Origin of the sequence: Methylovirgula sp. 4M-Z18, assembly GCF_037890675.1 — a bacterium.
Taxonomy (GTDB): Bacteria; Pseudomonadota; Alphaproteobacteria; order Rhizobiales; family Beijerinckiaceae; genus 4M-Z18.
This window is the reverse complement of the sequence record NZ_CP149574.1, coordinates 4,586,446-4,642,755: the sequence shown is the minus strand read 5'-3', so window position 1 is coordinate 4,642,755 and position 56,310 is coordinate 4,586,446. Positions and strand designations below refer to the sequence as shown.

Sequence of the window (56,310 nt, the reverse complement as noted above, 5' to 3'; positions counted from 1 at the left end):
CATTTCGGTTGGGGTCGAGAAGGCCGAATGGCCCGCCGGCGACACGCAATCGACCCCTTGCGGCACGCCGCGCGTCGCCGCGATTTCGGCGCTGACCTTCGCGCCCGGCAACACGCCGCCATGGCCGGGTTTGGCGCCTTGCGAAAGTTTGATTTCGATCATCTTGATCTGCGGATTTTTCGCCGCGGCGGCAAAACGCTCAGGTGAGAAATGGCCTTTCTCGTCGCGGCAACCGAAATAGCCGGAGCCGATTTCCCAGATGATGTCGCCGCCGTTAGCCTGGTGATACTTGCTATAGCCGCCTTCGCCGGTGTCATGGGCGAAGCCACCGAGTTTGGCGCCTTTGTTGAGCGCCATGATCGCATTGGCGCTGAGCGAGCCGAAGCTCATCGCCGAAATGTTGAACAGCGAGAGCGAATAGGGCTGCGCGCATTGCGGACCGCCGACCGGCACGCGAAAATCGTAATGCTCGACATGGGTCGGCGTAATCGAATGGGCCAGCCATTCGAATTGGTCGCCATAGACATTCTCGAGCGTGCCGAAGGGACGGCGGTCCAATTGATGTTTCGCGCGCTGATAGGCGATCGCGCGCGTATTGCGGTTGTAGGGCGCGCCGTCTGTGTCGCTCTCCAGAAAATATTGCCGGATCTCGGGCCGGACTTCTTCCAGCATGAAGCGGATGTTGGCGAGGATCGGGTAATTGCGCCGGATCGAATGTTTCGTCTGCTGCATGTCGTGAATGCCGATGGCGGTCAGGATCGCGCAAACGGCAAAGGGCAGGATGGCGGCGCTGCCGAGCCAGGGCGAAAGCAGGAGAAAAACAATGGCGCCGGCAATACAGGCGATCAACGGATAATAACGCACGGAATATCCTCCCCGCAGCCTTCCCAACACGCGGTCGATTTGACGCAGCACATGCCGGAAGCAGCCCCATCTCGCATCTTGTCGGGTTCATTTGACCGAAGCAAGACATTGTTCCAAAGCGCATTGATCGGACCGGATTTCCTGGCTACAGTGCCTTGAAATACGTGAATATTTGCCTTTTCGCAGCGCGTCTAAGCCCGTCTCGATGGGGCCGGAAGGAACACGTTGCCGGGGGCAAGAGGCAATCGAGCTTCAGGAGGGAACAATGCTGGCGCCCGACGGTGTGACGCGCGTCTCCAGCCTGCTGCGCTACGGCAACTTCATCGCCGATCAATGGCGGGACGCCGTCGCGGGCGGCGAGATCGTGATCAAGAATCCGTCCGACGGCAGCGACCTGGCGACCATTGCGCGCGGCACGAAAGCCGATGTCGATCTCGCGGTCGAGGCGGCCCGCGCGGCGCTCGGCGGCGATTGGGGCCGAATGAGCGCCACCGCGCGCGGCCGCGTGCTGCACAAAATCTCGGACGCGGTTCTGCGCCATATCGACCGGCTGACCGAACTCGAATCCAAGGATGTCGGCAAGCCGCTGACCCAGGCACGTGCCGATGTCGTCGCGCTCGCCCGCTATTTCGAATTCTATGGCGCAAGCGCCGACAAGGTACATGGCGACACCCTGCCCTATCAGAATGGCTTCACCGTGTTCACGCTCTATGAGCCGCATGGCGTAACCGGGCATATCATTCCGTGGAACTATCCGATGCAGATCCTGGGCCGAAGTCTCGGCGCGGCGCTGGCCATGGGCAATGCCGCTGTCGTCAAGCCCGCGGAGGAAGCCTGCCTGACGGCCCTGGAATTTGCGCGGATCGCAAAGGAGGCCGGCCTGCCGCCTGGCGCGCTCAACATCGTCACGGGCCTTGGCGCCGAGGCCGGCGCGGCGCTCGCCGAACACTCGGGCGTCAATCATATTTCCTTCACCGGATCGCGGCGCACGGGCGAATTGGTGCAGGCGGCCGCAGCCAAGAACACGGTGCCGGTGACGCTCGAACTCGGCGGCAAGTCGCCGCAAATCGTCTTCGCCGACGCCGACCTCGAGCGCGCCCTCCCCTTCCTCGTCAATGCCGGCATTCAAAATGCCGGACAGACCTGCTCGGCCTCCTCGCGCATTCTGGTCGAACGCGGCGTCTATGAAGAGGTCGTTGCGCGCATGAGCGCGCTTTATCGCGCGCTCAAAGTCGGCCCGGCGAGCGCAGATCCCGCGGTCGGTCCGGTCGTCTCGCTGCGCCAGAAGACGATCATCGAGACTTATCTCGATCTCGCGCGCAAAGACGGGTTGCGCATCGCGGCGCAGGGTGAGCTTGCAGCCGATGCGCCGGCGGGCGGCGCCTATGTTCTACCGACTTTGCTGCGCGACGTACCGGCCGATCACCCGCTGATGCAGGAAGAGATTTTCGGTCCGGTGCAGGCAATCGCGCCGTTCGACATGGAAGAGGAAGCCATCGCGCTCGCCAATGGCACAGCGTACGGCCTTGTATGCGGCATTTGGACCCGCGACGGCGGCCGGCAGTTCCGTCTGGCGCGCGCAATTCAGTCGGGGCAGGTCTTCGTCAACAATTATGGCGCGGGCGGCGGGATCGAATTACCGTTCGGCGGTGTCAAACGGTCGGGGCATGGCCGCGAGAAGGGCTTTGAAGCGCTCTATGGCTTTGCCACTTTGAAGACCGTATCAGTCTATCACGGATGAAATGAGAGGCGACGTGTCGCTCAAGGATAAAGTTGCACTCATCACCGGGGCCGGGTCGGGGTTCGGCGAGGGCATGGCGAAGCGCTTTGCCGCCGACGGCGCGAAAATCATGGTGCTCGATCGCGATAAGGCCGGCGCGGAGCGCGTCGCGCGCGAGATTGGCGCAAATGCTCGCGCGCTCGCAGCCGACGTCGCCATTGAGCAGGATGTCGATACGGCCGTCGCCGTGACCCTTGGCGCATTCGGGCGGCTGGATATACTCGTCAACAATGCGGGTATCGGTCACAAGCCGCAAAATGCCGAATTGGTCGCACCGGAGGAGTTCGACCGTATTCTTGGCATCAATGTGCGCGGCATTTACCTTACGACGCGCGCGGTCATTCCGCATTTCAAGCGCGCCGGCGGCGGTGTCATTCTCAACATCGCCTCGACCGGTGCGGCGCGCCCGCGCCCGAACCTCGCCTGGTACAATGCGACCAAGGGCTGGGTTGTCTCGGCGACGAAAGCACTCGCGATCGAACTCGCCCCCTACAACATCCGTGTCGTCGCGCTCAATCCGGTGGCGGGCGAAACGCCGCTGCTCGCGACCTTCATGGGCGAGGATACGGAAGAGATGCGCGAGAAATTCCGCGCCTCGATCCCGATGGGACGCTTGTTGAAGTCGGAAGATCTCGCCGAGGCGGCGGCTTTCCTCTGCTCGCCAGCCGCGTCGATGATCACGGGTGTCGCCCTCGATGTGGATGGCGGGCGGTCGATCTGATCAGCTGTCCATCTTCAGCGCGGCGATAAAGGCCTCCTGCGGAATCTCCACTTTGCCGAATTGCCGCATCTTCTTCTTGCCGGCCTTCTGCTTGTCGAGGAGCTTGCGCTTGCGCGAGGCGTCGCCGCCGTAGCATTTCGCCGTCACGTCCTTGCGCAGGGCACGGATGGTTTCGCGGGCGATGATCTTGCCGCCGATGGCCGCCTGCACCGGGATCTGGAACATGTGCGGCGGGATGAGATCTTTCAGCTTTTCCACCATGGCCCGGCCACGCCCTTCCGCCCGGTCGCGGTGCACCAGCATGGAGAGTGCATCGACCGGCTCGGCATTGACCAGGATCGACATTTTGACGAGATCGCCGACGCGGTAGTCGGTGATCTGGTAGTCGAAGCTGGCGTAGCCCTTCGAGATCGATTTCAACCGGTCGTAGAAATCAAACACCACTTCGTTGAGCGGCAGGTCGTAGGTCGCCATGGCGCGGGGGCCGACATAGGACAGGTCGATCTGAATGCCGCGGCGCTCCTGGCAGAGTTTCAGGACCGCGCCGAGATAATCGTCCGGCGTCATGATCTTGGCCCGGATCCACGGTTCGCGGATTTCCTCGATCTTCATGACATCCGGCAGGTCAGCCGGATTGTGCAATTCGATCGTCGTGCCGTCGGTCAGAGCGATCTGGTAGACGACCGAGGGCGCCGTCGCGATGAGGTCGAGATTGAACTCGCGCTCCAGGCGCTCCTGGATGATTTCGAGATGCAGCAGCCCGAGGAAGCCGCAGCGGAAGCCGAAGCCGAGCGCGGCGGAGGATTCCATTTCGAAGGAGAAGCTCGCGTCGTTCAGGCGCAGCTTGCCCATGGCGGCGCGCAGATCGTCGAAATCTGCGGCATCGACCGGGAAGAGGCCGCAGAACACCACGGGCTGGGCCGGCTTGAAGCCCGGCAGCGCCTCGGCGCAGGGCTTTTTCTCATCCGTGATCGTATCGCCGACGCGGGTGTCTGCGACCTGCTTGATCTGCGCGGTGATGAAGCCGACCTCGCCCGGCCCGAGCTCGGCGACGTCCTTCATCTTGGGGGTGAAGACGCCGATGCGGTCCACCTCGTAATGGGCGTCGGTCGCCATCATCTTGATCCGCTGATGTTTTTTCAGCTTGCCATCGATGATGCGCACGAGCACGACGACGCCGAGATAGGCATCGTACCAGCTATCGACCAGAAGCGCCTTCAGCGGCGCATCCTCGTCGCCCTTCGGCGGCGGCAATTTCTTGACGATGGCTTCCAGCACCGCATGGATGTTGAGGCCGGTCTTGGCGGAAATCGGCACGGCCTCGGAAGCGTCGAGGCCGATGACATCCTCGATCTGCTGCTTGATCCGGTCCGGTTCGGCGGCCGGCAGATCGACCTTGTTCAGCACCGGCACGATTTCGTGATTGGCGTCGAGCGCATGATAGACATTGGCGAGCGTCTGCGCCTCGACCCCCTGGCTCGCGTCGACCACCAGCAACGAGCCTTCGCACGCGGCGAGCGAGCGCGACACTTCATAGGCGAAGTCGACGTGGCCGGGCGTGTCCATGAGGTTCAGGATATAGGGCTTGCCGTCGTCGGCCTTGTATTCGAGGCGCACGGTCTGGGCCTTGATGGTGATGCCACGCTCACGCTCGATATCCATGGAATCAAGCACTTGCTCGACCATGTCGCGCGCGGCGAGCGTCCCCGTCTCCTGAATCAGGCGGTCGGCCAGGGTCGATTTGCCGTGGTCGATATGCGCCACGATGGAAAAGTTGCGGATATTATCGATGCTGTGGGTCGTCATGGCGCGGGAATAGCAGGGCGCGCGGCGCTCGCCAAGGAAAATGCGCGGGTTTGGGCGGTCGGCGAAGGGCATGCGCCGATCTGACTTGACGCCCAGCCATAATTTTGACTCTATACTTCGTCAGATGCTTCGCGCGTCGAAGCCTTTTGTTCGAGGACCCTATGCGCACGACCGGCACCTTTGCCATCGCGCTCAGCGCCACCGCCGCACAGCCAGCACATGGGCTGCGCGATGGCCGCCGCATGGGTTCGTACGCCACTCCTTCTTGCAACGGCACACACCCGAGTTCGCAAGAAGCCCACTCTTAATCGCGGTGGGTTTTCCCTCCGCGTTCCACGGAGGGACTATGACGCGACATTCACATTGCCCCTGATTTTCGAGTGCCGGCGCATGTCGTTTGCCGTCGGATCGTGCATGCGGTCCAAAAATCCCTCGAACGCAACCCTTAAAACCGGCAGGAGAACCACGCAGCAAGGTGCGTCATGTCTCAACACTCTACATTGCTCTTGAACGCCGATTACCAGCCGCTGTCCTACTTCCCGCTCTCGCTCGTCTCGTGGCAGGACGCGCTGCGCGCTGTCATTCGCGGACGGGTGACGGTGGTCGCAGAATATGATGCGGTGGCGCGCAGTCCGAGCCGCACCATGCGGCTGCCCTCGGTCATCGCGCTGAAGGCCTACCAGAAGGCCGGCCGCAACGTCGCCTTCACGCGGTTCAACGTCTATTTGCGCGACCGGTTCAGCTGCCAATATTGCGGCGGGATGTTTGAGGCGAAGGGCCTGACATTCGACCACGTCGTGCCGCGCTCCAGGGGCGGCGCGACGAGCTGGGAAAATATCGTCGCCGCCTGCCATGCCTGCAACGGCGCGAAGGGAAGCCGGATGGACATGCGCCCACGGGTCATGCCGCGCAAGCCGCTGCCGTACGAATTGTTCGCGGCGGGGCAGAACTATCCGCCGAACTACCTGCACGAAAGCTGGGTCGACTATCTCTACTGGGATAGCGAGATCCGGCCCTGAGCCAACACCGCCATCGGTGCTTTTTTGGCACCATTGGCGGTGCATTTTGAACTAGGCTGCCGGGCGCATTCATGCTGGAATGCAGTTAGCTTTCCCTACATTCGTCTGGAGCTCTTTTATGTCCAATGCCTCTTTGCTTGCCCGCCGCAACGCCGCCGTGCCGCGCGGAATCGCGCATGCTACGTCCGTTTACGCCGCGCGCGCGGAAAACGCGGAAATCTGGGATGTGGAAGGCAAGCGCTATGTGGATTTTGCCGGCGGCATCGCCGTGCTCAACACCGGCCATCGCCACCCCAAGGTCATGGCCGCCGTCGAGGAGCAGTTAAAGCTCTTCACCCACACCGCCTTCCAGGTGCTGGCGTATGAGCCCTATGTCGAATTGTGCGAGCGCCTGAACAAGCTGGCGCCGTTCAAGGGCGAAGCCAAGACCGCGCTTTATACGACTGGCGCAGAGGCGGTCGAAAACGCCATCAAGACGGCACGCGCCTATACCGGCCGCGGCGGCGTCATCGCCTTCACCGGCGGTTTCCACGGCCGCACGACCTTGACCATGGCGCTGACCGGCAAGGTGCTGCCCTATAAGAAGAAATTCGGTGCTATGCCGGCCGACGTGTTCCACGTCCCCTTCCCGATCCCGCATCACGGCGTGACCGTTGAAGATTCGCTGAAATATCTCAACTTCCTGTTCAAGGCGGACATCGATCCCGAGCGTGTCGCCGCGATCATCATCGAGCCGGTGCAGGGCGAAGGCGGCTTCTATGAGGCGCCGACGGAATTGCTCGTCGCCTTGCGGAAGATCTGTGACGACCACGGCATTCTGCTGATCGCCGACGAGGTGCAGACTGGCTTTGCCCGCACGGGCAAGATGTTCGGCATCGAGCATTCCGGCGTCGAGCCGGACATGATCACCATTGCGAAATCCCTCGCCGGCGGCTTCCCGCTGTCGGGCGTGATCGGCAAGGCCGAGATCATGGACGGGCCGGAGCCGGGCGGTTTGGGCGGCACCTATGCCGGTTCGCCGGTCGCCTGCGCCGCAGCGCTCGCCGTTCTTGACGTCATCCGCGACGAGAAGCTGCTGGAGCGCTCGAACGCCATGGGCGCGAAAATCAGGGCGCGGCTCGAGGCGCTGCAACATCGCAACGACCTGCTGCCCATCGCCGCCATCCGCGGCCCCGGCGCGATGATCGGCTTTGAACTCGTCAAGCATCACGGCTCGGTCGAGCCCGATGCGGATGCGACCAAGCGCGTGACCTCCAAGGCCCTCGACCTCGGCCTGGTGCTGCTCTCCTGCGGCGTCTACAACAATACGATCCGCATTCTCGTGCCGCTCACCGCCGAGGACAAGATCGTCGACGAAGGCATGGATCTTTTGGAAAAAGCACTGTCGATCGCGGCTTAAACATCGTCAGTCTGCTGGCGGGCCGCAAACTCGCGGTCCGCCCGCTACTTTAATCTGAATTTATTGCGAAGCGCCAAGATCAAGAGAAAGAGAAAAATTGCTGTCGAAAATCCCTCGAGGATTCCGACGTATTTCTCAAATGTTGAGCTATGAGACGACAGGTCTTTAGCGGACGATAAGAACGATATAAAATTTCCTACGGTATTATCGCGAGCATGACGGAAAGCCGTCCAAAATTTTTCATGCCCGTAACAATAGCGCGAAGCTGTAATCGTGCACAAACTAACCGCTAGAATGCCGCCAATCCATTCTAGCGGTCTTTTGACGCTGCCGCCGTAGTCGCTCGATATTTCGTACAACCAATCCAGAGCTCGTGCCGATGGAGATTTTTCCAGCATACGGCGAACTCTCAGCTCCTTGCGGAAGAAGAATTGTTCGTCAGCGTGTTTCTTCAGTCGATCCATTTCCATTTTGAGGCGTTCATATGCCCAAACGTGCTGATAGACATCTTCAATATTTTCAGGCGTGGGCGGTTGCGGCCATATCACATCGTTGAATTCTGTTGCCTCATGCATGCGGGCGCCCCTGAAATCGGGTACAAACTTTTTGAAATTGACTTTGTGAAAAGAGAACCGGTTCTTCAACTCGGCGTTTCGGAAATCAGCCTTCGCGGAAAAGACCGCCAAACTAGGAGCCGAAGCATCTTGAACATACTCTTTGGGGAGGACGAGCTGCTTACCATCGGATCGCAGATCGCCAAATCTTACATTGGAAAATATGCATCCCTCAAAGCTTGCGTCACCATTAAAGATAAAGCTTTTGAAAACCAGAGCGATTCCAAATTCGGTTTTCAAGAAACTGGCTCGGTTGTCAAAGCGGACGAACTGAAACACAGTTGACGCACCGAGCTCGGTGTTCGGCAGGAATCTACATCCGTCAAAGAGAACTGGATTTTCAAAGCGAACGTTATCAAAGTGTGCGGAGCCGAAAAATTCTACCTGAACGAATTCAGTCGCTTTAACAAAATTAGCTCCGGTGAACTTAGTTGAATTATAAAATTTGCATAATCGGAATTGTGCGCGCCCAAATTGCGCCGAATCAAAGAGTGCCGCCACAGAAAAATGACTGCCTGAAAACGTGACGTGTTCAAATTTGGCGTCAGTAAAATCCGCACCGTTCTGAAAATGTACCTGTCGAAAAATCGTATCACCGTCTCGAACCGTAAGCCCTTGAAAGTCGACCTTCTGCGAAAACGCAGTATTAAATAGGTCCATGCCTGCGTTTATCTCGACATTTTTGAACGAGATTTCATCAGCGGCTGCTTGCTGGATGAATTTTTTGAACTGTACCCCCTCGAATGAAATCCCTTTTATAAAATGGCTGCCTTCGAATGATAGATGACTCGGGAGCAGAAAACCTGCAAACGATACAGGTTTGTCAAACTTTAGGCCGGAAAGATCAATGGCTTCTTCGGGACCTGGTAAACGTGCTGCAGCGCCCATTCTCTTTTGTAAGCGATTTGCTACGAATGCTTCAAAGTTCTTATTCGGCAAATTCTGGCCAAATCGATTGGCTATGCCGATATATGTCTTTGGATCCTCCGTCTGCCCAAGGACGCAAACGCGAAAAGCGTTCCACAGAAAGAGGTTTTCGCCGTGGATCTCTTTGTTGTCTGCGTCAGCGCCGTCGGTCAGTTCGCCGTGAAGCGTGAGAAGACAATACCAAATACTTTCGTTTGCGGGTTTCAATGGCTTCTCAACAGTCATTTCCAACCCTCCGCAATTTTATCCGCCTAACCACACCCGCAACCGCCGCGCCGCTTCCGCCGTGTCGTCAGGTTTGCGGGCGAGGCAGATGCGTAGATATTCCTCCCCGCCCGTGCCGAAGGCCGAGCCCGGCGCGACGCCGACCAGGGCTTCGTCGATAAGGCGCAGCGCGAGCTTGCGCGTGTCGGGTTCGCCGTCGATCGCGCAGAAGAGATAGAACGCGCCCTCCGGCCGGGCGAAACGGGCGCGGCCAGTGGCCGCGAGCGCATCGCACAGCACGTCGCGGTTCTCCGTCATGCGGGCGATCTGATGGGCGATGAAGCCCTCGCCCCGCTCCAGGGCGGCGACGGCCGCGCGCTGGATGAACACCGGCAAGCCGGACACCGAATATTGAATGAGGTTTTCGATCACCTGGCCGAGTACGGGCGGCGCTTCGAGCCAGCCGATGCGCCAGCCGGTCATCGCCCAATTTTTCGACATGGTCTGGACGAACATGACGCGGTCGTGTTCGTCGATCAGGTCATGGAAGCTCGGCGCGCGATCGCCGTCATAGACGAGGCGGCCATAGATTTCGTCGGCGATGATCCACAGACCGTGCCGGCGCGCGAGGTCGAGAAGCGCGACGAGTTCTTCACGCGTTGCCGTCCATCCGGTGGGGTTGGAGGGCGTGTTGATCACCATGGCTTTGGTATTCGGCGTGATCGCCGCTTCGAGCACTTCAAGATCGAGATGCCAGCGCGGGGTCTCACCTGCGGTGAGCGTCATCGGCACATCGACCGGGACGGCGCCGGCGGTCAGGATGGCTCCGGCGAAATTCGGCCAGGCCGGGGTCGGGACCAGCACGCTATCGCCATTGCCCGCGACGATGCGGATGGCGATCTGCAACGCCAGCATGCCGCCAGTGGTCACGAAGAAGCGCTCCGGCGCGAAGGGCGCACCATGGAGCGGCCCGTAGACACGGCTCATATAGGCGGCGATTGCGGCGCGCAATTCCGGAATGCCGCGCTGGTAGGTGTAGAAGGTCTCGCCGGCGGCAAGTGAACGGGTCGCCGCTTCGCTGATGAAAGCGGGGGTGGGCAAATCCCCTTCGCCGACCCAGAGCGGAATGAGTCCCTGGCGGCCGCGGCCGTAATTGTAGACTTCGACGATGCCGCTTTCCGGCGCGGCCAAAGCTTCCGCCCGCGCGGCGGAGAGGAAGGAACTATCAGTTATTATGGCAGCCGCGCCCACGTTTTGCCCCATCGATTCGAAAGTGAGACCATACGGCGCGGTTCGGGCAAGGGGAAATGACAGTTTTTGATGGCAAAGATCATCGCACGGTCGGAGGTAAGGCTGCGCAAGTTTGATATCTCGATTTCATAAAGGATGCTGGCTTGACCGTACGCCCGTTAAAGAAGCTCACGATCGGCCACTGCCTCATCCGCGCGTCGCAATTCCATCTGTAGTCGACATGCTTTAACACCCGCTCACGATCCATGATTTTGTCCTGTATCAATCGGACGTGCGTCTTGACGCAGTTCTTCTTTTGTTCTAAATTGTGACATTTGCTGTTTGAAGTTGTTGCGACGACTTGAACTTCAAGCTGCAGTCAACGTTCCATTCGGCGGCGGTAGACGATTGTTAAGGTCGAAACCAATTTTGGGAACGAACTGATAGAGCGAATAGCTAAGTGTGTTCAGTAGGTTATAGCATTCTGCCAGTCTTGCCGCAACGGCGCGGACAGAATTGCATCCCGTTGGATGCACTGTCGGCGCCAATCCCAACCCGTCCGCCTCGAATTACTTGTTCACCAAAGCGTCACGGATTTCCTGCAACAGCACTTCGGTCTTGGTCGGTGCGGGCGGGGCCGGCGGCGGCGCGTCCTGCTTTTTCAACGTGTTGATCAGCTTGATCACCAGGAACAGCGCGAAGGCGATGATCACGAAGTTGACCACATAGGTCAGGAAGCTGCCGTAGGCGAGGACCGCGCCAGCCTTTTTGGCGTCGGTAAGGTTGGTCGCATGCTCGCCGGTGAGCTGAATGAAATAATTGGAGAAATCGGCTTTGCCGAACGCGCCGATAATCGGCATGACGATGTCGCCGACCAAGGATTGCACGATCGCGCCAAAGGCCGCACCGATGATCACGGCAACGGCGAGGTCGACCACATTGCCCTTCATGGCAAAATCTCTAAATTCCTTAAGCATAGTAGCTCCTGCACGCAATATATTGACCCGCGCGATCATTACGGCATTCTCAAGCGAACGCAACAGTGCGTGCTGCACTGCACAAATCTCGTCCTTTTGTCCTAGGTCAATCTGTCACTCGCGCTTGGTGCTAAAAGGCTGTATGAGACTTTAGAACCAATCAAAAACCGGCATAAACCCGCGGGCACAGGAACGAAAAATGGATTACGAGCGCTATTTTGGCAGCGCCATCGACAAACTCCGGAGCGAGCGTCGCTACCGGGTTTTTGCGGATCTCGAGCGTGATGCGGAGCGTTTCCCCACCGCGCAATGGCGCCCGGCCCCGCAGGCCGAGCCGCGGGAAGTCACGATCTGGTGCTCGAACGATTATCTCGGCATGGGCCGCCATCCGCAGGTGATCGCCGCCTGCCAGGAGGCAGCGGGGCGGCTCGGCGTCGGCGCCGGCGGCACACGCAACATTTCCGGTACCCATCATCCGATCGTCGAACTGGAAGCGGAACTCGCCAGCCTGCACGGCAAGGAAGCGGCGCTCGTCTTCACCTCCGGCTGGGTCTCGAATCTCGCCGGCATTTCGACCATCGCCCAGCTCATTCCGAACTGCCTCATCCTGTCGGATGCGCTCAATCACAATTCGATGATCGAGGGGATCAAGCGCGCGGGCTGCGAGCGCAAGATTTTCCGGCACAACGATGTCGCCCATCTCGAAGACTTGCTGCGCGCGGCCGGCGACCGGCCGAAGCTGATCGTCTTCGAGAGCCTCTATTCCATGGACGGCGATATCGCGCCGATCAAGGAGATCGCACGCCTCGCCAAGACCTACGGCGCGATGACCTATATCGACGAGGTCCATGCGGTCGGCCTCTACGGCGCGCATGGCGGCGGCGTCACCGAGCGCGAGGGTCTTGCCAATCAGATCGACGTCATCGAGGGCACGCTCGCCAAAGGCTTCGGCACGCTCGGCGGCTATATCGCCGGATCGAAAGTGCTGATCGATGCGGTGCGCAGCTTCGCGCCGTCGTTCATTTTCACCACCGCCCTGCCGCCGGCCATCGCCGCCGCGGCCACCATGGCCGTCCGGCTGTCAAAGGCGGGTGAGGCGATGCGCCGGGCGCACCAGCGCCAGATCGGCCATACCAAGCATGCGCTGACCCAAGCCGGCCTGCCGGTGATGCCGAACCCCTCGCATATCGTGCCGGTGTTCGTCGGCGATCCGGAGAAATGCAAGGCTGCGAGTGACCTGTTGATGGAGCGACACGGCATTTACATCCAGCCGATCAATTACCCGACCGTGGCGCGCGGCACCGAGCGCTTGCGCATCACCCCGACGCCGTTCCACAAGGACGAGCATATCAGCGATCTCGTCGATGCGCTGGTCGATGTGTGGCACACGCTCGGCCTGCCCTTCGCGAATGCGACGCCGGTCGCCGCCGAAGGCGATCACTGCGTCTATCCGGAAATGAAGCGGGCCGCGGAGTAAGCGGTCGCGTTCCTTGACTCTCCGCGGCGACCACGGGCCGGCCCGAAATCGACGCGCAAGGCTGCACCAACCGGACGTCCGGTTGGTGGTGCGGGAGCGGGGCGAAACGTGCTAGATGTTGCCGATGGCATCTCAAACTCAACCCTTGTCTGCGCGCCTCTCCGCCTACGCCAATCCGGCGCGCTTTCTCGTCTTCGCGGCGCGGATCATTTCCTGGTTCGCCGCCGCCTCGGCAGTGCTGTTCGCCATCGGCCTCTATCTCGCCTTCTTCGCTTCCCCCGCCGATTATAAGCAGGGCGAGATGGTCCGGATCATGTATATCCACGTGCCCGCAGCCTGGCTGTCGATGCTGATCTATGCCTCGATGGCAGTCTCGGCGCTCGGCACCTTGGTCTGGCGGCATCCGCTGGCCGATGCGGCGCAAAAGGCCGCAGCGCCCCTTGGCGCGGGCTTCACCTTCATTTGCCTTGTCACCGGCTCGCTCTGGGGCAAGCCGACATGGGGCACCTGGTGGGTGTGGGACGCGCGGCTCACGTCCGAACTCGTGCTGCTCCTGATCTATCTCGGCCTCATTGCTCTGTGGCAGACCTTGGAGGAGACGGGGCTTGCCGGCCGCGCCGCTGCGATCCTGACCCTCGTCGGGGTGATCAATCTGCCGATCATCAAATTCTCCGTCGATTGGTGGAATACATTGCATCAGCCGGAATCGGTGTTCCGGATGGACGGGCCGACCTTGCCCGCATCGATGTTGTGGCCGCTCTTCGTCATGGCGCTTGCAGCAACGCTGCTGTTCGTAACATTGCATCTGATGCGGACCCGTAACGAGATTTTGCGCCGCAAGCTGCGCCGTCAAACCCTGCTCGCGGCACAAGGTGCCGATGGGCCGAATGCTGCAAGGATGCTGGCGTCATGATCGAAGATCCGCATACCGGCTTCATTCTCGCCGCCTATGCGGTCGCCGGCGTCGTCGTGGCGGCGATGATTGCGGCCGCTTGGCTGGATTACCGCCGCCTGATGCGCGCCTTGACGAAATTCAAGGACGATCGCGACGCATGACATCGGTTGAGACAAACACCGGCAGTGTCCGGCGCGTCATCATTTTCCTGCCGCTCGTCGTTCTCATCGCGCTGGCGATTCTGTTTTACGTGCGGCTCGGCGCCGGCGACGCCTCGCGCATCCCGTCCGCCTTGCTCGGCAAACCGGCGCCCGCCTTCCAATTGCCGCCGCCCGCCTCGATGCCTGAGGCGCAGGGCTTTTCGCAAAGCGATCTGCAGCAGGGCCATGTCACCCTGGTCAATGTCTTCGCCTCCTGGTGCGTGCCCTGCCACGAGGAACATCCCATTCTGATGCAGCTTGCGAATGATGCGGATCTACGCGCCAAGGGCGTCCGCATCTTTGGCATGGCGTACAAGGACGAAGCGGAAAACACGCGCCGGTTCCTAGGCGCGAAGGGTGATCCTTATGCGCAGATCGGCGACGATTCGTCGGGCCGGGTCGGCATCGATTGGGGCGTGTACGGCGTGCCGGAGACCTTCATCGTGCGGGGTGACGGCACGATCGCCTACAAATTCGTCGGCCCGCTGACCGAAGAGAGCATGCAGGCGGTCCTGCTGCCGGAGCTGAAGAAAGCCTTGCAATAGTTGAATGGAACGCGGCCTTCCAGGCCGCATGCGACAACGCAACCCATACGGCCAGGATGGCCGCGCTCCGTTCAAGCCTTGATCACCACTTTGCCGTTTGCCTCGCGGCGGCGGATGACGCCCAGCGCCGTTGCGATCTGTTCCATCGGGTAGACGGCATGCACATGCGCCGAAAGCGTCCGGGTCGCGGCCCAGGCGGCGAGCTGCGCCATATTCTCGCGATGGCCTTGCGGCGAGCGTTTCACGAATTCCCCCCAGGACACGCCCAGCACATCGCATCCTTTCAGCAAAGCGAGATTGAGCGGCACTTTCGGAATCTCGCCCGAGGCGAAGCCGACGACCAAAAACCGGCCCTGCCAGGCGATGGAGCGCAGCGCTGCCTCGCTGAGTTGCCCGCCGACGGGATCGTAAATCACATCGACGCCGTTGCCGCCGGTCAGGGTGCGCAAAGCTTCCTTGAGATCCTGATGACCGTAGTCGACCCGCTCGGACGCCCCGTGCTGCACGGCGAAGGCAAGTTTTTCCTCGTTCGAGGCGCAGGCAATCACCTTGGCGCCCATCAGGCGGCCGATTTCCACCGCCGCAATGCCGACGCCGCCCGACGCGCCGAGAACCGCCAAAGTCTCGCCCGGGCGCATCTGCGCCCGCTGTTTCAGGCTGTGCAGGGCAGTGCCATAGGTCACGGTCAGGCCCGCCGCCTGCTCGTCCGACAGGCCCTCGGGAATGTGGATGAGATCCGCGGCCTTGCACAGCACCTTCGACCGGCAGGCACCATAGCCGATGAAGCCCATGACCCGGTCGCCGATCTGGAAGCCGGTGACATCGGCGCCGATTTCACCGATGCGGCCGGCAAATTCCGCGCCCGGCGAAAAGGGCAGCGGCGGCTTGATCTGGTATTTGTTTTCGATGATCAGCGTATCGAAGAAATTGAGGCCGATATAAGTCGTCTCGACGACGATTTCGCCCGGTCCGGCGATCGGGTCGTTCAACGTTTCAACCACCAGATTTTCCGGCGGTCCGTAGGCGCGGCACAGGACAGCTTTCATGGAGACCCCTACCTATCCGTGTCTGACGTAGTCGTTTCCAAAATGTGGCGCAGGCGCGCGAAGGCGAGGCGGATGCGCGATTTCACGGTGCCGAGCGGCAATCCGGTGCGCACGGCGATATCTGCATGGGACAGCCCGTCGAAGAAGGCAAAACGGACCAGGGCCAATTGCTCCTCCGGCAGGTGCGCCAGGGCGGCGCGGAGCAGATCATCCCGCAATTGCAGTTCCATGACAATATCCGCCCCCGGTTCGTCGCTGTCGACGTTCTCTAGCCCTGAGTCCTGCGGATCGACGAAGGTGAGGCGCTCGCGCCGCTGCAGGTCGATGCGCAGGTTGCGGGCGATCCGGTAGAGCCAGGTGGCGACGGAGGATTTTTCCGGATTGAACAGGGCGGCCTTGCGCCACAGGGTCACCATCACCTCCTGGGCGATTTCCTCCGCCGCACCGCGGTCGAGTCCGAGCTTTTGCAGATAGGCATTCAGGCGCGGAGCAAAATAGTCGAACAGGCGCGCAAACGCGTCGCGATCGCCGGAGGCGGCAACGCGGTCGATCAACTCAATCTGATCCTGCTGGCTGAGCCGGTCTTCGACCACGTCTACCTATCTGCTTTAAAGGGGCGCCAATCTTGCATGTTTGGACGCATGAGGAAACCCGGAGCCAAGGCCGGGCGGGCCAATTCGTTCGGGCTGGCGAGACGATGTTTTAACCGCATTTTGTGCGCCGCGCGAGCGTTGCCGCAATTGCCGGAATTTTGCCCCTTTTTTCGCGCCTTTATCGGCGCATCAACCCTGTCCGCATGGCTGTCGCAAATCTTTGGTTAACTATGTTCCCTGTACAAGATTTGCAGCGATTTGATTCAATGAATGTGGCTCAAGGAACGGGTCTCGTTTCAATTGCCGCCAAGGAGTATGTTGGGCATCATGATTCGCAAATTTTCGCTTTCCCGTTCTGCCCTCGTCGCATTGGGCGCCGCCTTGCTCCTGGCACCCGTTTCGTCAAGTTTCGCCGCCCATAAGAAAAGACCTGTCGCCGCCGAAGCGGCTCCCGATGGCAGCAAACCGCAGCTGCTCGGCACCTTCGACGAGTGGAGCGCCTATGTGACTACTGGCAAAGCCAAGGAATGCTATGCTTTAGCTACGCCGAAAGAGCGCAAGCCAAAGGGCCTGAAACGTGATGATGCACACCTATTCATTTCGGTAATTCCTGCGCAGCATATCAAGAACGAGTTTTCGGTCATGATGGGCTTGCCGCTGAAGGACAGTGCCGACGGAGCGACAGCTCAACTTGGGAGCCGGTCATTCGACCTCATCGCCAAGGGAGGCAATGCCTGGATCAAGAACGTTGCCGAGGAAGATCAGGTCGTCGAAACTATGAAACGAAGCGGCAAGCTCGAAATTAGCGTTCCGCTCATGAAGGGCAGCACTGAGCAAGATACTTATATCTTAACCGGGTTCAAACAGGCGCTCGAACGGGCTCAGCAGGAATGCAAATAAGGCATGAGCATTACAATACGCGCCCATATGCTCGAAACTTGCTTCCTTATTTCTATCCCGCCAGCGCATCCATCGCCTGCGCCAATTGCACGTCCAATTCCGACAGGCCCTTCACGTCGTGGGTGACGAGGGTCACGGTGACCTTATTGTAAACGTTGAACCATTCGGGATGGTGGTCCATTTTTTCGGCGATCAGCGCCGCGCGGGTCATGAAGCCGAAGGCGGCATTGAAATCCTTAAAGCGGAAGCTGCGGCTGATCGAATCGCGCGCGCTGTCGTAGGTCCATTGCGGCAGGGTGCCGAGCGCCGCGGTGCGGGCATCCGGGTCGAGTTTGGTCGGGCGCATCTCGCAACTCCTTGGTCCGGTCCGGGGTCGGTCGCAGCGCATGAGCGGCTGTGACGAATCCGATGATGCCACGGGCCGCGGGCGCCGTCATGCGCATTTGCGTTGCATAAGCCCCCCAAAAGCCGTGGCCGGGCTATGGCGCCGCGCCGGTTGCCTGTAGTTTCAGGGAAACGATGCCTTCGATTCCATGGAACCTGCCCATGCCTTTGAAACTCGCCACCTGGAACATCAATTCCGTCCGCCTGCGCCTGCCGATCGTCTTGAAATTTCTTGCCGAACAGGCGCCGGACGTTTTGTGCCTGCAGGAAACGAAATGCCCTGACGGGGAATTTCCGACCGCGCAATTCAAGAAGGCGGGCTATCCGCACATGGCGATCCATGGCCAGAAAGGCTATCACGGCGTCGCCACCCTGTCGAAAGTGCCGCTCGTCGAGATCGAAAAGCGTGCATTTTGCGGCAAGAACGATTCGCGCCACGTGAGCGCGCGCATTGCCAGCGGCAAGGCCAAAGGAATCGTGATCCATAATTTCTACGTGCCGGCCGGCGGCGACGAGCCGGACCCGGCGATCAATGAGAAATTCGCGCATAAGCTCGGTTTTGTCGATGAAATGACCGACTGGTTCGGAAAGGGCGACGTGACGCGCGAACACGCGATTCTGGTCGGCGATCTCAATATCGCGCCGCTCGAACATGACGTGTGGAGCCACAAGGCGCTGCTTTCCGTGGTCAGCCACACGCCGATCGAAGTGGAAAAGCTCAATGCGGCGCAGGCCGCCGGCAGTTGGGTCGATGCGATGCGCACCAAAGTGCCCGCGGACCAGAAACTCTATACCTGGTGGAGCTATCGCTCGCCCAATTGGGAGCTTGCCGACAAGGGCCGCCGCCTCGACCACATCTGGCTCAGCCCGTCCTTGGCGCCGTCCTTGAATGGCATGCAGGTGCTCAAGGAGGCGCGCGGCTGGGAGCGCCCCTCGGACCATGCGCCGGTGATCGCCGAACTGAAACTATGAGTGGCGCGCGGCCCATTCCGCCGCACCGGTGCCGGTCAGCGTCGCGATGGAGTTGAGCTTCCGTCGCACCAGTTCATCGACGAGGCCCCGTTTGATGTCGTCGATGAGCGCGAGCCCTTTGAACACCAGCGCCGAATAGAGCTGAACGAGGCTTGCGCCGGCGCGGATCTTTTCGACGGCGGCCTGCGCACTGTCGATGCCGCCGACGCCGATCAGCGGAAACTGGCCTTCGACGCGCTGATAGGTCTGCGCCAGCATGTAGGTCGCCAGCGGAAACAGCGGCTTGCCCGAGAGACCGCCCTGCTCTTTCGCCACCTGCACTTCCGCCAAGCTCTGCGGCCGCGTGATTGTCGTGTTCGAAAGGATCATGCCGTCGATCGCGCGGGCGCGCGCGACACGCACGATGTCGTCGAGATCAGCGAGAGTCAGATCGGGCGCGATCTTGAGCAGCACCGGCTTGCGACCATGCTGTGCGCTCGTCTCGTCGCGTGCCGCAAGTACGCGCGCGAGCAGATCGTCGAGCGCCGCCGCCTGCTGCAGATCGCGCAGGCCCGGCGTGTTGGGCGAGGAAATGTTCACCGTGAAATAGCTCGCCACATCGGCGAAACGCTTGATGCCGGCGACATAATCGGCAGCGCGATCCGCAGCATCCTTGTTCGCGCCGATATTGACGCCGACGGTGCCGATGGCTTTTCGCGCCGCGAGCCGCGCATGCGCCGCATCATGGCCCTCGTTGTTGAAGCCGAGCCGGTTGATCAGCCCGACATCGGCCGGCAGGCGGAAAATACGCGGGCGCGGATTGCCGCTTTGCGGTTTCGGTGTGAGCGTGCCGCATTCGGCAAAGCCGAAGCCGAGACGCAGCAGCGCGTCGGGCACTTCGGCGTTTTTGTCGAAGCCCGCCGCCATGCCGATCGGATTGGGAAAATCGAGGCCGAAGGCGCGCACCGCCAGACGCCGGTCGTTCGGGCCGCGCGGCAGCGGCAAGTTTTTTAGCGCCTTCAAGGTCAGGCCATGGGCGCGTTCGGGCTCGAGTGCATGTAAAAAGGCGAGGCCCAACGGTTCGATCAGCGTTCTCATGCGGACAAATCCGGAAAAGCATGTTTGCCGTCAACACAAAGAAGCAATGGCTTCACCCACGCCGCCCATTTGGGATCGAGCGTGCCGTAGAGATGCGGGAAGAGCGCACCGCCGCGCGACGGCTCCCATTTCAGGCCATCGGGAATCGCGGCGACGGGAATCGCGGCGAGCAGCAAATCATTCTGTCCGGCAAAATGCTTCGCCGCCGTTTCGCGTACTTGTTCGGCGGTTGAGAAATGGATGTAACCGTCGGCAAGATCGACCGGTGCACCGGCAAAAACGCCGTCCCGCTCCGCGATGCGCCATTGCTCGGCTGTCACGATTTTATAGATGAAAGCCACGACATGCTCCGCTCGGCTGTGCTGCAGGCGAGACGCCGGCGGCTCCGCGTACGTCTATTTCGGGCACGAGGCAAGAAGCTCACTCGTGATTTCGGCCTTGGTGTCCGCATTGACCTGCACGTTGTGCAAAATGCAGCCCGTATCGCTTTCCTCATCCTTGGAGAATTTCACGTCATAGGCGCCGCCGCTCAGGCCCTTGAAGATAAAGTTCTCGCCCGGCTGCATCGTGACATCGTCGTCGTCCGCATCGAGTTGATCGTCGCCCCATTGGTTGGCGCCGGCGGGCGAGAGGAAGAGATGCGTGAGTGCATCTTTGGACGTGTTCACGACGGTCAGGTCGAACGCCTGGGCCGCCGGCGCAATGCCGAGGAAGAGGAAGGCGAAGCAGACATTTCGCAACGGTCGACGGGTCCTAATGCGCGATGAAAACCGGTGCGGTCATCGCCTTCAGAATGCCCCGCGTCGCACCGCCCCAAATGAATTCGCTGATGCGCGAATGGCCATAGCCGCCCATCACCAAGAGATCCGATTCAAGTTCATGCAGGCGGGACAGCACTTGCGTCGCGACATCGGTCTTGCCCGAGAGCTTGTTCAATTTGGCATTGACATTGTAGCGAGCGAGATGGCGCGTGATGTTGAAGCCGGGAAGGTCGATATCGGTTTCGGCGGAATTTTCCACCGTGACCACTTCGACGGATTTTGCGAGCTTCAAGAGCGGCAGCGCATCGCTGATCGCGCGAGCCGCAGGCGGGCTCTGATTCCACGCGACGATGATCCGCTCGCATTTAAAGGGTTTGTCCCAATTGTGCGGCACTACAAGCGCGGGGCGGCCGGAGCGGAAGAGCGCCGTTTCGATGAAGGCCGCCTCGTCGCCGAGGGTTTCGGGCGTCGGCTGCTGGATGACGGTCAGATCGAAATGCCGGATGAAGCGCGCGAAACGTTCATAAACGGCGCCCGGCAGACCGGCGATCAGATGCGTGTCGTAGAGCAGGTGTTGCCGTTTGGCGGCGGCGGCGAAATTGGCGCAGGCCTGCTTGGCGACGTCCTGCGCCTTCTCGAAGGCCGCGACAAAGACGTCGCTCGGAATCTCGCCCATCATCGGTGCGGGGATCAGCATATCGATGGCCGTGGCGATGCCGGTGACATGGGCGTCGAAACTGCGCGCCAGCGAGAGCGCATAGGCCGTTGCGCGATCCGCTTTCGCATCCGAGTCGATAAAAACGGCGATATCCTTGAGTCCCATGTCAGTCTCCTGTCGGGAGCGAGGAACAGAACCCGTAGGCTAAACCTGTTTCGTGGCGCTGACCATATTTATCCTGCATCGCCGCATTGAATGGGCTGCGGCGATGCAAGGCGGCAGCCCGTTCTTTCATTATTTAGCTGCGCGCGCCGCGAGGAACGCTTCATGCTCCCGCACCAAATCGCCGGCGAGCGCCTTGGCGATCAGCGCCTGCGTCTCGTTGATGCCGTAGAGCGCGACAAAAGAGCCGAAGCGCGGTCCCTTTTCTTCACCGAGCAGGATTTGATAGATCGTGGAGAACCAGACATTGGATACGCCGGGCCGTTCCGCCGTCGCACCCTTCGCCTTGAAATCCTGATAACGCGGGATCGGCCGCGCGACGTCGTAAAGCGCGGTCTGCACCGCCTCGGCGCTCACCTCGCCGGCGGGGATCGCGCCCAGAGCGTCGCTGAGCTTCTGCAGCGCCTCGCGCTCCACGTCGTCCGCCAGACGGTAGTGCTTCGCCGGACGCACGAAGTCGCGGTAATAGGCGATGGCGTAACCGATAAGCCGGTCGAGGCGCGGGTGATTCTCCGGCGAGGCCGAGGGCGCATAGCGGCGCAGGAAACCCCACACGACCTTCGGGTCCTCGCTGTTGGCGACGGCCACCAGATTGAGCAGCATCGAGAAGCTGACGCCGCTGCCGCGCCCACCGCTTTCGTCGAGCGACTCCGCCGCCGGTGGATTGCCGGCGTGAATGTGCCAGACCGGATTGCCCAAACGGTTCTTCCAATCCTGGCGCGGATAGGCTTCCAGGTAATTCAGATAATCGTCGACGGCGCGCGGAATGACGTCGAAATGCAGCTTCTTCGCCTCGCGCGGCTTCAAATACATGAACAGCGACAGGCTTTCGGGGCTGGCATAGGTCAGCCAATCCTCGATCGTAATGCCGTTGCCGAGCGACTTCGAAATCTTCTTGCCCTGCTCGTCGAGAAACAATTCGTAGTTGAAGCCTTCCGGCGGCTTCAGACCCAAAGCCTTGACGATCTCGCCCGAGAGCTTGACCGAGTCGATGAGGTCCTTGCCGGCCATTTCGTAATCAACGCCGAGCGCCGCCCAGCGCAAGGCCCAGTCGGCCTTCCACTGGCACTTCACATGGCCGCCGGTCACGGGCGTTTCTATTCGTTCGCCGGTGTCGGGATCGATATAGGTCACGGTCCCCTTGGCGGGATCGCGCGCCACCATCGGCACCTGCAGCACCTTGCCGGTGCGCGGGCTGACGGGGAGGAAGGGCGAGTAGGTTTCGCGGCGCTCCGGTCCCAGCGTCGGCAGGATGATCGCCATCACCTTGTCGTAGACCTCGAGCATGCGCAGCAGCATCGCATCGAACCGGCCCGCGGCATAATAATCGGTCGAGGAGGCAAATTCGTAATCGAAGCCGAAACGGTCGAGAAAGGCACGCAGGCGCGCGTTGTTCGCCGCGCCGAACGAGGGGTATTCGTTCGAGAAGGGATCCGGCACGCGCGACAAGGGTATGCCGAGATAGCCGGCCATCATGTCCCGGTTCGGGACGTTCTCTGGCACTTTGCGCAGGCCATCCATGTCGTCGGAAAAGGCGATCAGCCGGGTCTTGATCTTGCCCTCGGTCAAAATCTCGAAGGCGTGCCGCACCATGAGGGTCCGCGCCACCTCGCCGAACGTCCCGATATGCGGCAGGCCCGAGGGGCCGTAGCCGGTCTCGAACAGGACCTCGGTCTGGCCCGTTCGCTGCACCCGTGCCACGAGCTTTTTCGCCTCCTCGAACGGCCAGGTGCTTGAGCCAAGCACCGCATCCCGGAAGGTCGGGGCGGCGGGAGAGGAAACGGAGGACGGCACGGCAGACATTTTTCTTCCAAAGACAAGGAGCAAGAGGGGGTTACGACAGAGCCGCGCACCCTAATGCAAATTGCCCGAGGTGAGAAACGGAAATTGTGGCGTAGGTCGTCGTCCTAGCGCCTCCACTCCACGCCCGTGCGGTGATAATGCCGCATTTCGGCGATTTCGCCGACGAACGGGCCGATGGCCTTCAAGAAGGGCGGAAAGTTCGGCCCGCGCCGGAACCCGTCGATATGGGCATCAGCCGAGGTCCAGACGATGCGCAGGATCTGGCTCCTCGGATCGTCGTCTGACGCGCAAAGCTCGTAGCCAAGGCATTCCGGGGCTGCAGCAAGATGGGTACCGGCTTCACGGTATGCGTCGATCAGTTCTTCCGGTGAGTGATCCGTCAGCGCATAGCGAATATATTCGACGATGGCTGCTTTCCTGCTCATGGAACACTCCTGTCTGATTCGACCTTCGCCGAAAGTTTGCCGCGATGGCACGGATCGGCGATTCTTGGTGCGTTCGGTTTTTTTTATGGAGCGGCGTTTGATAGCCGGGGCCGCGGCTAATACCGCATCAGCCGGAACCATGGTCCAACAACGCGCCCGGTGCAACAATCATAATGGCTAGGTGACAAAAATACACCGCGCAAGCGTGGATTGGCGAAAGATCAAGGATCGACCTGTACGGGATCTCGCACGCGGCGGTGGAAATCGCAGCCCGCCCCGCAGCTTCAGTCGCCGGTCGCTCTGCGAACCTCCGCCGCGAGGGTGGCAAGGGCCACCCTGACCGGCACGGCGATGGCCAGGTCGGCGGCGATGGCTTTAGGGCTCAATCCCTTGGCCAGCAGGTCCACGGTGATGCAGGCGTCGTCGACAATATGGGCGGACATGGTTTCGAGCACGAGGCGCAAGGCCGCTTGCGCGGCGGAGGCGCGCGCCGAGGCATTGAACAGCGCCACGGGCTTGCCGGGAAAACGTGTGCAGCCGACCAGCCAGTCGAGCGCATTCTTGAACGAGCCGGGAATGCCGCGCGCATATTCCGGGCAGCAAATCAGCAGCGCATCGGCATCGCCGACACGCTCGCGCAAATTCCGCACGGGTAAGGGAAGCACCGCTTCGAGGTCGGGATTGAAATGCGGCAGATCGGCCAGGCCATCATAGGGCGTGATCGTCATGTCCGGCGGCGCGAGGTGGCGCGCCGCCTGCAAGAGGCTGGTGTTAGACGATTGCGCGCGCAAGCTGCCGGAGATGGAGAGAATGCGAATCATGACGCTTTCGACATTCTTATTCTCGATGCACTCCGTCAATGCGCGCAATTGTGCAGAGATTTGCAACAGACAGGACTTATCCGTGACACAAACGCCGCCGATGACTGGGCCGCATTCGATTGAAATCATCTCGAGGACATGTTCATGCGTCTTTTACTTCATCGCCGCGCCTTCGTTGCTGGTCTTTCCGCCTTCATGCTGCCGCTTGCTGCTCGGGCCGCGACCGTGCCTGCCGCTGCGATCGACGCGGCCAATGCGCGCCTCGTTGCGCTCGAACAAGAACATGGCGGACGGCTCGGCGTCGCCATTGGCGAGAGCGGCGGCAATCTGACGATCGCCCATCGCGCCGATGAATTGTTTCCGATGTGTAGCACGTTCAAATTTCTTGCCGCCGCGGCGATTCTGAAGCGCGTCGATGCGGGTGCGGAACATCTCGACCGCGCCATCGCCTACGGGCAGGCCGATCTTCTATCCTATGCGCCGATTGCCAAACGGCATGTGGCGGAGGGACAGATGGCGCTCGGCGATTTGTGCGCGGCGGCGATTCAGTGGAGCGACAATACGGCGGCGAATCTGATGTTGCGCGAGCTCGGCGGCCCGTCCGCGATCACCCGTTTCGCACGCGATGTCGCCGATCGCGTGACGCGGCTCGACCGCACCGAGCCGACGTTGAACACGGCGATTCCCGGCGACGTGCGCGACACTACCAGCCCCGCGGCGATGCAGCGCGATCTCGACGCAATTCTGTTGGACGACAGACTGTCCGCCGCCTCGCGGGCGCAGCTCGAGACTTGGATGATCGGCAATCAGGTGGCCGGCAAGAGATTGCGCGCCGGGCTGCCGCCGTCCTGGCGCATCGGCGACAAAACCGGCACCGGCGACAACGGCACGGCCAATACGATCGCGATGATTCGCCCACCCAGCGGCACGCCGATCCTGGCGACCGTCTATTACACGGGGTCGAGCGAATCGCCGGATGTGCTGAACAGCGTCCACGCCGAGATCGGCCGGATCATTGCGCAAGTGTTCTGAACGATGATCGCCGGCCGAAGTTCTTATCGTCAGGCCATTTGCAGCAGCCGGGCGCGGTCGACATCGGGGCTGCGATACAGGCTTTCCGGAATCTGCGATAGGGCCGAGGGATGAACCTGCGGTCCCAGGCCGTAGAAGTGCTGAAAGCTCATGATCAGCGGGCGCCATTTGTTGGGATCGATCCGGTTCTCGACGCCGGTCATGAGAATTTCCTCGACGACATGCACGCGCTGAATGCGCGTCTCGATGGTGACGATGCGACCGCGCAAGGCCTCGTCCTCGTCGCCGATGCCGTGGATCGCTTCGACCACCGCCTCGAGCTGCACGGGGCATTCGAGCGCGCGCGGCGGCTCAACCGTCTGCGACGCGACGGGCGTCAAACCGGCGCGCGCGAATTTGTTGGCCTCGAAGCGATAGCCGCGCTGTGCCTTGTAAGACGGCACCGGATTCGTGCCGGTGGTCAGCGCCAGGCGGTCCACCGCACCGACGAGATCGACCGACGGCAAATTGAGAACGCATTCGCGGGTGCGGCGCAGATTGCGCACGGTTTGCGACGCAGTGCCGAGGCCGAGCACGCAGCGCCAACCGAGCCAGAAGGCCGATGACATCGGCGCGAGATTCGGCGAACCGTCCTCGTTGAGCGTGCTGATCAGCACGACCGGCGTACCGAAATAAAGGATCCCAGGTTCGATGGTCTTGTGCATGAGGTTGATCTCCGTTGATGCGCGGGATGTAGCGCATGGCTGAAGATCGAACGCTCCGTTTCTTGCGGCGAAATTGGTGAACGCGCGGCGATATGCTAGGTCAAGCCGAGGGGCCCCGGGGATGAAGGACTGAGGCAAGACATTGCGGCGGATTTTCTTGATTGCGTCCCTGTTGCTTGGATTATTGCCGTTGCGCGCGTTTGCGGCCGATGCGCCGCCGTATCTGCCCAATCTTTGGGATCCGCAGCACCATGCCGCCAAGCCGGACGTGAGCGCGCTGCGCGGCTTGCGCATCATTACCGAGGATGACGATCCGCCGTTTCATTTCCTGCTGCCGGACGGCAGCTTAAGCGGCTTCGATGTCGATCTCGCGCGCGCGATCTGCCAGGAATTGCAGCTCACCTGTTCGATCCAGGTGCGGCGCTGGGACTTGATGGCGGAGGCGCTCGATGCCAATCAGGCAGATGCCGCCGTCGCTTCAATTGCGATCACGCCGCGCAGCCGACGCGTTTTCGCCTTCACCACCCCCTATTACAAGACACCGGCGCGCTTCATCGCTCGGCGCGACTCGAATCTCCAGGACATTTCGGCGCAAGCCTTGAAAGGCAAGACCATCGGCGTCCTTGCCCATAGCGCCCATGCGGCCTATCTCGACACGTTTTTCCCGCAGGCGCAGATCAAGCGCTATGAAGCGGCCGACGCATTGCACGCGGATTTGCGCAGCGGTGCGATCGACGCGATGTTCGGCGACGGCATCGCATCGAGCCTCTGGCTCGGCAGCGCCGATGCGAAGAATTGCTGTATGTTCAAAGGCGGGCCGTATCTCGATCCCGCCTATTTCGGCGAAGGCGCGGGCATTGCGCTGAAACCCGGCAATGTACTGATCCGCCGCGCCATCGATTATGCCTTGGCGAAGATTGCCGAGAAGGGCATCTACACCGATCTATATCTGAAGTATTTCCCGATCGGATTTTATTGAGCGACAAAAGGCCCTATGCCGCGCCAATGAAAATGCCGACCAGGAACACGATCACGCCGCTGACCACGGTGGTGAAAACCGCCTGCAGGAAAGGCGTATCCATATATTTGTTACGGATCCAGGCGATCGCCCACAATTCGATGAAGACGATGATCGAGGCGATCGTCGTCGCGATCTTGAAGTGATTGGGCAAGGAATCCGGCACGAGATAGGGCAGGCTATGGCCGAGGCCGCCGACCGTCGTCATCAGGCCGCACACCGCGCCGCGAATCATGGGCGAGCCGCGCCCGGTGAGCGAGCCGTCATCCGAGATCGCCTCGGCAAAGGCCATGCTGATGCCGGCGCCGAGCGAGGCGGCCAGACCGACGAGAAAGGTCGACCAGTTCACGCCGGTCGCAAACGCGGCGGCAAAGAGCGGTGCGAGGGTCGAGACCGAGCCGTCCATCAAGCCCGCCAGGCCCGGCTGCACATATTGCAGCACGAACATCCGCTGGTGCGTCTCGTTCTCGGCCGCCGTCGCACCGGAAGTGAGATTGGCGTCGACCAGTTTCGAGGCGAGGCTTTCGTGGCCCTTTTCTTCCTCGGCAAGATCGGCGAGCAATTTGCGGGTGCCGATGTCCTGCGCCCGTTCCGCCGCCTTGGCATAGAAGCGCGCAGCCTCGAATTCCATCGTTTCCGCCTGTTTGCGGATCATGTCGAGGGTTAGGTTTTTCAAGAGCCAGATCGGCTTGCGCTTCAAGAACCCTTTGACGTCGTCGCGCCGGGTCGGCGGCAGATTGGGGCCGAAGCGCTGCTCGTAGCTCTCGAGCAACATATGGCGATGGTGCTTCTCCTCCTCCGCCATTTCCTCGAAGACTTTCGCGGAAGCCGGATATTGGTCGCGCAATTTATCGGCGAAGGTCAGGTAAATCCGGCTGTCCTCTTCTTCGGAACTGACGGCGATGGCAAGGATTTCCTGTTCGGACAATTCGGAGAAATTTTTCACCGGGAGGCTCCAGGGCAATTAGATTAGAATTATTCTAATAAGTAATTTCCGCCAGGCAAGCCCTATCATATCAATATGTAAGAACGTCGAAGGCAGACGGAGGTCGTTGGAGTCCGCCCCATATCCTGGCTATCACATTGATATTGAATGGTTATTCGCTCTATTAGTGTGATCCCAAAAATTTTTCATTCCATGCCCCGGAGTTCCCCCAGCAGCAGAATTCGCTTCAAAACGTGAAACAGCACGGCGTGTGGCTTTGGCTTCTAACTGTTTTAAACATAGAACGAAAAATGAACAAAATCAATCCAAGATTCTCGTCGGCCACCCTTCTCCCGCGGCGACGCTGCGGGAGAAGGGCAGCCGGCCCGTCACGCGTTGATGCCGGTCATCCCCGCTTCCGGATAGCGCGCCCCCGCGGCGGCGCCGGCCGGCAGCATCGCGTTGATGTCCGTGAGGTCGTTCGGGCTTAAGGCCACATCGGCGGCGGCGACGTTCTCTTCCAGATATTTGATCCGCCGCGTCCCCGGAATCGGGATGATGTCGTCGCCCTGCGCGAGCAGCCAGGCGAGCGCGATCTGACCGGGCGTGCAGCCCTTGGCGGCGGCCAGCTTCTTGACCGTCTCGACCAGGCGCAGGTTGGCCTCGAAATTATCGCCCTGGAAACGCGGCGACCGGCGGCGGAAATCGCTGTCCGCGAGCTTGTCCGTCGAGGTGATCGCGCCTGTCAGCATGCCGCGGCCAAGCGGCGAATAAGGCACGAAGGCGATGCCAAGTTCGCGGCAGGTGGGCAGAATCTCGGCTTCCACGTCGCGCGTCCACAGGCTGTATTCGGTCTGCACCGCCGAAATCGGGTGGACGGCGTGGGCGCGGCGCAAGGTGGCGGCGGACACTTCCGACAGGCCGAGCCCGCGGACCTTGCCCTGTTCCACGAGTCGCGCCATGGCGCCCACGGTCTCCTCGATCGGCTGCGCCGGATTGACGCGATGGGCGTAATAGACATCGATCGTCTCGACGCCGAGGCGTTGGAGCGAGCCCTCGCAGGCGCGGGCGATATAGTCGGGGCTGTTGTCGATGCGCCGCTCATAGGTGCCGGGGGTGCGGACGATCCCGAATTTCGTGGCGATTTTCACATCCCGGTGCTCTTTCAGAAAGCGTCCGACAAGGCTTTCGTTGTGGCCGGAACCGTAGGTTTCGGCGGTGTCGTAGAAGGTGACGCCCAAGTGATGGGCGCGGTTCAATGTGGCAAGGGACTCGGCCTCGTCCGAGGGGCCGTAGAATTCCGACATGCCCATGCAGCCAAGACCAATTTCCGCAACGGCAATGCCGCTCGATCCAAGAACACGATTGCGCATGGAGGGTCCTATCCGGTAATGTTTGGGGAGGATTAAAACTACACTGTGTAGTGTAATTCTGGATCGGAAAATGTCAAGAGAAATTCTGTCGCCCCGTTCGGAAGCCAAGCGCGACGCGATTCTGGCCGCTGCGACGACGACCTTTCTTGCACGCGGCTACGAAGTCGCGACGATGGACGAGATCGCCGCGGCGGCCAACGTTTCGAAGCGCACGGTGTACAACCGCTATCCCTCCAAGCACGAGCTTTTTGGCGCAGTGATCGCGCATCTCTACAAGGACCTGCTCGACGCGGAAACGTTGCTCGCGAACAATCACGAGGAGCCGGAGGTCGCGCTGCCGAAACTGGCTAAAGTTATTCTCGCCCATTTGCGCAAACCGGAAATTTTAGGCCTGCTGCGCCTGATCGCCGCCGAACAGGAACGCCTGCCCGAGATTGCCGCCGAGTTTTTCAAAAGCGGCAAGGGTCCGGCGATCGGGCTGGTGCAAAATTATCTCGCCGCGGAAAGCGCGCGCGGCCGCCTCACAATCGCCGATCCGCTGCTCGCCGCGCAACAGTTTCTAGGCATGATCAAGGAAAGCGTGTTTTGGCCGAGGCTGATCGGCATGCCGGTGGTGCGGGACGATGACAGTGTGGTTCGAGCTGCGACGGAGGGGTTTTTGAAGATTTATGCGGGTGGATGATGGCCACTATGAATCATCACGCCTTCCTTCTCCCATAGGGAGAAGGTGGCACGCGAAGCGTGACGGATGAGGGGTCGCGCCTAGTGATTTTTGCAGCATTTGCTTGCCGCAACAACCATTGAGTGGAAACATATTCCACGCAATGTCTAAATACATCGAAATCGCCCGCAAATTGCGCGCGACTCAAACTTCAGCAGAAGAGTTGCTCTGGTTTTGTCTGCGCGGGCGCCGACTCGGCGGCCTGAAGTTTCGCCGCCAACATCCAATCGCCGGACATATTGCCGACTTTTGCTGCGCGGAATGTAAACTCACCATCGAATTGGACGGGAAGCAGCACGATCACCAACTCGAATATGACATGGCGAGAAGAGCGGCGATCGAGTCGTACGGATATTTCGAGCTTAGATTCACCAACGACGAGGTCAAAGAACGGCTCGACTGGGTAGTGGATCAAATCCTGCGCGCCGTCGCGACGGCTAAAAACAAAGATGGGAACTGATCAGGCTGAGTCCCCTCATCCGTCACGCATATGAACTTGGGCTTGCCCAAGTTCATCATTCTTGATGATCAAATCGGGTATACCCGATTTGATTGCGTGCCACCTTCTCCCGACGGGAGAAGGGGCGCGCAGAAACGTTGTTGCGTATACTCTTAACTTACGCCGCCAATTGGCGCAGCACGTACTGCAAAATGCCGCCGTTTTTGAAATACTCGATTTCGTCGAGGGTCAGGATGCGGCAGTTCAGCGGCACGTTCCTCACCTTGCCGTCGGCAAAGAGAATTTCCGCTTCCATCTTCTGGCGCGGCTTCAGGGTTTCGCCGAGGCCGTGGATCGTCACTTGCTCGTCGCCGATGAGGCCAAGCGTCTGCCAACTCGTGCCTTCGTCGAAGGTGAGCGGCAGCACGCCCATACCGACGAGATTGGAGCGGTGAATGCGCTCGAAGCTTTGCGCGACGACCGCGCGCACGCCGAGCAGCTTGGTGCCCTTCGCCGCCCAGTCGCGCGACGAGCCGTTGCCGTATTCGGTGCCGGCGAAGACGACGAGCGGTACGTTCGCCGCCTGGTACTTCATAGCCGCATCGTAGATCGACATGGCTTCGCCGCCCGGATAGTAGCGGGTCATGCCGCCTTCAGCGACATTGCCTTGCCCATCCCTGTTCATGAAGTTCTTGATGCGGATATTGGCGAAAGTGCCGCGCATCATCACTTCATGATTGCCGCGCCGCGTGCCGTATTGGTTGAAATCCTCGACGCGCACCTGATGGTCGGAGAGATATTTGCCGGCCGGCGAAGCTGCCTTGATCGAGCCCGCGGGCGAGATGTGGTCGGTGGTGATCTTGTCGCCGAAGAGCGCCAGAATGCGGGCGTTGACGATATCCTCCACGGGCGCAGGGGTTTTCGTCATGCCTTGGAAATAGGGCGGGTTCTGCACATAGGTCGAGCCCATGTCCCACTTGTAGGTCTGGCCCGTAGGCGCCTTGACCTTGCGCCAATTGGTGTCACCCTTGAACACGTCGGCGTAGCGCGACTTGAAGATCGACTTGGTTACGTTCTTGGTGATGAAGCTCTGCACTTCCTTCGCGCTGGGCCAGATGTCCTTCAGATAGACGGGATTACCGTCCCTGCCGGTCCCCAGCGGCTCCTTGGTGAGGTCTTTTTGCACCGAACCGGCGAGCGCATAGGCGACGACGAGCGGCGGCGAGGCGAGATAGTTCGCCTGCACGTCCGGCGAGACGCGACCTTCGAAATTGCGGTTGCCCGACAGGACGGCGGCGGCGACGACGCCATTGTCGTTGATCGCCTTGGAAATTTCCGGCGGCAGCGGGCCGGAATTGCCGATGCAGGTGGTGCAGCCGAAGCCGACGAGATTGAAGCCGAGCTTGTCGAGCGGTTTTTGCAGGCCGGCGCGGTCGAGATATTCGGCGACGACCTGGCTGCCGGGCGCGAGCGAGGTCTTCACCCACGGCTTGACGGTGAGGCCCTTCGCCACCGCGTTGCGGGCGAGCAGGCCCGCCGCCATCAGCACGCTCGGGTTCGAGGTGTTGGTGCAGGAGGTGATCGCGGCGATCACCACGTCGCCATGGCCGACGTCGAAGTTCTTGTCCTCGACCTTATAGCGGCTGGCGATGTCGGCGATCTTCTTGTACTCGGTTTCCATCGCGGCGTTGAAGCCGTCCGCGACCGATTCCAGCGCGACGCGGCCCTCGGGACGCTTCGGTCCGGCCATCGAGGAGACGACGGAGCCAAGGTCCAGTTCCAATGTGTCGGTGAACACCGGATCGGGCGTCGTGCGGGTGCGGAACAGGCCCTGCGCCTTGGCGTATTTCTCGACCAGCGCGACGCGCGGATTGCTGCGGCTGGTGGTCTTCAGATAATTCAGGGTTTCGACGTCGATCGGGAAGAAGCCGCAGGTCGCGCCATATTCGGGGCCCATATTGGCGATCGTGGCGCGGTCGGCGAGCGGCAGGTCGTTGAGGCCGGGGCCGTAGAATTCGACGAATTTATTGACCACGCCCTTCTTGCGCAGCATCTGCGTCACGGTGAGCACCAGATCGGTCGCGGTGATGCCTTCCTTCAGCTTGCCGGTCAGCTTGAAGCCGATCACCTCGGGCAGGAGCATCGATTGCGGTTGGCCGAGCATGGCGGCTTCCGCCTCGATGCCGCCAACACCCCAACCCAGCACCGAGAGGCCATTGACCATGGTCGTGTGCGAATCGGTGCCGACCAGCGTGTCGGGATAGGCGACTTCCACCGTCTTCGCCAGGCCGCGTGCGGGCTTGTATTTTTCCTTCTTCGTCCAGACCGTCTGGGCGAGATATTCCAGATTGACCTGGTGGCAGATGCCGGTGCCGGGCGGCACGACCGAGAAATTGTCGAACGAGCCCTGGCCCCATTTGAGGAAGCGGTAGCGTTCGCCGTTGCGCTGATATTCGAGGTCGACGTTCTTCTTGAAGGCTTTTGTCGAGCCAAATTCGTCGACGATCACCGAATGGTCGATGACGAGATCGACCGGCACCAGCGGATTGATCTTGTCCGGGTTGCCGCCGAGATTGGTCATGGCGTCGCGCATCGCGGCGAGATCGACCACCGCCGGCACGCCGGTGAAATCCTGCATCAGCACGCGGGCAGGGCGAAAGGCGATTTCATATTCGCTCTTGCCCTTGTTCTTCAGCCAGGTCGCCACCGCCTGGATGTCTTCTTTCGTGACCGAGCGGCCATCCTCGAAACGCAGCAGATTCTCGAGCAGCACCTTCATCGAATAAGGCAGGTTGGAGATGCCTTTCAGGCCGTTCTTCTCCGCCGCCTTCAGCGAATAATAATGATAGGTCTTGGCACCGACCTTAAGAGATTTGCGGCTTTTGAAACTGTCGAGAGACGCCATGGATTTTCCCCGGAATGAGCGGAAGGAAGGGACTGTCGTAGAATTGTCCACATATCACAAGATGCGCTCTTAGATATGCGAGCCATTTGTGCTTATAGATTAGATAAATTCCAGAACAAGAGCTAGGGCCCGATTGTCTGATCCATACCACGAAATGGCCTTGAACGTGACGGGCCTTGCCATTGAACGCGGCGGCCGGCGCGTCGTCAGCGATGTCGCCTTTTCGCTGGCGGCCGGTGATGCCCTGCTGATCACCGGTGCGAATGGCGCGGGCAAATCGACGCTGTTGCGGGCGATGGCCGGACTGCTGCCCATGGCCGCCGGGCGGATCGACTGGATCTTCCCGGTTGAGGGCCCGCTGCAGGAGGCCGCGCATTATGTCGGGCACAAGGACGCGCTGAAATCGGTGCTGACCCTCGCCGAGACGCTTCGATTCTGGGCGCGCGCGCTGGCGCATCCGTGGCGGACCCCGTTGCCCGTGCCGGAGGCGCTGGCGGAGGTCGGGCTCGGCGCGGCGGCGGAGACGGAGGTCACCTATCTCTCGGCCGGCCAGCGCCGGCGCGCGGCGCTGGCACGCCTGCTGGTGGCGCAGCGGCCGGTGTGGCTCCTGGACGAGCCGTCGTCGGCGCTGGATGCGGCCTCGCAGGGGCGGCTCGATCGGATGATGGCCACGCACCGGCAGAAAGGCGGGATCGTCATCGCGGCGACCCATCTGCCGCTGGGGCTCGAAGGCGCAAAAATGCTGCGACTGGGGGACGCGTGAGGGGGGCGAGAACAAATTTTGGGGCCGTGCGCCCTTCTCCCCGCGTGCGGGGAGAAGGTGGTCCGAAGGACCGGATCAGGCGCGCCCCAGCACTCTGGTTTTCTCTCCGATGATCGCCTCGCTCTTCTTGCGCGAACTCAAGCTCGCTAGGCGGGTCGGCGGCGGTGGGGTGATGGGGGTGATCTTCTTCCTCTGCCTCGTCACCATCGTGCCGTTCGGGGTCGGTCCGGATCAAAAACTCCTGGGCCGCATCGGTCCGGCGATTTTGTGGATCGCAGCCTTGCTCGCCTCGCTGCTCGGCCTCGACCGGCTGTTTCAGGCGGACGAGGAGGACGGGTCGCTCGATTTGCTCTTGATGAGCGGCGTGCCACTCGAATTGATCGTCGCGGTCAAATGCGCGGCGCATTGGGTCGTCACCGGCCTGCCGCTGGTCGTCGCCGCACCTCTGTTCGGCCTGTTGCTCGCCATCGACCCGCCGACGCTTGCAGGCACGACGGCGTCACTGCTGGTGGGAACGCCGGCACTCACCTTTCTCGGCGCGCTGGGGGCGGCGCTGACCGTGCATTTGCGGCGCGGCGGCCTGCTGCTCGCGATCCTGATCCTGCCGTTTTCGATCCCGACGCTGATTTTCGGCGTCTCGGCGGCAGCCGCAGCGGGAGCGCTCAGCCCCATGCCCTTCGCGACCCCGTTCGCCATTCTCTGCGCGCTGACCCTGATCGGCGCGGCGGTCGGCTGTTTTGCCGCGGCCATCGCCCTACGGGCGCTGCAGCGTTAATCCTCGAGCGCCCGCTGCCGCATCTCGTCGAGCTCGCGGGCGAAACCCTCCACCCGCTCCTGCATCATGTGCTGCAGGCGGCTCGCGGCTTCCGGATATTCCTTCAGCACGCGGTGAAACAGGGGCCTCGGCACGCGCAAAACAGTGGTCGGTTCCCGCGCCAGGGCGGTGACGGGACGCTCGATCGGCGTGAGCAGCGCGAGTTCGCCGACGAGTTCGCCGGCTTGCGCGATATGCGGCGCGGGGCCGCCGGTGTCATCGACTTCGAGCGCCAAGGCGCCCGAGATCACGACATAGCCGCCGTCCGCGCGATCGCCCCTGCGGAACAACACGTCGCCGGCGCGTAAAATCCGGGCTTCCGCCGCGAAGGCGATGAGCCGCAGCGCCTCCGTCCCCAAAGCTTCGAAGAGGGGAATCCGCGCCAGTTTGTCGATATCGTCCTGTAAAGCCATGCTGCGATCCGGTTACGGCACCAGCTTATAGCCACCCGCATCGGTTAGCAAAATCTGCGGTGTTGCCGGGTCGGATTCGATCTTCTGCCGCAGGCGGTAAATATGGGTCTCGAGCGTGTGGGTCGTGACGTTCGAATTATAGCCCCAGACCTCGCGCAGCAGGATGTCGCGCGGCACGACCTGCAGGCCGGCGCGGTACAAGAACCGCAGAATCGCGGTCTCCTTCTCGGTCAGGCGCAATTTGCTGCCCTTCTCGCTGACGAGATGTTTGGAGCTCGGACGGAACGTATAGGGCCCGATCTTGAACATCGCATCATCGCTCGCTTCGTGCTGGCGCAAATGGGCACGGATGCGCGCGAGCAGCACCGCGAAGCGGAACGGTTTCACCACATAATCGTTGGCGCCTGATTCGAGGCCGAGCACCACGTCCGAATCGGCAGTCTGTCCGGTCAGCATGATCACCGGATTTTTGAAACCGTTCTTGCGCAGGAGCTTGACCGCCTCGCGTCCGTCCATGTCGGGCAGACCAACATCCATGATCACGAGATCGGGCGGGTCGGTGCGCACGGCGCTCAGCCCCTTCGCGGCTGTGTCGGCCTCGGAAGCGGAAAATTCTTCATGCAGCGTCAATTGCTCGGCCAAGGCGGCGCGGAGATCATTGTCGTCATCAACAATCAAGATCTTGCGACTTTGGATCATTTTTTCCTCTTGGCTAAGCGGCACAGGCTTGAGACGACAGGCATTTTTGCCCAAATTACCGCAACATAACACAGCTTCGGCGCCTTTGGTCGCCTCCTTTTATGTGTTGTCAAGGGCTTATACATGACAATTTCGTACAGCTTGCCGCGCAAATCCGCCTTGCTTTGCCGCTTGCGGGTGACGTCGCTGCCGGGCCAGCGGGCGCAAGGACGCCTCACCGCCGGGGCTACGGTGATTCGCTGCGCGCTGGGGCCTGCTGGCATCGTCGCCACGAAACGCGAAGGCGACGGCGCCACGCCGATGGGGCGTTTTGCCATCCTTTACGGCCATTTCCGGCCCGACCAGAAGCTGCGCCCCGGCGGCCTCAACATGGTCCCGCAGCGGCGCGTGGACGGGTGGAGCGACGATATCCGCTCCGGTCAATACAACCGCCCCGTGCGCTTGCCGCACCGCTTGAGCCACGAGGCGATGTGGCGCAATGATCGCCTCTACGACACGGTCTTCGTGCTCGACTATAATATCCGACCGCGCGTCATCGGCCGCGGCAGCGCGATTTTCTTTCACCTTGCGCGGCCGGATTATGCGCCGACCGCGGGCTGCATCGCCATTTCAGCCCAGGACATGCGCCGGCTGCTGCCGCGCCTGTCGCGCCGCGCCGCGCTTTGCGTGGAAAAATGATGCAACGCACGGTTGCAAAATTGGCGCTCGCGCCGGGCGCATGAGCGCTTAATGTGCAGCCAATTTCCGTTGGAGAGAAGACCTTTGACCGCCAAACCCTGCCTTTTGTTCGACATGGACGGCACGCTGTCTGACACCGATGCGCTGCATCACGTCGCGTTCAACCGCGTGTTGGAGCCCTTCGACATCCATCTCGATTTCGACGCTTACAGGACGCAGATCCTCGGCAAGAGCAATTCGGAAATCGTCGCAGGGCTCTTCCCTGGGAAGGTTACGGACGAGCATGAGCGGCTGATCGATCACAAAGAAGCGCTTTTCCGCGAGATGGCGGAGACGTTGGCACCGATCGACGGGCTTGTCGAGCTGTTGCGCTGGACGCGCGCGCAAGGCGTTCCGTGCGGCATCGTGACCAATGCACCGCGCGAAAATGCCGAACTGACGCTCGCGGCACTGGGCCTCGGCGACTATTTCCAGACTGTGGTGATCGGGCATGAACTGCCCAATCCGAAACCGCATCCGATGCCCTATGCGACAGGTCTCGCCAGTCTGAACGGCGACATCGACCGCAGTCTCGCCTTCGAGGATTCGCCGACCGGCGTGACATCGGCCGCAACGGCAGGGCTGAAGACGATCGGCCTCACCACATCTTTCTCGGAAGAGGCCTTGCAAGGCAAAGGCGCGTTCATCGGCATCAAGGATTACACCGATGCGCGACTGTGGCGCCTGTTGGAAGAGCGCGTACTGGCGAAGGTGGCCTGATATTTTATTTTTGACTGCCTCAACGATCGCGCGCGTCCTTCTCCCAGAGGGAGAAGGTGGCACGCGAAGCGTGACGGATGAGGGGACACGGAATCATCATTGGCTGGAGTCTTGCGGCGGCCAATCTCGCGAGGGAGTCCCCTCATCCGACCGACTTCGTCGGCCACCTTCTCCCACTGGGAGAAGGGCGCGCCGCGTTGTTGTACACCTCGCACGAACAGAATGAGAAGAGCCTCACGCCTTCATCAGCCACTCATGCGCCGGGTCGTTCCAGAATTTCCAGATGCGCGTCGGCCCCGCCATCACGTTCAGATAATAGAGGTCGTAGCCGTGCGGCGCGCCGACGGGGTGGTAGCCTTTGGGCACCAGCACCACGTCGCCGTCGCCCGCCGCGAGGGTTTCGTCGAGCGAGCGGTCGTCGGTATAGACCCGCTGCAGCGCGAAGCCGCTCGGCGGATTGAGGCGGTGGTAATAGGTTTCCTCCAGATAGCTTTCCACCGGCAGCATGTCGCGGTCGTGCTTGTGCGGCGGATAGCTCGACCAATTGCCGCCCGGAGTGATGACTTCCACCACAAGCAGGCTTTCGGCCGGTTCGGTCTCCGGCAGAATATTCCGGACGTAACGGGTGTTCGATCCCTTGCCGCGCGTTTGCTGTCCGACCTCACTCGGGCTGATGACACGGGCCGGCAATTTGCCGGTGCCCGGCGCCGCGCAGACGGCGATCTGGCAGGCGGTGGTCGCGGTGATCTTATAGGCCGATTTTGCCGGCACATAGACCGACCAGGGCGCGCCGTCGAACACGCTTTTGCGCTCGCCGAGCACGCCGAAATCCTGAAAGGCCTTGTCCTTGCCCGCGCCGATGCGTGCTTTCCCCGAAAGGATGACGAGGCAGACTTCCTGTTTGCCGGTCGGCTTTTCAACGACCATGCCCTTTTTCAAGTCGTAGACTTCAAAGCCGACATAGGTCCAGCCGGCATTGCGCGGCGTGACATTGTGAATGCGGCCATTCTTGTCCGGCTTTTTCGGATGGAGGAGCAGGGACGATTGGGGCATGGGGGGTCCTCGGTGCTTGATTCTTTCTCCCACTTCGCGGGAGAAGGTGGCCGACGAAGTCGGTCGGATGAGGGCGAGGCGACTGGTGAGGTCTAGACATCACTGGTGCGGAGCCGGATTTTGAAGGAAGGACGCACACCCAGTTGCAACTCCCTGATCCGCCTCACCGTGTTCGGCACCTTCTCCCGCGGAGCGGGAGAAGGACGCGCCCCTCACGCCAACCCGCCTTCCTTCAAATATGTTTTCAAATTCGCCACGCCCAGCTTCGCGTATTGCAGCGGGTTCGCCTTCTTCGGGTCCTGTTCGGCTTCAACGACAACCCAGCCGGAATAGCCCGGCAGCTCCTTGAATATGGCTACATAATCGACCGAACCGTCGCCCGGCACGGTGTACACGCCGAGCTCATCGCCCTTGCCAAGAATCGAATCGAGGAAACTCCAGTCGCCGGCTTCCGATTTGGCGCGGATGTCGGGCCGCACGTCCTTGCAATGCACATGGGTGATGCGGGTGCGATAGGTGCGGGCGAGTTCGGCCGGGTCTGAGCCGCCCCAGGCCGCATGGCCGGTGTCGAGCAGCAGGTTCACCGAGGGGCCACACGCCGCCATGAAGGCGCCGATATCGGCGCGGCTCTGCACGATCGTGCCCATGTGGTGATGGTAGCACAGCTTGAAACCTTCGGCCTTCAGCAGGTCGGCGAATTCGGTGATGCGCTGGCCATAGGCCGCCCAGTCGCTGTCCTGCATCACCGGCCGCTGCGACAAAGGCTTTGCCCGGTCGCCGTGGATAGCGTTCGACGTTTCCGCGACGATGAAGACATCGGTGCCCATGCCTTTGAGCAGATCGCGATGCGCTTGCGCATGGGCGAATTCTTCTTTCGCCGAGCGCTGCAGCAATTCGACCGAATACCAGCCGCCGATGCAGGCAAGATCGTAGGGCGCAAGCGCCGCTTTCAAAGCGGGCGCCTGACGCGGAAATTTGTTGCCAAGTTCCATGCCGACGAAGCCCGCTTCGCGCGCTTCCGTCAGGCAGGTTTCGAGTGGCGTCTCACCGCCGATCTCCTGCAAATCATCATTGGACCAGCCAATGGGATTTGCGCCGATACGAATAGACATCCTAATCTCCGATACGTTGGGCCAAAACGGCCTTTTCATATTTCTTGCGTGCGTCGCGCACCTGCTTGCGCGACGAGACTTCCGGCACCGCGACATCCCACCAATTGCCGCCCGCCGGCGTCGAGATCATCGGATCGGTGTCGATCACGATCACCTGCACGCCCTTTGCTTTTCGCGCTTTCGCCAGCGCGGTCTCGAGTTCGCTCACGCCACCGACTTTCACCGCGGTCGCGCCAAGGCTTGCCGCATGTTTCACGAAATCGACATTGGGTAGAACTTCATGCCGCGAGGTTTGCAACAGATTGTTGAAGGACGCGCCGCCGGTCGCGAGCTGCAGGCGGTTGATGCAGCCGTAGCCGCGATTGTCGTTGAGCACGATGATCAGCTTTTGCCCCAGCATCACAGCGGAGGCGATTTCCGAATTCATCATGAGATAGGAGCCGTCGCCGACGGTGACGATCACCTCGCGATCGGGATGGGCCATCTTCACGCCGAGCGCGCCGGCGATCTCGTAGCCCATGGTCGAATAGCCATATTCGAAATGGTAGCCCATCGCCTCTGAGGGGTTCCACAATTTGTGCATTTCGCCCGGCAGGCCGCCGGCCGCGCCGACCACGATGTCCGAAGGCTTGGCGCTGCGCTGCAAAGCGCCGATCACTTGTGCATCGGAGGGCAGGGCGGCGTTAGTGGGCGCGGTGAAGCCTGCCGCTTCCTGCACCCAATCGGCCTTGGCTTTGGCAACCGCATCGCGCCACTTTTGCGGTGCCGACCAGTTGCCGAGTTTGGCGTCGAGTGCGGCGAGGCCGGTGAGCGCGTCGGCGACCAGCGTCTGCGCGCGATGTTTGGTGGCGTCGAAGGCTTGCACGTTGAGCGCTAGGATCTTGCGCTTGGGGTTGCGGAACATCGACCACGACCCGGTGGCGAAATCGGCAAGTCGCGTGCCGATAGCGAAGACCACATCTGCTTCGTCGGCGAGAGAATTGGCCGCAGACGTGCCGGTGACCCCAAGGGCGCCAAGTGCGAAGGCATGATCGTGCGGCAGGCTCGATTTTCCGGCCTGCGTCTCGGCGACGGGAATGCCGCGCTTTTCGGCAAAGGCTTTCAGCGCTGCCTCGGCGCCGGAATAGAGCACGCCGCCGCCGGCGACGATATAGGGTTTCTTCGCCAATTTGAGCAGCGCGACTGCCTCGTCAAGCTCGTGCGCATCGGCCGGCGTGCGGCGCTGGCGATGCAGGCGCGGCGCAAAGAAACTTTCCGGATAATCGAAAGCTTCCGCCTGCACATCCTGACAAAAGGCGAGCGTGACGGGGCCGCAATCGGCGGGATCGGTGAGCACGGCGATCGCGCGGTTCAGTGCCGGCACCACATGTTCAGGCCGCGCGATGCGGTCGAAATAGCGCGAGACGGGTTTGAAGCAATCGTTGGCCGAGATCGTGCCGTCGTTGAAATCCTCGACCTGCTGCAGCACCGGGTCGGGCGCGCGGTTGGCGAACACGTCGCCCGGCAGCAGCAGCACCGGAATGCGATTGACATGCGCGACCGCTGCCGCCGTCACCATGTTGGTGGCACCGGGACCGATGGAGGTCGTCACCGCCATCATGCGCCGGCGACGCGAGGCCTTGGCATAGGCGACTGCCGCCAGCGCCATGCCTTGCTCATTGTGGCCGCGAAAGGTCGGCAATTCCTCGCCCGCCGCATGCAGCGCTTCGCCGAGCCCGGCCACATTGCCATGGCCGAAGATTGCCCAGCAGCCGGCGAACAAGGGCAATTTTTTGCCATCGATCTCGGTGAATTGATTGCTGAGGAACTTAACGACCGCCTGCGCGGCGGTGAGACGAATGGTTTTCATAACGAGCTCCCTAAAGGGACCGCGACCGTCCCGGTCGCATCTATCGATCCAGTGCATTGGCGACCGGGACGGTCGCGGTCCTTTATTGTCGTGCCTGCAACCAAGCCTGTACTAGGCGATCGAACGAATCCGCCATCACATGAATGGCCTTCTCGTCAGAAATCTGACCACTCAGCCATTGCTGCGCCGGTTCGGCAAAAATCGTGCGGCCAACGGCGAAGCCCTTCACCAGCTTGGTCGTCTGCGCCGTCTTAAAGCCGCGCGCCAAATCCTCTTCCGGCGCTTCGAGGCCGAGCAGCACGATGCCACGGCACAACGGATCGTTCTGGGCGATCGCCCTCTCGATATTGTGCCAGGCGGTCGCCGTGGCCTGCGGCTCGAGCTTCCACCAATCGGGCTTGATGCCGAGCGCATAAAGCCGCTCGATAATGCCGGAGATGCTGGTGTCGTCGATCGGGCCATGCTTGCTCGCGATGATCTCGACGAGCAATTCGCGGCCGAGCGCGCGCGCCGCGTCGTGCAGGCGGAGCAATTCGCGTTCCTGCCGCGCTTTCAAATCCGCCGGATCGTCGGGATGGTAGAAGCACAAGCACTTGATCGTATGAATGAGCGGCCATTCGTTGAGCTTCGCCGCGAGCGAGCCGCCGCCTTCGAAATCGAGCGGCCGCGAACCCGGCTCTTCGACCGGCCGGCCAATCCATAAATCGTGATCGGCGGCGCGGAACAGAGCTTCGCGGCCATAGGTGCCGTCGAGCAACGTGCCGAACGAACCGCGCGCGAGATGCGGATACCGTTTGGCCACATCGACGGTCGCCTGAACGGCGAGCAGTTTGAACGCCTTGATCTTATCGCGCGGCGCATTCACATCGTCGGCGATCTTTTCCAATTGCGCGCGATGATCGATCGCGAGCGCCATCAGATTGGGCGCGTGCGTCGTATTCACCGCGACCTGCGTGCGCTCGTCGCGCGTCGTTGCCCAGTGAATGTGGTTGAGCGCAGGATCCTGCCGCAAGGCGCGATGCGGCGAACCGTTTTTCAGGAAATAGTGCAACTCGCTTTCGGTGAGATATTCGACCGAGCACAACAGCCGCGACACGGCGAAGGCGCCGCCCGCATTGGCATAGGCGCAGCAGGTTTCCAGCGGCTCGTCACGCAGCCAGCCGCGCAGGAAGCCCGACATGAACGCGTCGCCGGCGCCGAGCACGTTGTAGACTTCGACGGGAAAGCCCGGCCCCTTGATGCCGTCCTCGATCGAGGCGGGAATGGCGCCGGTGAAGACGACGCAGCCCATCGGACCACGCTTGCACACGATCGTGGCGTTGCTCAGAGCGCGAATGGCGCGGATCGCTTCGAACGGCTCTTCCTTACCGCCGGCGATCATCAATTCCTCTTCCGTGCCGACGATCAAATCGCAGTCGGGTAAGATCTTCTGCAAATGTGCCGTGACTTCGGAGGAGGAAATGTAACGCTCCTCGCCCGCGCCATGGCCGGCGAGGCCCCACAGGTTGGGGCGGTAATCGACATCGAAGGCGACTTTGCGACCGTGCTTCTTGGCGTAGCTCATGGCAAGCTTTTGCGCCTCTGCCGCAGCGGGTTTCGCGAAATGCGTGCCCGTGACGACAATCGCCTTGGCGCTGGCGACATAGGCCTCGTCGATGTCGCTCACGTCGAGCGCCGAATCGGCGCAATTGTCGCGATAGAAGATCAGCGGAAAGGTCTTGTCGTCGCGGATGCCGAGCACGACCAGCGCAGTCAGGCGCTGCGGATCGGTTTTGACGCCGGTGACGTCGACGCCTTCGCGCGCGCATTGTTCGCGGATGAAGCGGCCCATATGCTCGTCGCCCACCCGCGTGATGAGACCGCTTTTCAGGCCGAGCCGCGCGGTGCCGATGGCGATATTGGTGGGACAGCCGCCGACAGCTTTCGAGAGGCTCGCCATATCCTCAAGCCGGCCGCCGACCTGCTGGCCATAGAGATCGACCGACGAGCGTCCGATGGTGATGACGTCTAGGGAGGGAGCGGTCATGGCGTCCTCATATTCTTCTCTGCGCCCCATGGCTAGGGCGGGCGTTACGATCGCAGCGGCGTCAGGCGGCCGGGTCGAGCGGCGGATCGCTCGCGCCCGCAACCGTTTGATCAAAGTCGACATTCGCGCCGGTCATCAAACCCGATTCGTCGGAGGCGAGATAGGCACAGGCGCGTGCGACCTCGTTCGGATCGATCAGGCGGCCGAAGGGGCGCGATTTGACCGCGTCATCTAGCCAGCCGTCCTGTGCGCCGTGATAGGTTTTCATGATCCGGTCTTCGCCGGGCGTCGCCATCCAGCCGATGTTGAGCCCGTTGACGCGGATGCGATAGCGCAACAGCGAATTGGCGACATTCTTCGTGAGTGCGCCGAGCGCGCCTTTCGAGGCGCAATAGGCGGTGATGAAGGGCTGGCCGCCATGCGCCGACATCGACTGGATATTGACGATCGAACCTTGGATCTTCTCGCGCTTCATGATGCGCACCGTATCCTGAATCAGGAAGAACGGCGATTTGACGTTGACCGCGAAGATTTCGTCGTAGCGCGCTTCGGTCGTGTCGAAAATATTGCCGCGATCGGTGAGGCCGGCCGCGTTCACCAACACATCGACGCGGCCAAAGGCTTCGTCGGCGACGGCAACGACATGGCGCGCTTCCGCCGTCTTGGTGAGATCGGCCTGCACGAAAACGGTTTTACAGCCCGACGCGCTGATACTGGCGGCGACCTTTTCGCCATTGGCCGCGTTGCGGCCGCAAATCACGAGCCCGGCTGCGCCGCGCTCCGCGAACAGACGCGCGATGGCTTCGCCCAAACCTTGCGTGCCGCCAGTCACGATGGCGATTTTGCCGTTCAGGCCGGCGGGGCCATGATAGGCCATGGACGTCTCCTCATATGGTGTTGCGGCGGTCGGTCATTCGATCCGCGTTTAAAAGATCGCTTGCCTTTATGAAACAACAATTCTATTTTTTGGTCAACATGGAATATTTGTTCTCTTTCGAGATTTGTCACTGGCGGCGGTCGAAGAGCGCAAAAGGCGTGTAATGGGAGGAGTTAACATGCGGTTTGGATTGATCGGGGCCGGGCGAATCGGCCGGATTCATGGCGGCAATGTCGCCGCGCATAAGGGCACGGAGCTTGCGCTTGTCGCCGATGCCGATGCGAAAGCGGCCGCCGACGTCGCCGCGCAATATGGCGCGAAAGTCGCGGATATTGCCGGCATCATGGCGGATAAAAACATCGATGCGGTCCTGATTTGCGCGCCGACCGACATGCACTCCGATCTCATCGAGCAGGCCGCGCGCGCGGGCAAGGCGATCTTCTGCGAAAAGCCGGTCGATCTGAACGCCGACCGGATCAAGGCCTGTCTGAAAGTGGTGAACGAGGCCAAGGCGCCGCTGATGATCGGCTTCAACCGCCGCTTCGATCCGAATTTCGCGGCGCTGCAGCAGCGCCTGCACAACGGCGCGGTGGGCAATGTGGAAATCGTCACCGTCATTTCGCGTGACCCCTCACCGCCCCCGGTTTCCTATATCGGCCGCTCGGGCGGCCTCTTCCGCGACATGATGATTCACGATTTCGACATGGCGCGCTTTCTGCTCGACGAGGAGCCGATTGCAGTCACGGCGGTCGGGTCCTCTCTGGTCGATCCGGAAATCGGCAAAGCCGGCGATGTCGATACGGCGGCCGTGCTGCTGGAGACGAAATCCGGCAAGATCGCGCAAATCTCCAATTCGCGCCGCGCCACCTATGGTTATGACCAGCGTATCGAGGTGCACGGCGCCAAGGGCATGATCCGCGCGGGCAACGTGCATGAGACGAGCGTGGAAGTCGCAACCGGCCAGGGCTTTACCGGCGATCCGGTGCAGAACTTCTTCCTCGAGCGCTACGCCAATGCCTACCGGCTCGAACTCGAGGCCTTCATCAATGCTGTGGAAAAAGGCGTCGCGCCGGCGCCCTCGGGCGAAGACGGCCTGCGCGCGCAGCTCATCGCCGACGCGGCGACGGAGAGCTGGAGGGCGAAAAAGCGGGTGGAAATCGGCGCCTAAAAGATCGGTGCTTTCCTTCTCCCCGGCTGACGGGGAGGAGGAAACGTCGTTAACCTTCCATTAAAGTTTAAGTTGAACCCTCCAACCGACAGGCGTTAACTCCTCGTTAAGAAACTGGACGAGGCGACCATGTTGCGTTGGGTCGGACTTTTGGCACTTTTGCTCTTCTGGGCGTCGACGGCATTCGCCGGCCCCGACCAGGACTCGGTCCAGACCAAGCTGCGCCACGTGTCGACGACGCAACGGTTGAAGCTGAACGATGCCATCGATTTCGAAACGGCGACGTTGAAACACTCGCAGGATCTGGTCGAGACGGGCGTGGCACGCATTCCCTATGGCTGGATGGATTTTTGCGGCCGTCGGCCGGAAGAATGCCAGGTGAGCGATTTGCCTGCCGCCGATATCAAGCTCACGCTCAACACCTGGCGCACGCTCGACCGCATCAACCGGCAGGTGAATGAAGAGATCGAGCCGGTCAGCAATCTCGACCATTGGGGAACCCTGGCGGACCATTGGGATTATCCGGTGGACGGCAAGGGCGATTGCAAGATCTACGCGCTCTACAAGCGCAAATTGCTGATCGATGCCGGCTTCCCGCGCCAGGCCTTGCTGATGACCATCGTGTGGGATCTCGACGGCGAGGGCCATACGATCCTCACGGTCAAGACCGACAAGGGCGAATTCATCCTCGACAATCTCGTCAACACTATCCGCGCCTGGGACGAAACCGGCTATGCCTTCGTCAAGCGCCAGTCGCAGGAAAATCCCAACGTCTGGATGTCGCTCGCTCCGCCGCACGACACGATGACCCACCTGGCGCAATCGAATTGATGTGACCTCCCGCCCTTCTCCCGCTTCGCGGGAGAAGGGCATAACCTCACTTCACCGCCGCCTTCCCCGCGCTTCCGCCGTGCCCACCGCCAGCGTCGTCGCCAGCGCGAATGTCGCTGCGAGCGAGCGGAAGGACGCGAAATTCGCTTCGGCCACTTCGAGCCACACGGTTGCGCTCGGCGCCAGCGGCGAGAAGGCGCTGTCGGTGATCGCCACCACCGGCACGCCGCGCGCGTTCAATTCGCGCGTCAACTCCAGCGTGGTGGGGGCGTAAGGCGTGAAGCTGGTCACGAGCAGCGCATCCTTCTTCGTCGCGCTGCCGCATTGTTCCGGACCGAGCTGGCCGACCTGGTCGACGAGAAACGCCTTGAGGCCGAGATTGCCGAAAGCGTATGCGAAATAAGCGGCCACGGGAAACACGCGGCGGCTCCCGAGCAGATAGATCGTGTCGGCTTGCGCGAGCAATTCCACCGCCTGATTGAGCTTGCCCGCATCCAAAGTCATGCGCGCATGGTCGAGCGAAGTCGCCGCCGATTGCGCGAAGCCCTGGAACAGCGCCATCGGCCCGCCGAGGCTCACCTCTTCGGCAGCCAGCGCGGCGACACGGTCGCGATAACCGGGGAAGCCCTCGCGCAGGCGGTCGCGAAAGACGCCCTGCAATTCGGTGAAGCCGGAATAGCCCAGGGTCTGGGCGAAGCGCACGAGGGTCGAGGGCTGCACTTGCGCCGTATCGGCAATCCCGGCGGCCGTGCCGAAGGCGACGTCGTCCGGATGCTCGAGCGCGAAGACTGCCACTTGCCGCAGCCGTTTCGGCAAGGCGTCGCCGCGGTCGAGAATCAGCGTTTTCAGCGCGTCGAAATCCTGCGGCGGTTCGTTTTGCAACGATTTTTCCGGTTTTGCATCGCTCATTCCAAAATCCCCTCCATGTCCTCCATAACATTTTGATGAACGGGCGGAAATGCGTGTTTCTGCAAGGGGCCTAGCTTGACACAGTCACAATGAAATGGAAGATTTATTCTAATAATCTTTCAAACGCACCAAATCATCCGTCGCGCGCATGCCCGACGCGGAGGAAACCCCGCCATGAAATCGCTCAATGTCGCCCTGATCGGCACCGGTTATATGGGCAAGTGCCATGCGATCGCCTGGAATGCGGTGAAAACCGTCTATGGCGACGTGGCGCGCCCCATGCTCGCGACCCTGTGCGAGGTCAGTGAGGATCTGGCGCGCGAGCGTGCAGCAGCCTTCGGTTTCGCGCGCGCGACGAGCGATTGGCGCAGCATTGTCGAAGATCCGGCGATCGACGTGGTGTCGATCACGACCCCCAACCGCTTTCATGCCGAAATGGCGATTGCGGCGCTCGACGCGGGCAAGCATGTCTGGTGCGAAAAGCCGATGGCGCCGTCGCTCGACGACGCGGTGCGGATGCAGGACGCCGCCGCGCGCAGCGGCCGGGTCGCCCTGCTCGGCTACAATTACATCCAGAATCCCGCCGTGCGGCACATGAAGAAGATCATCGACGACGGCGTGATCGGCGCGGTGCACCACGTGCGCATCGAAATGGACGAGGATTTCATGGCCGACGCGCAGGCGCCGATGTCCTGGCGCAGCGAAAAGGCCTCGGGCTATGGCGCCCTCGACGATTTTGCCGTGCATCCGCTCAGCCTGCTCTGGACCTTGTTCGGCGGCGCGACCCATGTCTTCGGCGACATGACCCGCCCCTACGCGACCCGTCCCTCGCCGAGCGGTCCGATCGCTGTGGAAAATTGGGATTGCGCCACGGCGCTGTTGCGTTTCCCCGGCAATATCAACGCCAGCATTCTGGTGAGCCGCGCCGCCTGGGGCCGCAAGGGGCGCATCGCGGTGCAGATTTTCGGCTCGAACGGCACGCTCGCCTTCGATCAGGAGCGGTTCAACGAAGTGCAGCTCTTCGTGCGCGACGGCGCGGAGGAGAACCAGGGTTTCCGCACCATCCTCATGGCGCCGGCGCACCAGCCCTACGGCATCTTCACGCCAGGCGCCGGGCACCAGCTCGGCTTCAACGACCTGAAGACGATTGAGTGCCGCGCGCTCATCGGCCTGATCGCGGGCGAGCAGCGCCTGGCGATCACTTTTACTGACGGCGGCCTGCAGATCGAACGCACGGTGCACGCCATCGCGCGCGCCGCGCAAGAGGGGCACTGGGTCGAGGTGTAGAGGAGAAGGCTGCGGTCCGTTCGATCAGGCGGTGAGCGGATCTCCCCAGCTTTCCACGAAGACCGTTGCGGCGATCAGGCCCTTGTCGCCGTCCATGCCGGGAATGTCGACGCGGTCCACATGGACATCGAGTTCCGGGTCGGCGGCGCCGGAATGGCGTGCGCCGCTGCGGGCGAGATCCGTCGCCAGATCGATCGCATAATCAAGCGCTTCGGTCGGCTCGGCAAAGGTTGCGGGCTTATCGTCGTGATGCACGCGCCAGATGCCGGGACCGGGCATAGTGAGCTCCAGCATGATGCGGGCCCGCACCACGCCGACGCCCGCGCCGACCGCATTGGCAACATCGCCATGGTCCGGCAGCACGATTTCGCAATGCAGCCTCTTGCCGACTTCGGGATAATAGACCGGCGCCGGGCCGCCGACCGCGACGACCGGGAATGCCGGGGCAATCGAAACCTTCAAATTGGCGAAGCGATGGCTGCCACTCACCACCGCCTGGACGAACGGGTCATCCAGCGCAAGCTCTCGCGCGCTCAACGTCTCGATCAGCACGCGGCCGGTCTTGGCGACAACGGCATCGACGATATCTTGCGCCAAGGCAAGCATGGGCGCTTCGTCGGTCTCATTCACGGCGGTCATGCGCCGCCAACGCAGCAACAGCGCCGCGCCGAGCAGCGCGGCTTCGCGCGACCATTGGCTTTGCAGGCGCAGGACATGGGCCGCGTCGCTGGGCGTGAAGCCGGCGATCTGCACCAGCCCGAGCGCGGCGAGGCGGTTCAGCGCGCGATGCGCCGCCGGGCTGAAGATGATGTCGCGCAGCGCGACAGGCTTGTCGCCGATGCTCGCGTAGACCTCCGCTTCGCGCGCGCTCAGCGCACCCATTTTCGGCGGCGCGATTTCGCCGAAAGGCTTGAGCGCGAAGCGCCCCGCATGCGGCACGTGATCGCGTTCGTTCAACTGCGCGCGCAACATGTCGAGCACGCGCGGATCGCGTTGGCCGAGCAGCGCCAAAGGCACGATGCGGTTGGTGCCGAGATCGACGCGGCCTTGGTCGTCGATATCGGCTTGCGTATCTCCGCCGAGGCCGAAGGTACGCATGTCGATGGCGCGCACCATGGTGCGCCGGCCGCCGACCACCGCGCCGGCGCGGTTGAGCTTGGGCCAGCCGTTTTCCAAAATCGCCACATCGGTCGTGGTGCCGCCGATATCGGACATGACGAAATTTCTGCGATTCGAAAGAAACTTCGCGCCGATGACGCTGGCGGCAGGGCCGGAGAGAATCGTCTCGATCGGCCGCTCGGCAATGACTTCGGCACTGGCGAGCGCGCCATCGCCTTTGACGATCATCAGGGGCGCGACGATCCTGAGCTGCGTCATCGCGTTGCGCACGGCCGCGATCAGCGCGCCGATGCGGCCAATGATGCGCGCGTTGAGCGCGGCGGTCAAAGCGCGGCGCGGCGCATCCAAGTCCTGTGCGATTTCGCTTGAGAGCGTGACGGCGCAGGATGTGAGCGCGCGGACGATGTCGCGCGCCGCATGTTCGTGCGAGGGATTGCGCACCGAATATTGCGCGGCAACGGCAAAGGCATCCACCTCATGCGCATGAAGACGGACGAAACTTTCGATTTTTTCACGATCTAGCGGCGCGACCTCGTCACCGGCGTGATTGTGTCCGCCCGGGATTTGCAGGATGCGCGCGCTCGGCACTGCGCCGCGCACGTTGGCGCGCTCGATCATCTGCGCATCGAAACCGATGAAGATCATGGCGATCTCGGAGCCGTGGCCTTCGACGATCGCGTTAGTGGCGAGCGTGGTCGACAGCGAGACGAGCGAAATGTCGGGGCCGGAGACTTGCACCTGGTTGCTTTTCAGAACGGCGGTCAGCGCCTCGATGACGCCGGCGCTCAAATCGCCCTTGGTGGTCAAGGCCTTCGCGCTTGCCACCACCTGATGCGCGCCCGCATCGATGATCGCAGCATCCGTATAGGTGCCGCCCGTGTCTATGCCGATGGAATAACGATGCATGGGAGAGAGCTTAGCAAGAGGATGGGGTATGCGCAGCGTAACGGACGAGGCAGATACGACTCGGTACACCGTCATTGCGAGGAGCAAAGCGACGAAGCAATCCATCCACCGATGAGCGGTCTTCGAATGCGGGACTCATGTGGCTACCCGGGGGACAACCGGGGATGGATTGCTTCGCTTCGCTCGCAATGACGGCTTCACCCATATCGCTTCGCCAGCAGGTCGAACAGCATGCGCGCCACTTGCACTTCGCCGCCTTCGGGGCGGCCGGGGCCGGCCTTCGGGTTCCAGGCGTACATGTCGAAATGCGCCCATGTGCCATGGTCGCCGACGAAGCGCTTCAGGAACAGCGCCGCGGTGATCGAGCCGGCGAAGGCGCTGTTGCCCGAATTGTTGAGATCGGAAATCTTGCCGTCCATCATCGCGGCGTAAGGCGGCCACAGCGGCATGCGCCAGACCGGGTCGGCGCTCGCCCTTGCCTGCGTGGCGACATCGCCGGCGAAGGTTTCGTCATTCGTATAGAAAGCCGGCAGATCCGGGCCGAGCGCCGTGCGCGCCGCGCCGGTGAGCGTCGCGAAATCCATCAGCAAATCGGGTTCGTCCTCGCTCGCCAAGGCGAGCGCGTCGGCGAGCACCAGCCGGCCTTCGGCATCGGTATTGCCGATCTCGACGCTGAGGCCGTTGCGGGCCACGTAAATGTCGCTCGGGCGAAAGGCATCCGATGCGATCGAATTTTCCACCGCCGGAATGAGCACCCGCAAACGCACTGGCAGGTCCGCCTCCATGATCATCGCAGCCAGCGCGAGGGCCGCCGCCGCGCCGCCCATGTCTTTCTTCATCAGGAGCATGCTGCTGCTCGGCTTGATGTCGAGGCCGCCGGTGTCGAAACAGACGCCCTTGCCGACCAAAGTGATTTTCGGCGCCGATTTGTTGCCCCAGCGCAGGTCGATCAGCCGCGGCTCCTGTGTCGCGGCGCGGCCGACCGCGTGAATGAGCGGAAAATTCTTCTCGAGCAATTTTTCGCCGCGCGTGACTTTGAGATTGGCCTCGTGCTCCTTCGCCAGATGCGCGGCGGCGTCCTCAAGCGCCTGCGGCCCCATGTCGTTGGTCGGCGTGTTGACGAGATCACGGCCGAAGGTCACGGCGCGGGCAATGCTCTCGAGGCGCTTGGCATCGACACCCTCGGGTGCGACCAAGCCAGCGGCCGAGCCGCCGCTCTTTCTGTAGCGGGTGAAATGATAGCTGCCGAGCAGCCAGCCAAGCGCGCCGAGCGCCACGTCATGCGGATCGTTGGAGAAATGGTAGGTGCCGACGGGGAGCAGCGCCGCGAGCTTGCCGGGCAGAAACCCATCGCGCCACGCCGAGCCGCTTTCCAGCCCCATCACGACCGCGCCGATCCGGCCCTTCGTATCGGGCACGACGATGTGCCGTCCGGATTTCGGCTCGAAGCCACATGAATCGCAAAACGTCCGCGCCTCGGCGGAGAGATTTTTCTTCACCTCGCTCCAGGTTTCGGTCGTGGCGAAGAAGATCGGGGTCGATTCAGGCGTTGGTTTGGCGAAATGCGCGGACATTGAAGTGATTCCCAGTTTTGGCGCAGGCTAATCCATGGGCGATTTGAGCGAAAGCGCCGTCTCGGGCAAATGGTCGAGCGGCAAGCCGCCCTCCGCCTTCACGGTCTGAATGGCGAAATTGCTGCGGATGTCGCTGACGCCGGGCAGTTTGAGCAGCACGTCGAGTAGAAACGTCTCGTAGGCCGAAAGATCCGGCAGCACAACCTGCAGCAGAAAATCCGACTGTCCCGAGACGAGGTGGCACGAGATGATCTCGCGCCGCGCCTTGACCGCCTCGCGAAACGCCGTGGCCGATTCGTCGTCGTGGCGCTGGACCTTCACCTCGACGAAGACCGTGAGGCCGAGGCCCAGTTCGCGCCGGTCGAGGCTTGCGTGATAGCCGCCGATCACCCCGGCATCCTCCAGGAACCGCACCCGGCGCAGGCAAGGCGAGGGCGACAGGCCGACTTTGTCCGCAAGCTGGACATTGGTGAGCCGCCCGTCCTGCTGCAGCGCCGCCAGGATTCGCCGATCGATCGCATCCAGTTTGATTTTTGGCATGGGCGACCCCGAAAAGATCAATATAGGACATAATCTGCCAATATTGAACAGTTTCATGGCACAGAACGCAAGGACCTGCCTGGCCCTCCGGTGCTAAATCAGAGCCAATTACCACCCGAGGAAATGGCCATGAACGATCTATCCCTTTTCATCGCCGCGCTTGCCGTCGCCTATCTCGTGCCCGGTCCCGACATGATCCTGCTGCTGGAAATGAGCGCCGCACAAGGGCGGGTCGCGGCTCTCGCCGGCGCTGTCGGCCTTGGCCTCGCCCGCGCTACCCATGTCACGCTCTCGGCGCTGGGGCTTGCCGCGCTGCTGCGCTCGGCGCCCTGGGCTTTCGAGGCGGTCCGGCTGGTCGGCGTCGGCTATCTGATCTGGATCGGCATCGCGATCCTGCGCAGCGGGGCGGTGCACGCCGGTCACGAGACTGCGGCGACACCTGCGCCGCGACGTCTGCGCGCCGCCTGCCTGCGCGGTCTGATCACCAATATTTCCAACCCCAAGGCGCTGCTGTTCTGTTCGGTGCTGCTGCCGCAGTTCATCCGTCCCGAGATGGGCCAAGTGCCGGGGCAATTCGCGCTGCTCGGCGTCCTTCTCGTCGGCCTCGGCGCGGCGTTCGATCTGCTCTACATCATGACGGGTGCCAGCCTTGGCCGCTGGCTCGCGCGCCATCCGCTGGCGCAGCGGATCCAGCGCTGGCTGTTCGCCTCGCTGCTGTTCGGTTTCAGCCTGCGCCTTGCCTTCACGCAGTAAAGTTTAGGCGACGGCGGTTTGCTGATCGACGCGGCGGTCGGCGGCGATCAGCGCGAGGCCGGAGGCGACCGATTGGAAGGCATGGCCGAGATGCATTTTGGCCTCGCCGAACCGCTCGGCAAAAATGCGCCGTACGGCGGGGACATAGCTCGTGCCGCCGGTCATGAAGACCGCATCGACATCCCCGTCGCCGATTCCCGCCTGGCGCAGCGCCTCCTCCATCGCGCCCTCGACGGCTGCGAGGTCGGCGGCGATCCAAGTCTCGAAATCCTGTCGCGTCACCGTGGCGTCAATGCGGATGCCTTCGCGATCGAAATGCAGTTGCGCTTTCGGGGCGGCCGACAATTGCGCCTTGACGTTGCCCACCGCCTGATAGAGCTCGAAGCCCAAGTCCATTTCGATGAAGTGCCACAGATCCTGCAATTGCTCCGGCACGTCGCTGTCGCGAATGAGCTTTTGCAATTCGCTGCGGGTCTGCGGCGTCTTCAGCCAGGACAGGCGATGCCATTGCGCGAAAGCGGCGTGAAAATAGGCCGGCATCGGCAGGCGCTTGTCATGCGAGCGATAGAACGAGCCCTTGCCGAGATGGGGCGACACCACATGATCGACGAGCCGGTAGTCGAATGTGTCGCCGGCAATGCCGACGCCGCTATGGGCGAGGGCCTGCGCCTGCAATTTACCGCCCGCATGGGAGAAGCGCATCACCGAAAAGTCGCTGGTGCCGCCGCCGAAATCGGCGACCAGAACTGTCTCGTCCCGCTTGAGCGCGCGCGCGTACCAATAGGCGGCGCCGAGCGGCTCATAGGCCAGCGTCACCTTCGGCAGGCCGGCCTGATCGTAGGCGCGGCGCAGACGCGCAACCGCGAGTTCCTCATCCGCCGTATCGCCGGCGAAGACGACCGGGCGGCCGGCCACAGCCGGCGTATCGGCAAAGGCCGCCGCGCCGCCATGATCGCTCAGTAAATGCGCGAAGAACAGGCTCACGATCTCCTCGATCGTGAGCTTGGTACCGTAGAGCCGGGTTTCCGAAAAGGCGGCGCTGGCGAGATAGGTCTTGATCGATTGCACGAAGCGATGGTCCTGCGCCGCGTCGAGCGCCTTCGCCAGGGCGGCGGGGCCGGCGCAATGGCCGAGCGAGGCGCGCAGCGGCCGGCCGATCTGCCAGAAAGCGAGAGCCGTGCGGAACGTATCGGTGGGGCCGCCATCCGCCGGCCAGGTGAAGCTCTTCACCTCGCCATTTGCTTGCGCGACGGCGACGACGCTGTTGGTCGTGCCAAAATCAATTCCGATGGCAAGTGTCATGTCTATCTCTAACGATGAGGTGAGGCCAGCTGCGGGGACTGGCCCAAATCGGCATGGGCGCCAAAAGGCGCAATCGATCGGTGATGGAATTTAAGGCCGCGGCCCTAACAGGAGGGGAGCCTTCTAATCCGATCCGGGGGCGATTTCAAACACCAAATCTGTTTTGGCGCGTGGCGAGACGCCCAAAAAATTCCGTATGGGAGGGCAGTATGAAATATGAAAATATAAATCAGATCTATGCGGCATGAATCCCTTCTCCCACAGCTTCGCTGTGGGAGAAGGGAGGGTAGGTCTCAAGCGGCGGCCAAGCGCGGCGTCGCTTGAGCCTTGACGAGCTTCGCCAGTCCGAGGATGGCAACCAGCGTCACCACATAGGCGACCGCCTGCAAAATGCTCGGCTGATCGCTGTAGCCGACCAAGGTGTGCAGAACGCGCCCCCCGATGCTGCCTTCCGCAAGAATGCCGGACGTGTCCCACAACGTCTGCGACAGGATCGTGGCAAAGCCGGCCTGTTCCAGGAAGCTCACCGCCTGCGCCGCCATGCCCGCCGCCAGCAGCGCCAGCAGAGCGCTCAGCACGGCAAAAAGATGCCGCGCCGGAATGGCGAGAAGACCGGCATAGGTGAGGGCCGCGAGCGCCGCGCCGCCGAGCAGACCGATCGCGCCGCCCGGCAGCATGGTCAAAGCCGTCGCGTCGTTCGAGACGGCGATGCCGTAGAGAAACAGTGCGACCTCCGAGCCTTCGCGCAGAACCGCAATGGCCACGATGACGGCCATGGAGAACAGGGACTTGGAGCCGGACGAGACGGCTTCGCCCGCCGCCTTCATCTGCGCCGCCAATTCGCGTCCGTGCCGCGCCATCCAGATATTGTGCCAGCCCAGCATCAGGACTGCGATGCCGAGAATGCCGGCATTGAACACTTCTTGCCCCGACCCGGCGATGGCGGATTGCAACGCGCTGATGCAGCTTGCCACCGCGACAGCGCCCAGGATGCCGGCAGCAATGCCGCCGGCAATCCAACGGCCCACATGGGGGATCGAGCGGGTCGCGGCCATGACGATACCGACGATGAGGCCGGCTTCCATCACTTCGCGAAAGACGATGAGGGCGGCGCTGGCGGAGGCGCCAAAGGTTTCGGCGAACATCACTCGGCGACCACGTACGCTTTGACGTGGTCCTCCTTATACTCGTTGACGATCAGATAGCGGCCTGGCTTCAGCGGCTTGACATGAGCGACGACATCCGTGCCGGCGGCAGCCACCTTCTCGATCTTCAACCCCTTGGCTTCGATCTCAGCGGCGGCGCTCTCCTTGTTCGAGACCTTCAGGGTAAAGGGTTGCCCGGCCGGCACTTTGATTTCGGCCGGCGAAAAGGCGTCGTTCTGCAGCACGACCTCGATGGTGGCTTCGTCCGCGCGCAGCGGGAGAGAGGTGAAAATGGC

Annotated in this window: 55 protein-coding genes (2 of these 55 cut by a window edge); 22 read left to right on the top strand and 33 right to left on the bottom strand. The window is 61.8% G+C overall.

Annotated elements, in window-relative coordinates; all coding sequences use genetic code 11:
- Window positions 1-864: the 5' portion of an FMN-binding glutamate synthase family protein gene (locus V9T28_RS21500; RefSeq protein WP_445242138.1), read on the bottom strand. The gene continues 723 nt to the left of window position 1, outside the view; only the first 864 of its 1,587 coding nucleotides appear in the window; the start codon lies at window positions 862-864; the stop codon falls past the left edge of the window.
- Window positions 865-1,129: 265 nt separating this feature from the next.
- Between V9T28_RS21500 and V9T28_RS21495 the strand changes: the two genes are divergently transcribed.
- Complete coding sequence (locus V9T28_RS21495; RefSeq protein WP_116401161.1) at window positions 1,130-2,605, top strand: aldehyde dehydrogenase family protein; 1,476 nt, start codon at window positions 1,130-1,132, stop codon at window positions 2,603-2,605.
- 13 nt (window positions 2,606-2,618) lie between these two features.
- Entirely contained in the window at window positions 2,619-3,365 is a 747-nt protein-coding gene (locus tag V9T28_RS21490; RefSeq protein ID WP_116401367.1) for a glucose 1-dehydrogenase, read from the top strand.
- Here the strand turns inward: V9T28_RS21490 and lepA are convergent, their stop codons facing one another.
- Window positions 3,366-5,171 (bottom strand): translation elongation factor 4, encoded by a 1,806-nt coding sequence (gene lepA / locus V9T28_RS21485; RefSeq protein WP_116401366.1) that lies wholly within the window; start codon window positions 5,169-5,171, stop codon window positions 3,366-3,368.
- 482 nt (window positions 5,172-5,653) lie between these two features.
- Between lepA and V9T28_RS21480 the strand changes: the two genes are divergently transcribed.
- Together V9T28_RS21480 and gabT are read left to right on the top strand one after the other, a co-directional pair.
- Window positions 5,654-6,190, top strand: a complete 537-nt coding sequence (locus V9T28_RS21480; protein WP_116401160.1) for an HNH endonuclease — start codon at window positions 5,654-5,656, stop codon at window positions 6,188-6,190.
- A 118-nt stretch (window positions 6,191-6,308) separates the two neighbouring features.
- A complete protein-coding gene (gene gabT, locus V9T28_RS21475) occupies window positions 6,309-7,589 on the top strand; it encodes a 4-aminobutyrate--2-oxoglutarate transaminase (RefSeq protein WP_116401159.1) in 1,281 nt (426 codons plus the stop codon).
- A gap of 44 nt (window positions 7,590-7,633) precedes the next feature.
- On the opposite strand, the gene V9T28_RS21470 is transcribed toward gabT, so the two are convergent.
- The 3 genes from V9T28_RS21470 to mscL form a co-directional block, all read right to left on the bottom strand.
- Window positions 7,634-9,355, bottom strand: a complete 1,722-nt coding sequence (locus V9T28_RS21470) for a pentapeptide repeat-containing protein (RefSeq protein WP_116401158.1) — start codon at window positions 9,353-9,355, stop codon at window positions 7,634-7,636.
- 18 nt (window positions 9,356-9,373) lie between these two features.
- The gene (locus tag V9T28_RS21465) at window positions 9,374-10,585 is read right to left on the bottom strand and encodes a pyridoxal phosphate-dependent aminotransferase (RefSeq protein ID WP_245424115.1); all 1,212 of its coding nucleotides are present in this window, start codon (window positions 10,583-10,585) and stop codon (window positions 9,374-9,376) included.
- Between the two features lie 548 nt (window positions 10,586-11,133).
- Window positions 11,134-11,541 carry a large conductance mechanosensitive channel protein MscL gene (gene mscL, locus V9T28_RS21460; protein ID WP_116401156.1) on the bottom strand — a complete coding sequence of 136 codons (408 nt, stop codon included), beginning with the start codon at window positions 11,539-11,541 and terminating at the stop codon, window positions 11,134-11,136.
- A 199-nt stretch (window positions 11,542-11,740) separates the two neighbouring features.
- Here mscL and hemA point away from each other — a divergent pair, with 199 nt between their 5' ends.
- From hemA to V9T28_RS21440, 4 genes are all read left to right on the top strand, one after another.
- On the top strand, window positions 11,741-13,018 hold the full coding sequence (gene hemA, locus V9T28_RS21455) for a 5-aminolevulinate synthase (RefSeq protein WP_116401155.1): 1,278 nt from the start codon (window positions 11,741-11,743) through the stop codon (window positions 13,016-13,018).
- A 124-nt stretch (window positions 13,019-13,142) separates the two neighbouring features.
- The gene (locus tag V9T28_RS21450; protein ID WP_199500155.1) at window positions 13,143-13,931 is read left to right on the top strand and encodes a heme ABC transporter permease; all 789 of its coding nucleotides are present in this window, start codon (window positions 13,143-13,145) and stop codon (window positions 13,929-13,931) included.
- Window positions 13,928-14,074, top strand: coding sequence for a heme exporter protein CcmD (ccmD, locus tag V9T28_RS21445; protein WP_116401154.1), 147 nt, complete (start codon window positions 13,928-13,930; stop codon window positions 14,072-14,074). The genes V9T28_RS21450 and ccmD overlap by 4 nt, the downstream gene beginning before the upstream one ends.
- Window positions 14,071-14,658 (top strand): DsbE family thiol:disulfide interchange protein, encoded by a 588-nt coding sequence (locus V9T28_RS21440; RefSeq protein WP_116401153.1) that lies wholly within the window; start codon window positions 14,071-14,073, stop codon window positions 14,656-14,658. Before ccmD ends, V9T28_RS21440 begins: the two co-directional genes overlap by 4 nt.
- Before the next feature lie 71 nt (window positions 14,659-14,729).
- On the opposite strand, the gene V9T28_RS21435 is transcribed toward V9T28_RS21440, so the two are convergent.
- Together V9T28_RS21435 and V9T28_RS21430 are read right to left on the bottom strand one after the other, a co-directional pair.
- Entirely contained in the window at window positions 14,730-15,704 is a 975-nt protein-coding gene (locus V9T28_RS21435; RefSeq protein ID WP_116401152.1) for an NADPH:quinone oxidoreductase family protein, read from the bottom strand.
- Window positions 15,705-15,712: 8 nt separating this feature from the next.
- Window positions 15,713-16,297 carry a sigma-70 family RNA polymerase sigma factor gene (locus V9T28_RS21430; RefSeq protein WP_245424114.1) on the bottom strand — a complete coding sequence of 195 codons (585 nt, stop codon included), beginning with the start codon at window positions 16,295-16,297 and terminating at the stop codon, window positions 15,713-15,715.
- A 270-nt stretch (window positions 16,298-16,567) separates the two neighbouring features.
- On the opposite strand from V9T28_RS21430, the gene V9T28_RS21425 reads away from it, so the two are divergent.
- On the top strand, window positions 16,568-17,197 hold the full coding sequence (locus V9T28_RS21425) for a hypothetical protein (RefSeq protein WP_147306444.1): 630 nt from the start codon (window positions 16,568-16,570) through the stop codon (window positions 17,195-17,197).
- A 52-nt stretch (window positions 17,198-17,249) separates the two neighbouring features.
- Here V9T28_RS21425 and V9T28_RS21420 read toward each other — a convergent pair whose 3' ends face one another.
- Window positions 17,250-17,543, bottom strand: coding sequence for a 4a-hydroxytetrahydrobiopterin dehydratase (locus V9T28_RS21420; protein ID WP_116401150.1), 294 nt, complete (start codon window positions 17,541-17,543; stop codon window positions 17,250-17,252).
- A gap of 200 nt (window positions 17,544-17,743) precedes the next feature.
- On the opposite strand from V9T28_RS21420, the gene xth reads away from it, so the two are divergent.
- Window positions 17,744-18,553 (top strand): exodeoxyribonuclease III, encoded by an 810-nt coding sequence (xth, locus tag V9T28_RS21415; protein ID WP_116401149.1) that lies wholly within the window; start codon window positions 17,744-17,746, stop codon window positions 18,551-18,553.
- Here the strand turns inward: xth and V9T28_RS21410 are convergent.
- From V9T28_RS21410 to V9T28_RS21380, 7 genes are all read right to left on the bottom strand, one after another.
- Window positions 18,548-19,630: a quinone-dependent dihydroorotate dehydrogenase gene (locus V9T28_RS21410; protein ID WP_116401148.1), complete on the bottom strand. Its 1,083-nt coding sequence runs from the start codon at window positions 19,628-19,630 to the stop codon at window positions 18,548-18,550. The two genes, xth and V9T28_RS21410, sit on opposite strands and share 6 nt — an antisense overlap.
- Window positions 19,627-19,971 (bottom strand): DUF952 domain-containing protein, encoded by a 345-nt coding sequence (locus V9T28_RS21405; protein ID WP_116401147.1) that lies wholly within the window; start codon window positions 19,969-19,971, stop codon window positions 19,627-19,629. The genes V9T28_RS21410 and V9T28_RS21405 overlap by 4 nt, the downstream gene beginning before the upstream one ends.
- A gap of 54 nt (window positions 19,972-20,025) precedes the next feature.
- Window positions 20,026-20,370: a hypothetical protein gene (locus V9T28_RS21400; protein WP_116401146.1), complete on the bottom strand. Its 345-nt coding sequence runs from the start codon at window positions 20,368-20,370 to the stop codon at window positions 20,026-20,028.
- A gap of 13 nt (window positions 20,371-20,383) precedes the next feature.
- The gene (locus V9T28_RS21395; RefSeq protein ID WP_116401145.1) at window positions 20,384-21,214 is read right to left on the bottom strand and encodes a universal stress protein; all 831 of its coding nucleotides are present in this window, start codon (window positions 21,212-21,214) and stop codon (window positions 20,384-20,386) included.
- A gap of 129 nt (window positions 21,215-21,343) precedes the next feature.
- A complete protein-coding gene (locus V9T28_RS21390) occupies window positions 21,344-23,074 on the bottom strand; it encodes a lysine--tRNA ligase (RefSeq protein ID WP_116401144.1) in 1,731 nt (576 codons plus the stop codon).
- A 104-nt stretch (window positions 23,075-23,178) separates the two neighbouring features.
- The gene (locus tag V9T28_RS21385; protein ID WP_116401143.1) at window positions 23,179-23,499 is read right to left on the bottom strand and encodes a putative quinol monooxygenase; all 321 of its coding nucleotides are present in this window, start codon (window positions 23,497-23,499) and stop codon (window positions 23,179-23,181) included.
- Between the two features lie 284 nt (window positions 23,500-23,783).
- Window positions 23,784-24,320, bottom strand: a complete 537-nt coding sequence (locus tag V9T28_RS21380) for an NADPH-dependent FMN reductase (RefSeq protein WP_116401363.1) — start codon at window positions 24,318-24,320, stop codon at window positions 23,784-23,786.
- Between the two features lie 144 nt (window positions 24,321-24,464).
- Between V9T28_RS21380 and bla the strand changes: the two genes are divergently transcribed.
- Window positions 24,465-25,352 (top strand): class A beta-lactamase, encoded by an 888-nt coding sequence (gene bla / locus V9T28_RS21375; protein ID WP_245424113.1) that lies wholly within the window; start codon window positions 24,465-24,467, stop codon window positions 25,350-25,352.
- Window positions 25,353-25,381: 29 nt separating this feature from the next.
- Here bla and V9T28_RS21370 read toward each other — a convergent pair whose 3' ends face one another.
- The gene (locus V9T28_RS21370; protein WP_116401142.1) at window positions 25,382-26,056 is read right to left on the bottom strand and encodes a flavin reductase family protein; all 675 of its coding nucleotides are present in this window, start codon (window positions 26,054-26,056) and stop codon (window positions 25,382-25,384) included.
- A gap of 190 nt (window positions 26,057-26,246) precedes the next feature.
- On the opposite strand from V9T28_RS21370, the gene V9T28_RS21365 reads away from it, so the two are divergent.
- Window positions 26,247-27,035, top strand: coding sequence for a transporter substrate-binding domain-containing protein (locus V9T28_RS21365; RefSeq protein WP_158554807.1), 789 nt, complete (start codon window positions 26,247-26,249; stop codon window positions 27,033-27,035).
- A 13-nt stretch (window positions 27,036-27,048) separates the two neighbouring features.
- Here the strand turns inward: V9T28_RS21365 and mbfA are convergent, their stop codons facing one another.
- Together mbfA and V9T28_RS21355 are read right to left on the bottom strand one after the other, a co-directional pair.
- Window positions 27,049-28,020 (bottom strand): iron exporter MbfA, encoded by a 972-nt coding sequence (gene mbfA / locus V9T28_RS21360; RefSeq protein ID WP_116401140.1) that lies wholly within the window; start codon window positions 28,018-28,020, stop codon window positions 27,049-27,051.
- Between the two features lie 368 nt (window positions 28,021-28,388).
- Entirely contained in the window at window positions 28,389-29,372 is a 984-nt protein-coding gene (locus tag V9T28_RS21355; protein ID WP_116401139.1) for an aldo/keto reductase, read from the bottom strand.
- A 70-nt stretch (window positions 29,373-29,442) separates the two neighbouring features.
- Here V9T28_RS21355 and V9T28_RS21350 point away from each other — a divergent pair, with 70 nt between their 5' ends.
- Together V9T28_RS21350 and V9T28_RS21345 are read left to right on the top strand one after the other, a co-directional pair.
- Entirely contained in the window at window positions 29,443-30,054 is a 612-nt protein-coding gene (locus tag V9T28_RS21350; RefSeq protein WP_116401138.1) for a TetR/AcrR family transcriptional regulator, read from the top strand.
- Between the two features lie 142 nt (window positions 30,055-30,196).
- Complete coding sequence (locus V9T28_RS21345; protein WP_116401137.1) at window positions 30,197-30,553, top strand: endonuclease domain-containing protein; 357 nt, start codon at window positions 30,197-30,199, stop codon at window positions 30,551-30,553.
- 157 nt (window positions 30,554-30,710) lie between these two features.
- Here V9T28_RS21345 and acnA read toward each other — a convergent pair whose 3' ends face one another.
- Entirely contained in the window at window positions 30,711-33,437 is a 2,727-nt protein-coding gene (acnA, locus tag V9T28_RS21340; RefSeq protein ID WP_116401136.1) for an aconitate hydratase AcnA, read from the bottom strand.
- A 133-nt stretch (window positions 33,438-33,570) separates the two neighbouring features.
- On the opposite strand from acnA, the gene ccmA reads away from it, so the two are divergent.
- Together ccmA and ccmB are read left to right on the top strand one after the other, a co-directional pair.
- Window positions 33,571-34,200 carry a heme ABC exporter ATP-binding protein CcmA gene (gene ccmA, locus V9T28_RS21335; protein WP_339071792.1) on the top strand — a complete coding sequence of 210 codons (630 nt, stop codon included), beginning with the start codon at window positions 33,571-33,573 and terminating at the stop codon, window positions 34,198-34,200.
- 109 nt (window positions 34,201-34,309) lie between these two features.
- Window positions 34,310-34,975: a heme exporter protein CcmB gene (gene ccmB, locus V9T28_RS21330; RefSeq protein WP_116401134.1), complete on the top strand. Its 666-nt coding sequence runs from the start codon at window positions 34,310-34,312 to the stop codon at window positions 34,973-34,975.
- Here ccmB and V9T28_RS21325 read toward each other — a convergent pair.
- On the bottom strand, window positions 34,972-35,427 hold the full coding sequence (locus V9T28_RS21325) for a cyclic nucleotide-binding domain-containing protein (protein ID WP_116401133.1): 456 nt from the start codon (window positions 35,425-35,427) through the stop codon (window positions 34,972-34,974). The two genes, ccmB and V9T28_RS21325, sit on opposite strands and share 4 nt — an antisense overlap.
- A gap of 12 nt (window positions 35,428-35,439) precedes the next feature.
- Entirely contained in the window at window positions 35,440-36,126 is a 687-nt protein-coding gene (locus V9T28_RS21320) for a response regulator transcription factor (protein WP_116401132.1), read from the bottom strand.
- Window positions 36,127-36,249: 123 nt separating this feature from the next.
- Here V9T28_RS21320 and V9T28_RS21315 point away from each other — a divergent pair, with 123 nt between their 5' ends.
- Complete coding sequence (locus tag V9T28_RS21315; protein ID WP_116401131.1) at window positions 36,250-36,804, top strand: L,D-transpeptidase family protein; 555 nt, start codon at window positions 36,250-36,252, stop codon at window positions 36,802-36,804.
- 84 nt (window positions 36,805-36,888) lie between these two features.
- Window positions 36,889-37,563, top strand: a complete 675-nt coding sequence (locus V9T28_RS21310) for an HAD family hydrolase (protein WP_158554806.1) — start codon at window positions 36,889-36,891, stop codon at window positions 37,561-37,563.
- Window positions 37,564-37,797: 234 nt separating this feature from the next.
- Here V9T28_RS21310 and iolB read toward each other — a convergent pair whose 3' ends face one another.
- The 5 genes from iolB to V9T28_RS21285 form a co-directional block, all read right to left on the bottom strand.
- Window positions 37,798-38,616, bottom strand: a complete 819-nt coding sequence (gene iolB / locus V9T28_RS21305) for a 5-deoxy-glucuronate isomerase (RefSeq protein WP_116401129.1) — start codon at window positions 38,614-38,616, stop codon at window positions 37,798-37,800.
- A 212-nt stretch (window positions 38,617-38,828) separates the two neighbouring features.
- On the bottom strand, window positions 38,829-39,728 hold the full coding sequence (gene iolE, locus V9T28_RS21300; RefSeq protein ID WP_116401128.1) for a myo-inosose-2 dehydratase: 900 nt from the start codon (window positions 39,726-39,728) through the stop codon (window positions 38,829-38,831).
- A 1-nt stretch (window position 39,729) separates the two neighbouring features.
- Window positions 39,730-41,577 (bottom strand): 3D-(3,5/4)-trihydroxycyclohexane-1,2-dione acylhydrolase (decyclizing), encoded by a 1,848-nt coding sequence (gene iolD / locus V9T28_RS21295; RefSeq protein ID WP_116401127.1) that lies wholly within the window; start codon window positions 41,575-41,577, stop codon window positions 39,730-39,732.
- Window positions 41,578-41,659: 82 nt separating this feature from the next.
- Window positions 41,660-43,603 (bottom strand): bifunctional 5-dehydro-2-deoxygluconokinase/5-dehydro-2-deoxyphosphogluconate aldolase, encoded by a 1,944-nt coding sequence (locus V9T28_RS21290; protein WP_116401126.1) that lies wholly within the window; start codon window positions 43,601-43,603, stop codon window positions 41,660-41,662.
- A 61-nt stretch (window positions 43,604-43,664) separates the two neighbouring features.
- On the bottom strand, window positions 43,665-44,480 hold the full coding sequence (locus V9T28_RS21285; protein ID WP_116401125.1) for an SDR family oxidoreductase: 816 nt from the start codon (window positions 44,478-44,480) through the stop codon (window positions 43,665-43,667).
- A 178-nt stretch (window positions 44,481-44,658) separates the two neighbouring features.
- On the opposite strand from V9T28_RS21285, the gene iolG reads away from it, so the two are divergent.
- On the top strand, window positions 44,659-45,648 hold the full coding sequence (gene iolG, locus V9T28_RS21280) for an inositol 2-dehydrogenase (protein WP_116401124.1): 990 nt from the start codon (window positions 44,659-44,661) through the stop codon (window positions 45,646-45,648).
- Between the two features lie 129 nt (window positions 45,649-45,777).
- Window positions 45,778-46,479 (top strand): transglutaminase-like cysteine peptidase, encoded by a 702-nt coding sequence (locus V9T28_RS21275; protein WP_116401123.1) that lies wholly within the window; start codon window positions 45,778-45,780, stop codon window positions 46,477-46,479.
- A 51-nt stretch (window positions 46,480-46,530) separates the two neighbouring features.
- Here V9T28_RS21275 and V9T28_RS21270 read toward each other — a convergent pair whose 3' ends face one another.
- Window positions 46,531-47,388 (bottom strand): MurR/RpiR family transcriptional regulator, encoded by an 858-nt coding sequence (locus tag V9T28_RS21270; protein WP_116401122.1) that lies wholly within the window; start codon window positions 47,386-47,388, stop codon window positions 46,531-46,533.
- 174 nt (window positions 47,389-47,562) lie between these two features.
- Between V9T28_RS21270 and V9T28_RS21265 the strand changes: the two genes are divergently transcribed.
- Window positions 47,563-48,675 (top strand): Gfo/Idh/MocA family protein, encoded by a 1,113-nt coding sequence (locus V9T28_RS21265; protein WP_116401121.1) that lies wholly within the window; start codon window positions 47,563-47,565, stop codon window positions 48,673-48,675.
- Window positions 48,676-48,699: 24 nt separating this feature from the next.
- Here V9T28_RS21265 and V9T28_RS21260 read toward each other — a convergent pair whose 3' ends face one another.
- The 3 genes from V9T28_RS21260 to V9T28_RS21250 form a co-directional block, all read right to left on the bottom strand.
- Window positions 48,700-50,700: a hydantoinase/oxoprolinase N-terminal domain-containing protein gene (locus V9T28_RS21260; protein ID WP_158554805.1), complete on the bottom strand. Its 2,001-nt coding sequence runs from the start codon at window positions 50,698-50,700 to the stop codon at window positions 48,700-48,702.
- 197 nt (window positions 50,701-50,897) lie between these two features.
- Complete coding sequence (locus V9T28_RS21255; RefSeq protein WP_116401119.1) at window positions 50,898-52,274, bottom strand: leucyl aminopeptidase family protein; 1,377 nt, start codon at window positions 52,272-52,274, stop codon at window positions 50,898-50,900.
- Between the two features lie 27 nt (window positions 52,275-52,301).
- Complete coding sequence (locus tag V9T28_RS21250; protein ID WP_116401118.1) at window positions 52,302-52,814, bottom strand: Lrp/AsnC family transcriptional regulator; 513 nt, start codon at window positions 52,812-52,814, stop codon at window positions 52,302-52,304.
- A gap of 129 nt (window positions 52,815-52,943) precedes the next feature.
- On the opposite strand from V9T28_RS21250, the gene V9T28_RS21245 reads away from it, so the two are divergent.
- The gene (locus tag V9T28_RS21245; protein WP_116401117.1) at window positions 52,944-53,567 is read left to right on the top strand and encodes a LysE family translocator; all 624 of its coding nucleotides are present in this window, start codon (window positions 52,944-52,946) and stop codon (window positions 53,565-53,567) included.
- Between the two features lie 3 nt (window positions 53,568-53,570).
- On the opposite strand, the gene V9T28_RS21240 is transcribed toward V9T28_RS21245, so the two are convergent.
- From V9T28_RS21240 to V9T28_RS21230, 3 genes are all read right to left on the bottom strand, one after another.
- A complete protein-coding gene (locus V9T28_RS21240; protein ID WP_116401116.1) occupies window positions 53,571-54,869 on the bottom strand; it encodes an Hsp70 family protein in 1,299 nt (432 codons plus the stop codon).
- Window positions 54,870-55,162: 293 nt separating this feature from the next.
- A complete protein-coding gene (locus V9T28_RS21235) occupies window positions 55,163-56,014 on the bottom strand; it encodes an FTR1 family iron permease (RefSeq protein WP_116401115.1) in 852 nt (283 codons plus the stop codon).
- A protein-coding gene (locus V9T28_RS21230; RefSeq protein ID WP_158554804.1) for a cupredoxin domain-containing protein crosses the window boundary here: on the bottom strand, window positions 56,014-56,310 show its 3' portion. The gene runs 51 nt beyond the window's last position; only the last 297 of its 348 coding nucleotides appear in the window; the start codon falls outside the window, past its right edge; it ends in the stop codon at window positions 56,014-56,016. The genes V9T28_RS21235 and V9T28_RS21230 overlap by 1 nt, the downstream gene beginning before the upstream one ends.

Coding starts and splice junctions, on each gene's coding strand:
- V9T28_RS21495 (WP_116401161.1), top strand. CDS start 1,130: ATGCTGGCGCCCGACGGTGTGACGCGCGTCTCCAGCCTGCTGCGCTAC.
- lepA (WP_116401366.1), bottom strand. CDS start 5,171: ATGACGACCCACAGCATCGATAATATCCGCAACTTTTCCATCGTGGCG.
- V9T28_RS21480 (WP_116401160.1), top strand. CDS start 5,654: ATGTCTCAACACTCTACATTGCTCTTGAACGCCGATTACCAGCCGCTG.
- gabT (WP_116401159.1), top strand. CDS start 6,309: ATGTCCAATGCCTCTTTGCTTGCCCGCCGCAACGCCGCCGTGCCGCGC.
- V9T28_RS21470 (WP_116401158.1), bottom strand. CDS start 9,355: ATGACTGTTGAGAAGCCATTGAAACCCGCAAACGAAAGTATTTGGTAT.
- mscL (WP_116401156.1), bottom strand. CDS start 11,541: ATGCTTAAGGAATTTAGAGATTTTGCCATGAAGGGCAATGTGGTCGAC.
- hemA (WP_116401155.1), top strand. CDS start 11,741: ATGGATTACGAGCGCTATTTTGGCAGCGCCATCGACAAACTCCGGAGC.
- V9T28_RS21450 (WP_199500155.1), top strand. CDS start 13,143: ATGGCATCTCAAACTCAACCCTTGTCTGCGCGCCTCTCCGCCTACGCC.
- ccmD (WP_116401154.1), top strand. CDS start 13,928: ATGATCGAAGATCCGCATACCGGCTTCATTCTCGCCGCCTATGCGGTC.
- V9T28_RS21440 (WP_116401153.1), top strand. CDS start 14,071: ATGACATCGGTTGAGACAAACACCGGCAGTGTCCGGCGCGTCATCATT.
- V9T28_RS21435 (WP_116401152.1), bottom strand. CDS start 15,704: ATGAAAGCTGTCCTGTGCCGCGCCTACGGACCGCCGGAAAATCTGGTG.
- V9T28_RS21425 (WP_147306444.1), top strand. CDS start 16,568: ATGTGGCTCAAGGAACGGGTCTCGTTTCAATTGCCGCCAAGGAGTATG.
- V9T28_RS21420 (WP_116401150.1), bottom strand. CDS start 17,543: ATGCGCCCGACCAAACTCGACCCGGATGCCCGCACCGCGGCGCTCGGC.
- xth (WP_116401149.1), top strand. CDS start 17,744: ATGCCTTTGAAACTCGCCACCTGGAACATCAATTCCGTCCGCCTGCGC.
- V9T28_RS21410 (WP_116401148.1), bottom strand. CDS start 19,630: ATGAGAACGCTGATCGAACCGTTGGGCCTCGCCTTTTTACATGCACTC.
- V9T28_RS21395 (WP_116401145.1), bottom strand. CDS start 21,214: ATGGGACTCAAGGATATCGCCGTTTTTATCGACTCGGATGCGAAAGCG.
- V9T28_RS21390 (WP_116401144.1), bottom strand. CDS start 23,074: ATGTCTGCCGTGCCGTCCTCCGTTTCCTCTCCCGCCGCCCCGACCTTC.
- V9T28_RS21385 (WP_116401143.1), bottom strand. CDS start 23,499: ATGAGCAGGAAAGCAGCCATCGTCGAATATATTCGCTATGCGCTGACG.
- V9T28_RS21380 (WP_116401363.1), bottom strand. CDS start 24,320: ATGATTCGCATTCTCTCCATCTCCGGCAGCTTGCGCGCGCAATCGTCT.
- bla (WP_245424113.1), top strand. CDS start 24,465: ATGCGTCTTTTACTTCATCGCCGCGCCTTCGTTGCTGGTCTTTCCGCC.
- V9T28_RS21370 (WP_116401142.1), bottom strand. CDS start 26,056: ATGCACAAGACCATCGAACCTGGGATCCTTTATTTCGGTACGCCGGTC.
- V9T28_RS21355 (WP_116401139.1), bottom strand. CDS start 29,372: ATGCGCAATCGTGTTCTTGGATCGAGCGGCATTGCCGTTGCGGAAATT.
- V9T28_RS21350 (WP_116401138.1), top strand. CDS start 29,443: ATGTCAAGAGAAATTCTGTCGCCCCGTTCGGAAGCCAAGCGCGACGCG.
- V9T28_RS21345 (WP_116401137.1), top strand. CDS start 30,197: ATGTCTAAATACATCGAAATCGCCCGCAAATTGCGCGCGACTCAAACT.
- acnA (WP_116401136.1), bottom strand. CDS start 33,437: ATGGCGTCTCTCGACAGTTTCAAAAGCCGCAAATCTCTTAAGGTCGGT.
- ccmB (WP_116401134.1), top strand. CDS start 34,310: ATGATCGCCTCGCTCTTCTTGCGCGAACTCAAGCTCGCTAGGCGGGTC.
- V9T28_RS21325 (WP_116401133.1), bottom strand. CDS start 35,427: ATGGCTTTACAGGACGATATCGACAAACTGGCGCGGATTCCCCTCTTC.
- V9T28_RS21320 (WP_116401132.1), bottom strand. CDS start 36,126: ATGATCCAAAGTCGCAAGATCTTGATTGTTGATGACGACAATGATCTC.
- V9T28_RS21315 (WP_116401131.1), top strand. CDS start 36,250: ATGACAATTTCGTACAGCTTGCCGCGCAAATCCGCCTTGCTTTGCCGC.
- iolB (WP_116401129.1), bottom strand. CDS start 38,616: ATGCCCCAATCGTCCCTGCTCCTCCATCCGAAAAAGCCGGACAAGAAT.
- iolE (WP_116401128.1), bottom strand. CDS start 39,728: ATGTCTATTCGTATCGGCGCAAATCCCATTGGCTGGTCCAATGATGAT.
- iolD (WP_116401127.1), bottom strand. CDS start 41,577: ATGAAAACCATTCGTCTCACCGCCGCGCAGGCGGTCGTTAAGTTCCTC.
- V9T28_RS21290 (WP_116401126.1), bottom strand. CDS start 43,603: ATGACCGCTCCCTCCCTAGACGTCATCACCATCGGACGCTCGTCGGTC.
- V9T28_RS21285 (WP_116401125.1), bottom strand. CDS start 44,480: ATGGCCTATCATGGCCCCGCCGGCCTGAACGGCAAAATCGCCATCGTG.
- iolG (WP_116401124.1), top strand. CDS start 44,659: ATGCGGTTTGGATTGATCGGGGCCGGGCGAATCGGCCGGATTCATGGC.
- V9T28_RS21275 (WP_116401123.1), top strand. CDS start 45,778: ATGTTGCGTTGGGTCGGACTTTTGGCACTTTTGCTCTTCTGGGCGTCG.
- V9T28_RS21270 (WP_116401122.1), bottom strand. CDS start 47,388: ATGAGCGATGCAAAACCGGAAAAATCGTTGCAAAACGAACCGCCGCAG.
- V9T28_RS21265 (WP_116401121.1), top strand. CDS start 47,563: ATGAAATCGCTCAATGTCGCCCTGATCGGCACCGGTTATATGGGCAAG.
- V9T28_RS21260 (WP_158554805.1), bottom strand. CDS start 50,700: ATGCATCGTTATTCCATCGGCATAGACACGGGCGGCACCTATACGGAT.
- V9T28_RS21255 (WP_116401119.1), bottom strand. CDS start 52,274: ATGTCCGCGCATTTCGCCAAACCAACGCCTGAATCGACCCCGATCTTC.
- V9T28_RS21250 (WP_116401118.1), bottom strand. CDS start 52,814: ATGCCAAAAATCAAACTGGATGCGATCGATCGGCGAATCCTGGCGGCG.
- V9T28_RS21245 (WP_116401117.1), top strand. CDS start 52,944: ATGAACGATCTATCCCTTTTCATCGCCGCGCTTGCCGTCGCCTATCTC.
- V9T28_RS21240 (WP_116401116.1), bottom strand. CDS start 54,869: ATGACACTTGCCATCGGAATTGATTTTGGCACGACCAACAGCGTCGTC.
- V9T28_RS21235 (WP_116401115.1), bottom strand. CDS start 56,014: ATGTTCGCCGAAACCTTTGGCGCCTCCGCCAGCGCCGCCCTCATCGTC.